At 72.7% G+C, this 56,321-nt stretch carries 50 protein-coding genes and 1 riboswitch (1 of these 51 only partly in view); of the genes, 25 read left to right on the top strand and 25 right to left on the bottom strand.

Annotated elements, in window-relative coordinates:
- Together OG965_RS35145 and OG965_RS35150 are read right to left on the bottom strand one after the other, a co-directional pair.
- Positions 1-222: the beginning of an NUDIX domain-containing protein gene (locus OG965_RS35145; protein WP_371656104.1), read on the bottom strand. 465 nt of this gene lie to the left of the window's left edge; 222 of the gene's 687 nt are visible here — the first part of the coding sequence; the start codon lies at positions 220-222; the stop codon falls past the left edge of the window.
- Positions 219-1,007: a DeoR/GlpR family DNA-binding transcription regulator gene (locus tag OG965_RS35150; protein ID WP_371656105.1), complete on the bottom strand. Its 789-nt coding sequence runs from the start codon at positions 1,005-1,007 to the stop codon at positions 219-221. Before OG965_RS35150 ends, OG965_RS35145 begins: the two co-directional genes overlap by 4 nt.
- A 307-nt stretch (positions 1,008-1,314) precedes the next feature.
- On the opposite strand from OG965_RS35150, the gene OG965_RS35155 reads away from it, so the two are divergent.
- The 3 genes from OG965_RS35155 (at position 1,315) to OG965_RS35165 (ending at position 4,255) form a co-directional block, all read left to right on the top strand.
- Positions 1,315-2,262, top strand: coding sequence for an AraC family transcriptional regulator (locus OG965_RS35155; protein WP_371656106.1), 948 nt, complete (start codon positions 1,315-1,317; stop codon positions 2,260-2,262).
- A 50-nt stretch (positions 2,263-2,312) separates the two neighbouring features.
- Positions 2,313-3,173, top strand: a complete 861-nt coding sequence (locus OG965_RS35160) for a carbohydrate-binding protein (protein ID WP_371656107.1) — start codon at positions 2,313-2,315, stop codon at positions 3,171-3,173.
- Between the two features lie 68 nt (positions 3,174-3,241).
- The gene (locus tag OG965_RS35165) at positions 3,242-4,255 is read left to right on the top strand and encodes a hypothetical protein (protein ID WP_371656108.1); all 1,014 of its coding nucleotides are present in this window, start codon (positions 3,242-3,244) and stop codon (positions 4,253-4,255) included.
- A 9-nt stretch (positions 4,256-4,264) separates the two neighbouring features.
- On the opposite strand, the gene OG965_RS35170 is transcribed toward OG965_RS35165, so the two are convergent.
- Positions 4,265-6,349 carry a beta-galactosidase trimerization domain-containing protein gene (locus OG965_RS35170; RefSeq protein WP_371656109.1) on the bottom strand — a complete coding sequence of 695 codons (2,085 nt, stop codon included), beginning with the start codon at positions 6,347-6,349 and terminating at the stop codon, positions 4,265-4,267.
- 295 nt (positions 6,350-6,644) lie between these two features.
- Here OG965_RS35170 and OG965_RS35175 point away from each other — a divergent pair, with 295 nt between their 5' ends.
- The 5 genes from OG965_RS35175 to OG965_RS35195 all read left to right on the top strand — a co-directional run bounded on the left by OG965_RS35175 (position 6,645) and on the right by OG965_RS35195 (position 11,195).
- Positions 6,645-7,547 (top strand): aldo/keto reductase, encoded by a 903-nt coding sequence (locus OG965_RS35175; protein ID WP_371656110.1) that lies wholly within the window; start codon positions 6,645-6,647, stop codon positions 7,545-7,547.
- A gap of 341 nt (positions 7,548-7,888) precedes the next feature.
- Positions 7,889-8,073, top strand: a riboswitch (cyclic di-AMP (ydaO/yuaA leader).
- A gap of 4 nt (positions 8,074-8,077) precedes the next feature.
- Positions 8,078-8,914: a transglycosylase SLT domain-containing protein gene (locus tag OG965_RS35180; RefSeq protein WP_371656111.1), complete on the top strand. Its 837-nt coding sequence runs from the start codon at positions 8,078-8,080 to the stop codon at positions 8,912-8,914.
- A 132-nt stretch (positions 8,915-9,046) separates the two neighbouring features.
- Positions 9,047-9,640, top strand: a complete 594-nt coding sequence (locus OG965_RS35185) for a TetR/AcrR family transcriptional regulator (RefSeq protein WP_371656112.1) — start codon at positions 9,047-9,049, stop codon at positions 9,638-9,640.
- A complete protein-coding gene (locus OG965_RS35190) occupies positions 9,634-10,368 on the top strand; it encodes a DUF2993 domain-containing protein (RefSeq protein WP_371656113.1) in 735 nt (244 codons plus the stop codon). The genes OG965_RS35185 and OG965_RS35190 overlap by 7 nt, the downstream gene beginning before the upstream one ends.
- A 143-nt stretch (positions 10,369-10,511) precedes the next feature.
- Complete coding sequence (locus OG965_RS35195; protein WP_371656114.1) at positions 10,512-11,195, top strand: epimerase; 684 nt, start codon at positions 10,512-10,514, stop codon at positions 11,193-11,195.
- A 7-nt stretch (positions 11,196-11,202) separates the two neighbouring features.
- On the opposite strand, the gene OG965_RS35200 is transcribed toward OG965_RS35195, so the two are convergent.
- On the bottom strand, positions 11,203-11,874 hold the full coding sequence (locus OG965_RS35200) for a beta-glucanase (protein ID WP_371656115.1): 672 nt from the start codon (positions 11,872-11,874) through the stop codon (positions 11,203-11,205).
- A gap of 410 nt (positions 11,875-12,284) precedes the next feature.
- Between OG965_RS35200 and OG965_RS35205 the strand changes: the two genes are divergently transcribed.
- Positions 12,285-12,488 (top strand): cold-shock protein, encoded by a 204-nt coding sequence (locus OG965_RS35205; RefSeq protein ID WP_356349206.1) that lies wholly within the window; start codon positions 12,285-12,287, stop codon positions 12,486-12,488.
- A 351-nt stretch (positions 12,489-12,839) separates the two neighbouring features.
- On the top strand, positions 12,840-14,363 hold the full coding sequence (locus OG965_RS35210; RefSeq protein ID WP_371656116.1) for a DEAD/DEAH box helicase: 1,524 nt from the start codon (positions 12,840-12,842) through the stop codon (positions 14,361-14,363).
- Between the two features lie 36 nt (positions 14,364-14,399).
- On the opposite strand, the gene OG965_RS35215 is transcribed toward OG965_RS35210, so the two are convergent.
- The 4 genes from OG965_RS35215 to OG965_RS35230 all read right to left on the bottom strand — a co-directional run bounded on the left by OG965_RS35215 (position 14,400) and on the right by OG965_RS35230 (position 18,014).
- Positions 14,400-14,810, bottom strand: coding sequence for a GntR family transcriptional regulator (locus tag OG965_RS35215; protein ID WP_371656117.1), 411 nt, complete (start codon positions 14,808-14,810; stop codon positions 14,400-14,402).
- 132 nt (positions 14,811-14,942) lie between these two features.
- Positions 14,943-15,929, bottom strand: a complete 987-nt coding sequence (locus OG965_RS35220; RefSeq protein WP_371656118.1) for an ABC transporter permease — start codon at positions 15,927-15,929, stop codon at positions 14,943-14,945.
- Positions 15,926-16,870, bottom strand: a complete 945-nt coding sequence (locus tag OG965_RS35225; protein WP_371656119.1) for an ABC transporter ATP-binding protein — start codon at positions 16,868-16,870, stop codon at positions 15,926-15,928. The genes OG965_RS35220 and OG965_RS35225 overlap by 4 nt, the downstream gene beginning before the upstream one ends.
- Positions 16,871-16,967: 97 nt before the next feature.
- Complete coding sequence (locus OG965_RS35230) at positions 16,968-18,014, bottom strand: nitronate monooxygenase (protein ID WP_371656120.1); 1,047 nt, start codon at positions 18,012-18,014, stop codon at positions 16,968-16,970.
- 228 nt (positions 18,015-18,242) lie between these two features.
- On the opposite strand from OG965_RS35230, the gene OG965_RS35235 reads away from it, so the two are divergent.
- The 3 genes from OG965_RS35235 (at position 18,243) to OG965_RS35245 (ending at position 21,345) form a co-directional block, all read left to right on the top strand.
- Complete coding sequence (locus tag OG965_RS35235; RefSeq protein WP_371656121.1) at positions 18,243-19,547, top strand: helix-turn-helix domain-containing protein; 1,305 nt, start codon at positions 18,243-18,245, stop codon at positions 19,545-19,547.
- 120 nt (positions 19,548-19,667) lie between these two features.
- Positions 19,668-20,582 carry a hypothetical protein gene (locus tag OG965_RS35240; protein WP_371656122.1) on the top strand — a complete coding sequence of 305 codons (915 nt, stop codon included), beginning with the start codon at positions 19,668-19,670 and terminating at the stop codon, positions 20,580-20,582.
- Positions 20,583-20,682: 100 nt separating this feature from the next.
- Positions 20,683-21,345: a DUF4232 domain-containing protein gene (locus tag OG965_RS35245; RefSeq protein ID WP_371656123.1), complete on the top strand. Its 663-nt coding sequence runs from the start codon at positions 20,683-20,685 to the stop codon at positions 21,343-21,345.
- 18 nt (positions 21,346-21,363) lie between these two features.
- Here the strand turns inward: OG965_RS35245 and OG965_RS35250 are convergent, their stop codons facing one another.
- Positions 21,364-22,482: a sulfite oxidase gene (locus OG965_RS35250; protein ID WP_371656124.1), complete on the bottom strand. Its 1,119-nt coding sequence runs from the start codon at positions 22,480-22,482 to the stop codon at positions 21,364-21,366.
- 234 nt (positions 22,483-22,716) lie between these two features.
- On the opposite strand from OG965_RS35250, the gene OG965_RS35255 reads away from it, so the two are divergent.
- Entirely contained in the window at positions 22,717-24,099 is a 1,383-nt protein-coding gene (locus OG965_RS35255) for an FAD-binding oxidoreductase (protein WP_371656125.1), read from the top strand.
- A gap of 19 nt (positions 24,100-24,118) precedes the next feature.
- On the opposite strand, the gene OG965_RS35260 is transcribed toward OG965_RS35255, so the two are convergent.
- The 4 genes from OG965_RS35260 to OG965_RS35275 form a co-directional block, all read right to left on the bottom strand.
- Positions 24,119-25,468, bottom strand: coding sequence for a VWA domain-containing protein (locus OG965_RS35260; protein ID WP_371656126.1), 1,350 nt, complete (start codon positions 25,466-25,468; stop codon positions 24,119-24,121).
- A complete protein-coding gene (locus OG965_RS35265; RefSeq protein WP_371656127.1) occupies positions 25,465-26,334 on the bottom strand; it encodes an AAA family ATPase in 870 nt (289 codons plus the stop codon). The genes OG965_RS35260 and OG965_RS35265 overlap by 4 nt, the downstream gene beginning before the upstream one ends.
- Positions 26,335-26,481: 147 nt before the next feature.
- The gene (locus OG965_RS35270; RefSeq protein WP_371656128.1) at positions 26,482-28,764 is read right to left on the bottom strand and encodes a SpoIIE family protein phosphatase; all 2,283 of its coding nucleotides are present in this window, start codon (positions 28,762-28,764) and stop codon (positions 26,482-26,484) included.
- Positions 28,765-28,859: 95 nt separating this feature from the next.
- Positions 28,860-29,843: a GlxA family transcriptional regulator gene (locus OG965_RS35275; RefSeq protein WP_371656129.1), complete on the bottom strand. Its 984-nt coding sequence runs from the start codon at positions 29,841-29,843 to the stop codon at positions 28,860-28,862.
- 71 nt (positions 29,844-29,914) lie between these two features.
- On the opposite strand from OG965_RS35275, the gene OG965_RS35280 reads away from it, so the two are divergent.
- Positions 29,915-30,241 (top strand): cupin domain-containing protein, encoded by a 327-nt coding sequence (locus OG965_RS35280; protein ID WP_371656130.1) that lies wholly within the window; start codon positions 29,915-29,917, stop codon positions 30,239-30,241.
- Between the two features lie 78 nt (positions 30,242-30,319).
- On the opposite strand, the gene OG965_RS35285 is transcribed toward OG965_RS35280, so the two are convergent.
- The 3 genes from OG965_RS35285 to OG965_RS35295 all read right to left on the bottom strand — a co-directional run bounded on the left by OG965_RS35285 (position 30,320) and on the right by OG965_RS35295 (position 34,461).
- Positions 30,320-31,711 (bottom strand): hypothetical protein, encoded by a 1,392-nt coding sequence (locus OG965_RS35285; RefSeq protein ID WP_371656131.1) that lies wholly within the window; start codon positions 31,709-31,711, stop codon positions 30,320-30,322.
- Positions 31,712-31,953: 242 nt separating this feature from the next.
- Positions 31,954-33,054, bottom strand: a complete 1,101-nt coding sequence (locus OG965_RS35290) for an SDR family NAD(P)-dependent oxidoreductase (protein ID WP_371656132.1) — start codon at positions 33,052-33,054, stop codon at positions 31,954-31,956.
- Positions 33,055-33,084: 30 nt separating this feature from the next.
- Positions 33,085-34,461, bottom strand: a complete 1,377-nt coding sequence (locus OG965_RS35295; RefSeq protein WP_371656133.1) for an amidase — start codon at positions 34,459-34,461, stop codon at positions 33,085-33,087.
- A gap of 158 nt (positions 34,462-34,619) precedes the next feature.
- On the opposite strand from OG965_RS35295, the gene OG965_RS35300 reads away from it, so the two are divergent.
- The 3 genes from OG965_RS35300 to OG965_RS35310 all read left to right on the top strand — a co-directional run bounded on the left by OG965_RS35300 (position 34,620) and on the right by OG965_RS35310 (position 37,804).
- The gene (locus OG965_RS35300; protein ID WP_371656134.1) at positions 34,620-35,441 is read left to right on the top strand and encodes a maleylpyruvate isomerase family mycothiol-dependent enzyme; all 822 of its coding nucleotides are present in this window, start codon (positions 34,620-34,622) and stop codon (positions 35,439-35,441) included.
- 139 nt (positions 35,442-35,580) lie between these two features.
- A complete protein-coding gene (locus tag OG965_RS35305; protein ID WP_371656135.1) occupies positions 35,581-36,111 on the top strand; it encodes a hypothetical protein in 531 nt (176 codons plus the stop codon).
- 181 nt (positions 36,112-36,292) lie between these two features.
- Positions 36,293-37,804: an alpha/beta hydrolase gene (locus OG965_RS35310; protein WP_371656136.1), complete on the top strand. Its 1,512-nt coding sequence runs from the start codon at positions 36,293-36,295 to the stop codon at positions 37,802-37,804.
- A 111-nt stretch (positions 37,805-37,915) separates the two neighbouring features.
- On the opposite strand, the gene OG965_RS35315 is transcribed toward OG965_RS35310, so the two are convergent.
- Positions 37,916-38,920 (bottom strand): helix-turn-helix domain-containing protein, encoded by a 1,005-nt coding sequence (locus OG965_RS35315; RefSeq protein ID WP_371656137.1) that lies wholly within the window; start codon positions 38,918-38,920, stop codon positions 37,916-37,918.
- Between the two features lie 52 nt (positions 38,921-38,972).
- Between OG965_RS35315 and OG965_RS35320 the strand changes: the two genes are divergently transcribed.
- Positions 38,973-39,362 carry a cupin domain-containing protein gene (locus OG965_RS35320; protein ID WP_371656138.1) on the top strand — a complete coding sequence of 130 codons (390 nt, stop codon included), beginning with the start codon at positions 38,973-38,975 and terminating at the stop codon, positions 39,360-39,362.
- A 194-nt stretch (positions 39,363-39,556) separates the two neighbouring features.
- Positions 39,557-41,356, top strand: coding sequence for a S8 family serine peptidase (locus OG965_RS35325; protein ID WP_371656139.1), 1,800 nt, complete (start codon positions 39,557-39,559; stop codon positions 41,354-41,356).
- Between the two features lie 182 nt (positions 41,357-41,538).
- Here the strand turns inward: OG965_RS35325 and OG965_RS35330 are convergent, their stop codons facing one another.
- Positions 41,539-42,798, bottom strand: coding sequence for a glycosyltransferase (locus OG965_RS35330; RefSeq protein WP_371656140.1), 1,260 nt, complete (start codon positions 42,796-42,798; stop codon positions 41,539-41,541).
- A 366-nt stretch (positions 42,799-43,164) separates the two neighbouring features.
- On the opposite strand from OG965_RS35330, the gene OG965_RS35335 reads away from it, so the two are divergent.
- Positions 43,165-43,929, top strand: a complete 765-nt coding sequence (locus tag OG965_RS35335) for an endonuclease/exonuclease/phosphatase family protein (RefSeq protein ID WP_371656141.1) — start codon at positions 43,165-43,167, stop codon at positions 43,927-43,929.
- A 16-nt stretch (positions 43,930-43,945) separates the two neighbouring features.
- Here OG965_RS35335 and OG965_RS35340 read toward each other — a convergent pair whose 3' ends face one another.
- Positions 43,946-44,833, bottom strand: a complete 888-nt coding sequence (locus OG965_RS35340) for a RimK family alpha-L-glutamate ligase (protein WP_371656142.1) — start codon at positions 44,831-44,833, stop codon at positions 43,946-43,948.
- Between the two features lie 75 nt (positions 44,834-44,908).
- Here OG965_RS35340 and OG965_RS35345 point away from each other — a divergent pair, with 75 nt between their 5' ends.
- Positions 44,909-46,930, top strand: a complete 2,022-nt coding sequence (locus tag OG965_RS35345; RefSeq protein WP_371656143.1) for a glycoside hydrolase — start codon at positions 44,909-44,911, stop codon at positions 46,928-46,930.
- 4 nt (positions 46,931-46,934) lie between these two features.
- Here the strand turns inward: OG965_RS35345 and OG965_RS35350 are convergent, their stop codons facing one another.
- The 3 genes from OG965_RS35350 to OG965_RS35360 form a co-directional block, all read right to left on the bottom strand.
- Positions 46,935-47,063, bottom strand: a complete 129-nt coding sequence (locus tag OG965_RS35350; RefSeq protein ID WP_371656144.1) for a hypothetical protein — start codon at positions 47,061-47,063, stop codon at positions 46,935-46,937.
- Positions 47,064-47,077: 14 nt separating this feature from the next.
- Positions 47,078-47,239 (bottom strand): hypothetical protein, encoded by a 162-nt coding sequence (locus OG965_RS35355; RefSeq protein WP_371656145.1) that lies wholly within the window; start codon positions 47,237-47,239, stop codon positions 47,078-47,080.
- Positions 47,240-47,322: 83 nt separating this feature from the next.
- Complete coding sequence (locus OG965_RS35360) at positions 47,323-49,704, bottom strand: hypothetical protein (protein WP_371656146.1); 2,382 nt, start codon at positions 49,702-49,704, stop codon at positions 47,323-47,325.
- Between the two features lie 240 nt (positions 49,705-49,944).
- On the opposite strand from OG965_RS35360, the gene OG965_RS35365 reads away from it, so the two are divergent.
- Positions 49,945-50,862 carry a MurR/RpiR family transcriptional regulator gene (locus OG965_RS35365; RefSeq protein ID WP_371656147.1) on the top strand — a complete coding sequence of 306 codons (918 nt, stop codon included), beginning with the start codon at positions 49,945-49,947 and terminating at the stop codon, positions 50,860-50,862.
- Between the two features lie 322 nt (positions 50,863-51,184).
- Complete coding sequence (locus tag OG965_RS35370; protein WP_371656148.1) at positions 51,185-51,574, top strand: hypothetical protein; 390 nt, start codon at positions 51,185-51,187, stop codon at positions 51,572-51,574.
- Between the two features lie 29 nt (positions 51,575-51,603).
- Here the strand turns inward: OG965_RS35370 and OG965_RS35375 are convergent, their stop codons facing one another.
- The gene (locus OG965_RS35375; RefSeq protein WP_371657147.1) at positions 51,604-53,136 is read right to left on the bottom strand and encodes a YfcC family protein; all 1,533 of its coding nucleotides are present in this window, start codon (positions 53,134-53,136) and stop codon (positions 51,604-51,606) included.
- 14 nt (positions 53,137-53,150) lie between these two features.
- The gene (locus OG965_RS35380; RefSeq protein ID WP_371656149.1) at positions 53,151-54,524 is read right to left on the bottom strand and encodes a M20/M25/M40 family metallo-hydrolase; all 1,374 of its coding nucleotides are present in this window, start codon (positions 54,522-54,524) and stop codon (positions 53,151-53,153) included.
- A 175-nt stretch (positions 54,525-54,699) separates the two neighbouring features.
- Here OG965_RS35380 and OG965_RS35385 point away from each other — a divergent pair, with 175 nt between their 5' ends.
- A complete protein-coding gene (locus OG965_RS35385) occupies positions 54,700-54,966 on the top strand; it encodes a hypothetical protein (protein WP_371656150.1) in 267 nt (88 codons plus the stop codon).
- On the opposite strand, the gene OG965_RS35390 is transcribed toward OG965_RS35385, so the two are convergent.
- A complete protein-coding gene (locus OG965_RS35390) occupies positions 54,967-55,983 on the bottom strand; it encodes a LacI family DNA-binding transcriptional regulator (protein WP_371656151.1) in 1,017 nt (338 codons plus the stop codon).
- Positions 55,984-56,321: the final 338 nt, after the last annotated feature.

A 56,321-nucleotide genomic window follows, 5' to 3' on the forward strand; every position in this document is an offset into this window, starting at 1 on the left:
GATCGTCGCGCCGTCGCCCCGGTCGTACGTCTCGCGCTGCTCGCGGCTCCAATGGCCGTCGCTGTGGCGGTAGTCGAAGGTGGTTTTGCGCAGGACGTACCAGTCGCAGGAGAGCACCTCGACGTCGGTGATCCGCACCTGCGGGTTGCCGGTCAGGTCGCGTCCGTGCCGGTCCAGGCCGGTGCGGCCGCGGCGGTCTGGGGTGTCGATGCCGGCGGTCATCGGGCGAGGACCGTCTCGACGCCCGCGTCCCGCAGCGCCTTCAGTGTCGCCGGGCCGCTGGGGTGGGTGTCGGCGTCCTCGGCCGCGGCGTCGGTGACGAAGCCGTGCACCGAGCCGAGCGGGGCGACCTGGCCGAACGCGCGGACGCCGAGCTTGGTCGCGTCGGCCACCCCGATCGTGCGGGCGGCCTGGGCGAGCCCGGCCTGCTTGACGGCCGCGTCCTCCAGGGAGAACTCCGACCAGCCGTGCTCGGCGTGGACGCCGCCGATGGACATCACGAAGCAGTCGAAGACGAGGGATTCCAGCGTGCGCAGGGCCAGGGGGCCCACCAAGGAGCGCTCGCCGGGCCGGGAGCGGCCTCCCACGACGAGGAGTTCGATCCCGGGCCGGTCCGCCAGGCACGCCGCCGCCTGGAGGCTGAGCACCGCGACCGTGAGCGGGGCCCGGGCGGCCAGGTGCTCCGCGACGTGCACGGTGGTGGTTCCGGCGTCGAGCAGCACGCGCGAGCCGGGCTCCACCAGCGCGGCCACCGCCGCACCGAGCCGGTCCTTCGTCGCGGCCTGCCAAGCCTCGCGGGCGGCGAACCCCGCACCCTCCTCACGGGGCGGCCCGGCGACCGCACCGCCGTGCACCCGCCGGAGCAGCCCCTGGCGCTCCAGCGCGTCCAGATCCCGGCGCACGGTCATCTCGGACACCCCCAGACGCTGAGAGAGTTCGGACACGGAGACCTGACCGGAGCCCTGCACGAGCCGCAAGGTCAGATCGAGACGATTGGCAACACTCATGCCCCCTTTCTAACACATAAATGTTCGATCGAACATAGAACTGGGAGAACGGAAGCCCCGTCGAGGCAGGCCCGACCGACCGGCGGCGGCGAGTCGCGGGCGCGGGCGGCCTGAACGCGCTGTTCGCCAATGGGGTGTGACCGCCACGGCCTCCGGGCCATTCGCCACCGCGTCATGCGGTGACTTCTGAAGGTGGTGTTCCGGATGTTCCGCCCCCGTGCCATCGTGATGTCCGGACCAACTGGTCTGGACCATCTCGTCGTCGTGCGGCGGTCCGTCGTGCGGCACCGCAGTCGGGAGTGGGCGGATGCGTGGGGCGACCGTGTTACCGGGGGCCGGTGGGAACGGGTGTGGGGTTGTCGGCGGGGTGCCGCCGTTGCATCGGCTTGAGGTGCCGATGCCGAACTCCCTGCCGTTCGCCATGGGCACCTTCGACAGCATCGGCGCGATGTCCCGCGCCGACTTCCCGCACCGGCACACCTTCTACGAGATCGTGCACGTCACCGGCGGCACCGGCGCCCATGTGCTCGACCTCGCACGGTTCGCGCTGCGCCCGCCGCACCTCTGCGTCATCGCGCCGGGGCAGGTCCACCAGTGGGAGTGCGCGGACGGGCCCGAGGGATGGGTGATCCTCTTCACCGACGACTTCCTGCTGGACCACCCCGACGACCGCGCCCTGCTGCGCGGACTCGGGCCCCGGCCCTGGCTGGAGCTGGGCGAGGAGGCCGACGCCTGGACGTCGTCGCTGGTGGCGGAGATGTACGAGGAGTACCGGACGGGGGCCGAGGGCTTCCACGGGGTGATTCGCGCGTTGCTGCACGTGCTCGTCGTGCGCGCCGCCCGGCTGCCCGCACGGCCCGTCAGCCGGGCCGTCGCCCGCGCGGGCGGCGTCGCGGGGGAGTTCACCGCTCTGGTCGCCCGCGCCGAGGATCTGCCGTCGTCCGTACGGGCGTGCGCGGACCGGATCGGGGTGTCCGTGGGGTATCTGACCGAGGCGGTGAAGGAGGCCACCGGCCGCACGCCCGGCGAGCTCATCCGGCAGGCCCGCACCCATGAGGCCAAACGGCTGCTGCTGCACACCGAGTTGACCGTCCGTCAGGTCGCCGGTCGGGTCGGGTTCGCCGATCCCGCCTACTTCTGCCGCTTCTTCCGTCGGGAGACCGGCACCAGCCCCGGTGACTTCCGGCGCGGCGGCGGAGATTTTCACCACGACCACCGCATTGCGTCCATCGCCCGCACCGGACCGTCCGCCTAGCGTCGTAGCCGTCCCCCCACCTCCCCCGAGGATCCCCCCGAGGAGCAGACATGGATGGCGAGAACGACGCGAGGACGCGTGGCGAGAGCCGGCCGCCGGGCGCTGACGGGCAGCCGCGCCCCAGCCGCAAGACCGTGCTGCGGGCCGCGCTGGCGGCAGGAGTGGCCGTGCCCGTGTCCCTGGTCGCGGTGCCCGCCCTGGCCCGCGGCTCCGTCGGCAGCGGCACCACCCCCGAGCTCACCCCGTCGTGCGACGACGGCGACCACCCCACCCCGGCGCAGACCGAGGGCCCGTACTTCAAACCGAACTCCCCCGAACGCACCTCACTCCTCGAACCCGGCACCCCCGGCACCCGGCTCACCGTCACCGGGTACGTCTTCGGCCGGGCCTGTCTGCCGGTGGCCGGCGTGCTGCTCGACTTCTGGCAGGCGGACACCAACGGCGCTTACGACAACACCGGTTTCCGCCTCCGGGGACACCAATACACCGACATGCGCGGGGCGTTCACGCTGACCACCGTCGTGCCGGGGCTCTATCCGGGCCGCACTCGCCATCTCCACGTGAAGGCCCAGGCCCCCGGGCGGCCGGTGCTCACCACGCAGCTCTACTTCCCCGGCGAGCCGCGCAACAACACCGACTCGCTGTTCGACGCCCGGCTGCTCATGACCGTACGGGACGCGGGCGGCGCGAAGGAGGCGGCGTTCGACTTCGTGCTCGACGTGGCCCAGTCACCCACGCCCACCGCCACGCCCACTGGTCCGCCGCCCGGAACCACCTGGGCCGTCGGCACCGCCTACGGCTCGGGCGACCGCGTCGGCTACGGCGGCCGCACCTACCTCTGCCTCCAGGCCCACACGGCCCAGCCGGGCTGGGAGCCGCCGAACGTGCCCGCGCTGTGGAGGTCCCTCTGACCCGCTCGGGCACGCTCTGGCGCAAACCTCCGTTGAACAGGGGTAGTCGGCGCCCCTAGGGTCACCGTGTGCGCAGACGTCTGATCGCCGCCGCACTCCTCGCCGGCGCGGTGTCGGCGGCGTGCGGGACGGACAAGGAGCCACCGGGGCCGCCCGAACCCTCCGCCCGCCGGACCGTACGAGGAGACGGTGCCGAGCTGCTCCACCGCGCGGGCGGCCGGGCCAGTGCGCAGAACCCGGCGTACTCGCCCGACGGGAAGTCACTCCTGTTCACCGTCTTCCACGGCGGTTACAACGACGGCGACGCGTCGCTGCGGGTGCTTCCGCTGGACGGCGGCCCCGCACCCTGGCCCCGGACGCTGCTGGCGGACGAGGGGCAGGCCGCGGTGAACCTGCCGGGGTCGAGCTGGCGCGCCTCGGCGGGGGTGGCCTTCGCGTCGGACCGGGCGGGCAGGGACGAGATCTGGGTGCTGAAGCCGGGCGGGCAGCCCGTCCGGGTCACCGCGCACACTGGCGGCTCCGGGTACATCGAACCGAGCTTCTCGCCGCGCGGCGACTGGATCGTCTTCGAGGAGAGCGAGGAGAGCGAGGAGAGCAGAGAGGGAGCCGACGCCCTCGGCTCCCTCTGGAAGGTCCGGCCCGACGGCTCCGGGCTCGTACGCCTCCTCGACGGCCCCGCCACCCGTACCGACAACCGCCAGCCCAACTGGTCCCCGCACGGCGACCGGCTTGTCTTCCAGCGCCGGGCCAGGGGCGGTGACAGCTGGGCGCTGTATGTCATGAACGCCGACGGCACCGGGGTGCGCAGGCTCACCAAGGGCGCCGGGGAGCACACCGACGCGAGCTGGTCGCCCGACGGCGCGCATGTGGTGTTCTCCTCCACCGCCGGCGGGCTCGACCTGCCGAAGATCTTCGTGATCCCGGCCGGCGGCGGCCGTCCCGTACGGGTGACCGGCGAGCGGGACACCTATGACGGCGCCCCCAGCTGGTCGCCCGACGGGCGGTGGATCGCCTTCGAGTCGCACACCGGGGACGAGGACCGGCCGACCTCCCTGTGGCGGGTCCCCGCACCCCGGCGATGAGCGGCGGGATCAGCCCATGGTGACGGCCAGCAGCGCGTACTGGGACACCGCCAGCTCGACGGCCGCCGTGGCGCCGTTCACGGTCCAGGTGACCGGGCGCGGCGCGGGCGAGGCGGCGTCCGGCGAGCTGACCGTGGCGGCCAGCACCTGCTGACCCGCCGGGACGGCCAGCGTGACCGTGCAGGTGGTGGGTGTGGTCCTGAAGGCGGCCGGTGTGTCACCGAAGCCCGTGAAGTTGACCAGCTGGACGAGGGTGTCGTTGCCGAGGTGGCTCAGTTCCAGGTGGATGCGGCGGTCACCCGTGAGCGTCACGGCGGGCGGTGCGGCCGTACGTACCGCTTCGAGGAGTCTGTCGGCGCTCGGCTGGTCCGTGGAGGAGAGGTATTTCAGACCGAGCAGGTCCTTGAAGTACCAGCAGGTGCCCGCGCCGAACGCCTGGCGCCTGCTCACCGGCAGCGGGTCGCCCTTGCGGAAGCCCAGCACGTCCGCCAGCGCGTACTCGCTCCTGGCCGTGCCGAGCTGGTCGAGCCCGGTGGGCACGGGGCCGGTGATCACCACCGTGCCGCCGCCCTCGACATAGGCGCGCAACACGTTCGCCTCCGCGTCCGAGACGGCCTGGAGGTCGGGCAGGAGCAGGACGCGGTACGGGGCCAGGTCGGCGGCCTCGATCCCGGGACTGGGCACGGTGTCGAACGGGATGTGGGCGTACACCAGCGACTTGACCGTGCCCCGGAACTCGCCCAGCCACTCGTGCTTGGCGCAGCTCTCCTGGGGCTCGTCGAAGCTCCACCAGTCCTTGACACCCGTGGGCGGCTTGGTGGTGACGTACATCCCGCTGCCCTCGGTGGGGCTGACGAAGTCGCGGGAGGACGAGGAGTGGTAGACCCCGACCGCCGCCCCGCCGGTGGCGGCGAACAACTGCTCCTGGTGGGCCGCCACGAACCCGTACATCCGGGTCCGCATCGCCTTGTCGGTCGTCTCGGTCTTGAACGGTGTCCTGACCTCGTACGGGTTGCAGCCCGCCGCCAGCACCTCGGCCATCACCAGTGAGGCGTCGTCGGCCTTCCAGCCGTACGAGAACGCCCAGGCGGGCTTGGTCCCGCTGGCGGCGCGCGCGTATTTGTACATCGAGATCAGACACGTCCAGTCGGTGGCCGTGGCGTGGCGCATCCCGTCGTAGTTGCCGAGGACGTCCACCTCCCACACATGGCTGACGCCGTCGGCCTTGCGCAGATACGCGCCGTCGAGACCGACCAGGGTGGAGTACTGGTAGTCCATGGTCACGGTCTCCACGAACGTGACCAGGTCGGGGTTGACGGAGCGGCCCGCGGCGGCGATGTCGAGCTGCCACTGGAGCAGGTTGCGGTGGCGCCACTCGACGTAGCGCCGGAAGGTGAGGTTCGTGAAGTCGGCCTTGACGGGCATGCTGAGGCCGGTGTCCGCCTTGAACGCGGCGGTCGCCCAGGTCGAGGTGTCGCACCAGCTCAGCGCACCGTCGAAGTAGATCGGCACATCCGGCCAGATCGCGTCGAGGCCGGTGGCGGCGAGCGCCTTGACGCGGGTCAGGTAGTAGTCCCGCCAGGGCGAGTTGGGGCTCAGCCAGCAGCTCTCGTCGCCCGGGTCGACCCAGACGACCAGGCTGCCGTAGAAGACGTTGGGTTTGCCGTCGAGGCCGCGCTGGACCCAGTCCTTGCCGTCGCTGTTCTTGTAGAACGACGGGCCCTTCTCGCCGCCCGCGCTGATGAGCTCCATCGACGGGTAGTACATGACCACCCGGATCCCGGCGGCGTGCGCCAGCTGCACGAAACTCCTGACCTTGCCCATGTGCTCGGTGAACTGCTGGTCGGTCAGCCAGTTCGACAAGATGGTGTCGACCTCGATGACGCTCACGTTCTGCGCCTTGAGCCCGGCGATCACCGGCTTCATGTCGAGGTTCGGGTCGGCGTCGTCGTCGAAGGTGCCGTCCGCGATGCGGGCGAAGCGGGCCCATTCGGGAAAGGAGACGCCCGCGACGGGTGTCTGGGCGGTGCCGAATGATTCGGCCCAGGCGGGGCCGGAACGCAGCCCCGGAACGGGCAGCAGATTCGCCGCCATGGCCAGCCCCCCGGCACCCAGCCCCGTCCGTAATACGCTTCTTCGGCTCAACCTCGGTCTCTCGTGCATTAAATGTTTCCCCCAGTGGTGGTCGTTCCGGCTTCGGATTACCGCTCTTTCACTGCCTCTTGTCTTTCCGGGCAATCCTCTCTGATCATTTGCCGCACCGCGTGGATTCACGGCAACGCGGCCGAGAGGGCTCAAATGCGACGGACGCTTTCCGGCCGTACTTCTCCCCGGAGGCCGTGGAGTTCGGGCGTTTTCGCGACGCGGGCGCGGATGGCAGACTGCGATCATGACTACGAAGACGATCGACGCGGCGGCCGCGGGCGCCTGGAAACTCGGTGACCTGTCGGTCAACCGCCTGGGATTCGGCGCGATGCGCCTCACCGGCAGCGCCGCGTTCGACCTCGGTACGCCCAGCGACCGCGAGCGGTCCATCGGCGTGCTGCGGCGCGCGGTCGAACTCGGCGTCAACCACATCGACACCGCGGCCTTCTACTTCTCCCGGCTCCGATCCGCCAACGAACTCATCAACCGGGCGCTGGCGCCCTACCCGGACGATCTGGTCATCGTCACCAAGGTCGGGCCGGGGCGCGACGCGTCGGGCGAGTGGCTGCCCTGGGCCACGCCGGAGCAGCTGCGCGGCCAGGTCGAGGAGAACCTGCGCCAGCTCGGCCGCGACCACCTCGATGTGGTCAACCTGCGCCTCAACGGGCCGGGTTCGCTCGCCGAGCACTTCGGCGCACTGGCCGACCTGCGCGACGCCGGGCTCATCCGCCACCTGGGCATCTCCAACATCGCCCCCGAGCACCTCGCGGAGGCCCAGGCCATCGCGCCGGTGGTCTGTGTGCAGAACCGGTACGGCCTGGACAGCCGGCGCACGGGCTCCGACGAGGTGCTGCGGCTCTGCGGCGAGCAGGGCATCGCCTTCGTCCCGTTCTTCGCCATCGCCGGGGAGGGGCGCGAGAGCGGTGCGGGGCAGGGAGGCGGCACGGACGGCGAGGCGGTCCTCGCGGTCGCCCGCGCGCACGGGGCGACGTCCGCGCAGGTCCGCCTCGCCTGGACGCTGCGGCAGGGCGAGCACGTACTGGCCATCCCGGGCACCGGCAACCCGGACCACCTGGTGGAGAACGTGGCCGCGGGCGCGCTGCGGCTCACGGACGAGGAGATGCGGCTGCTCGGGTCCCCGAGCTGAGGCCGCCGGGCCGCCCCCTCGATGTCCGAAATGAACCACAGGGGGGCAGTTTCCCTCCTATGTCGCCAATCTATTCATTGGGAATGATAGGGCGGCTTAGATTTCGTTTGGGCGCTGTCGGTGGAATTGCTTTTGTCGGGCGCGAGGAGTGAATTGGGTCACGCGGGCTCCTGGTCGGCAGGTGCCCGCGACGCGCGCATTCCGTTCCGTGCAGGGCGAGTTGGGGGTACGGGGAGGCGGGGGCCCGCATTTCCCGCCCCCGGTGGATCTTTCTCGCGGATGCCGTAATGAATTGAGGTCTTGTTTCGGCCAGTCCTATTCGTTTACGGTCACCGTCAAATCCGGATGGACCGCCGAATCCTGCCGCTGTCCGGAAACCTCCCACACACGAAATGGCAGGAGCGGGGGAACCAGGTAGGCCGCCGAATCCGGAGACGGAACGGCTCGGGGTGAAGCCGCGTGCGCCGCGGCCGGGCAGCTCTCGCCCGAACCCGACAGCTCACCTCGCAGGCGAAGGAGAGGAATTCGCCATGCCTGCAACGGGTAAGCACCGCCGCCCCAAGTCCAACACCCTGACCCGGGGCATCGCCGCCGCGGGTACGGGTGGCGCCGCGCTCATCATTCCGGTGATCGGCGCGACCAGCGCCGGTGCCGCGCCTTCGGCGGTGCCGCACACCGGCACCGCCGCGAAGTCCGCGCCCGCCGTCGCGGCCGCCGTGAAGGGCGCGGTGTCCGCCGAGCCGATCGTGGCGAAGAAGGCCGCCGCGACGACCTACTCCGTCGTCGCCGGGGACTCCCTCTCCAAGATCGCCCAGGACCTGGACGTCAGCGGCGGCTGGAAGAGGCTGTACCAGGACAACCGCCAGGCCATCGGGGGCAACCCGGCCCTGATCCACCCCGGCCTCGAACTCGCGGTGGGCAAGAAGGCCAAGGCTCCGGCGGCGTCCGCCGACCGTACGGCCGCCTCGGCCCGGGCCGACCGTTCGGCCCGTACGACCACGCCGCCCCAGAAGGCGACCGCCGCCGTGGCGAAGGCGGCGACGTACTCGAACAACCTGGACGGCTGGATCCGGCAGTCGCTGGACATCATGGCCCAGCACGGCATCCCGGGCTCCTACGACGGCATCTACCGCAACATCATGCGCGAGTCGTCGGGCAACCCGCTGGCCATCAACAACTGGGACTCCAACGCCGTGGCCGGCACGCCCTCCAAGGGCCTCCTCCAGGTCATCGACCCCACCTTCCAGGCCTTCCACGTCGCCGGCACGTCGACGGACAGCTACGACCCCGTCGCCAACATCGTCGCCGCGTGCAACTACGCGGCCAACACGTACGGCTCGATCGACAACGTGAACGGCGCGTACTGACGGCAGCCGACGGTCGACGCAAGCCTCCGGTCGACTACTGAGGAGGGGACGGCCGGGGTGGCAGACCATCTGGTCCATGATGGACCAGATGGTCTGTTACGGTGAGCCGACCAGGCTCAGGGGAGGACCGTCATGCCACGCCCGACGCGCGCCGAGCTCGACGCCGAGATCGTCGAAGCCGCCGCCGAGCTCTTCACCGCGCAGGGCTACCTCGGCACCTCGGTGCAGGAGATCGCGGACCGGGTCGGCTACTCGAAGACCGGGCTGCTGCACCGGTTCCCCTCGAAGGAGCGGCTGCTCGCGGCGACGCTGAGGGGGCCGCTGACCGAGTTCGCCGCCCTGCGCGCTACCTGGAGCGCCCTGCCGGACGGCCCCGAGCGGCACCGGCGGGCCTCGGCCGATCTGGTCGACCTGGCGCTGCGCCACCGCTCCCGGCTCGCCCTGCTCTTCAACTCCGGGCTGCCGGTGCTGCCCGGCGCGCTCGCCGGAGTGGAGGGCATGGGGGATCTGGGCGACCACCGCACCGAGACCCTCGCCGCCTTCGCGTACCCCGATGACCTGGCGGGCACGATCCGGGCGCAGCTGGCCGTGACCGGCCTGGTCAGCACCGTCGCCGCACGCCAGGACGTACCGGACGACCTGCTGCGCGCCCCGCTGCTGCGGGCCTTCCGCGCCGCGTGCGGGATCTCCGCGCACGCCGTACGCCGCGAGGGATCCGCATGCTGAGGCTGCGGGCCGGGGCGGGCCGGGCGCTTCGAGGATGGCGGAAGTACGCCGTCGCCGTGGTCGTCCTGGCCGGGCTGAGCGTGGCCGGCGACCGGGCCGCGGCCGCCTGGACGGAACACCGTACGGCCGACGCGTTCCAGAAGGCCCAGGGGCTCAAGGCCGCGCCGCACGTGGAGGTGCACGGCTTTCCCGTACTGACCCAGCTGGCCGGGGGCACGCTCGACCGCGTCGACATCGAAGCCTCCGACATCCCCGCGGGCCGCGACGGCGGCAGGCTCCCGATCACCACGCTGAACGTCGAGCTCGACCGCCTGCGCCGCTCCTCGGACGCCACCGAGGCCCACGCCGCCTCCGCCAAGGCCACCGCCTTCGTCTCCTACCAGGACCTGTCCGCCGCGCTCGGCGTCGAGATCGGCTACAGCCAGGACAGTACGAAGTCCGAGCCGCGCGTCGCCGCCACCGCGAGCCTGCCGCTGGTCGGCAAGGCCACGGCCAGCGCGCGGGTCGACGTGGCGGGCGACCACGCGCTCGCCTTCCGGTCCGTGAAGGTGGGCGACGACCTGCCGAAGGCGGTGCGGACGATCGTCACCGGCATGCTGGAGCGCGAGCTGAAGCTCGACGGCATCCCGGACGGTCTGGCGCTCAAGTCCCTCACCACGACTCCCGACGGACTCACCGCGACGCTCTCCGGCGAGGACGTCACCTTCCGCACCGACGACCGCGCCTGAGCCTCCGCCGGGCAGGTGCGACAACGGGTTTCGCGGCCGCCGACCGCCTCGACCGGGCGCCGGACGTGATACGCAGACCTCACCACTCGTCGAGGTCACGGAACTTCGCCGGCCGGTCACAGGAACAGACGGGGAGCGAGCCCATGCCCATCAAGGTGATCCTCTTCGGCGCGACCGGCATGGTCGGCCAGGGCGTGCTGCGGGAGTGCCTGCGCGACGACAGGGTCGAGAGCGTCCTCGCCGTGGGGCGCACCCCGCTCGGCGTCGAGCACCCGAAACTGCGCGAACTCGTCCATCCCGACCTGGCGGCCCTGATGAGCCTGCCCGCCACCCGGGCCCAACTCACGGGATACGACGCCTGCTTCTTCTGCCTGGGCGTCTCCTCGGCGGGCATGGACGAGGAGACCTACCGCCGCATCACCCACGACCTCACCCTCACGGCCGCCCGCGCCCTGTCCTCCTGGAACCCGGGCTCCACCTTCGTCTACGTCTCCGGCCAGGGCACCGACAGCACCGAGCAGGGCCGGATCAAGTGGGCCCGGATCAAGGGCAGGACGGAGAACGACCTGCTGGCGCTGGACCTGGACGCGTACATGTTCCGCCCCGGATACATCCAGCCCCTGCACGGAATCACCTCGAAGACCCGCCTCTACCGGGCCGCGTACGTGGTCACGAAGCCGCTCTACCCCGTCCTGAGGCGCCTGGCCCCGAACCACGTCACCACGACGGAGCAACTGGGCCGAGCGATGGTCGCGGTCGCGACGGAGGGCGCCCGCGTGCATGTCCTGGAAACCGAGGACATCAACGGGACGGCGTCCCGCCTTTGACGGGACGTCAGTGCCCGCCGCGGTACACCCGCAGCGCGGGGACCTCGAACGACATCTCCGACACCTCCGGGTCGGGTGCCGGGTGGAAGCGGCCCGCGCTGACCGAGAGGTTGACGATGAGGTGGGCGTGCCAGCGGCGGTCCACTCCGCGGTGGTCGGCGAAGACGTGGGTGCCGTTCACCCACCAGGTGACCGAGCGGGCGCCGAACTCGACCCGCAGGTCGAGGAGGCCGCCGGGGGTGACGGACGGGTCGCGGTAGGAGTGGTGGGCGCCCCGGACGTGGTTGGTCAGTTCCAGGAGGCCGGGGTTGTCGGGGTGGTACTCGAACACGTCGACCTCCTGACCGCCGTCCCGCCAGGTCCAGATCGCCGGCCAGGATCCGGTGGCGTGCGGCAGCCGGACCCGGGCCTCCAGGACGTCGCCCGCGCGCACCATGAAGTCCTCGTCGCTGCCCTCGGTGGTCAGCAGGCCCGTGCTCCACGTGCCCTCGGGGCGGCGCCTCGCCCAGAACGTGCCGGTGCGGCTGTACGCGGCGTCGGGGACCAGGTGGTCGAGCTTGTCGTCGCCGGGATTGACCGGACCGCCGTCCGGATACGCCCAGGAGCGGCCCGCGACCCACTGCGCGGGGGAGGTGAAGTCGGCCGTGAGGACGGGGAGCCGCGGGGCCTCGGTGAGCACGGACACACCCTGGCACAGGTGCGGGGCCCACCGTCGGCGCCTCACCCGGCCCCTCGCCGCCTCCTCCGCGTCACCGCGCCGCTTCTCCCCGTACCCCGAAAGTAAGCTTTACGTACGCAAATATCTGTGGCGGCAGGTTCGGGGCGGGTTGAGTGATTTTTCCTTGGGGGATCGGGGATTCCCGGGGGTGCGGCTGGGAAGGTCGGCATTTGCTGTACGGGACGGCCACACCGTGCTACGGTTGATCCAGTTGCAGTTGTGGTTCCCAAAGACTTCAAGTGCCTGGGCGGGTATCTTCCGTCGGGCACTTTTGTATTTCCGGTGCGGTTATCCGGACGGGGCAATCATCACGGCGACGCCGGGGTTCACACAGTGTGAATCCCAGGGCAATGCCCCGAAGGAGATATGACATGGCTACTGGCACCGTGAAGTGGTTCAACTCGGAAAAGGGCTTCGGCTTCATCGAGCAGGAGGGTGGCGGCCCGGACGTGTTCGCCCACTACTCGAACATCGCCACCCAGGGCTTCCGTGAGCTTCAGGAAGGCCAGAAGGTGACCTTCGACGTCACGCAGGGCCAGAAGGGCCCCCAGGCGGAGAACATCGTCCCCGCCTGACGTCGCTGAAGCGCAAGTATGACGCAGCTGGGGCCCGCACCTTGTGTACGGGCCCCAGCTCGTTGCTGTCTCCGGGCATGCGCCCCTCGCGGGGTGCGTGCCCGCCGCGCCGTGGACGGCACTCCAAGGCGTGCATGACACCGGGTACCGCCGCCGCGCGCACCACCGCCCCACCGGGATCATCCCCTCGGGCCGGCGCCCGGCAGGTATTCCGAGGCCCGGCAACGGCCCGCAGCGTCGCGGCCGACCCGGGCTCGTCTTCGTCTTTTCTTTCGGCTCGTTCTTGCGATTCCCCGGCAGTCATTTCCGCCGCGAATTCCTCGATACGTGCCATATCGAGGAAGGTTCTGTATGAACCGATCAGCTCGCACGAATGACCGCTCGTTCGGCGCCCGCAAGAGCTCCGGCTCCGGCGGCGCCCGCTACCGCGCGCAGGCCCAGGCCCAGGCGCAGGGCCGCTCCGGCGGCCGCACCCGGCGCCCCTCCGCCCTGCAGGGCGAGTTCGCGCTCCCCACCACGCTCACCCCGGCACTGCCCGCCGCCGAGGCCTTCGCCGATCTGGACATGCCCGCCCCCCTGCTCGCGGCCCTCGCCGCCGAGGGCGTGACGGTGCCGTTCCCGATCCAGGCGGCCACCCTGCCGAACTCCCTCGCCGGCCGTGACGTACTGGGCCGGGGCCGCACCGGCTCGGGCAAGACCCTCGCCTTCGGCCTCGCACTCCTGGCCCGTACGGCGGGCAAGCGCGCCGACTCCAAGCAGCCGCTGGCCCTGATCCTGGTCCCCACCCGCGAGCTGGCCCAGCAGGTCACCGACGCGCTCACCCCGTACGCCCGGTCGCTGAGGCTGCGCCTCGCCACCGTCGTCGGCGGGATGTCGATCGGACGGCAGGCCGGGGCGCTGCGCTCGGGCGCCGAGGTCGTCGTGGCGACGCCCGGCCGCCTCAAGGACCTCGTCGAGCGCCGCGACTGCCGCCTCGACCGGGTGGACATCACCGTCCTGGACGAGGCCGACCAGATGGCCGACATGGGCTTCATGCCGCAGGTCACCGAGCTGCTCGACCTGGTGCGCCCGGGCGGGCAGCGGATGCTGTTCTCGGCCACCCTGGACCGCAACGTGGACCTGTTGGTGCGCCAGTACCTGACCGACCCGGTGGTCCACTCCGTCGACCCGTCGGCGGCCGCGGTCACCACGATGGAACACCACCTGCTGCACGTGCACGGCGCCGACAAGTACGCCACCGCCACGGAGATCGCCGCCCGCGAGGGCCGGGTGATCATGTTCCTGGACACCAAGCACGCCGTCGACCAGTTCACCAAGCACCTGATGAGCAGTGGTGTACGTGCGGCCGCGCTGCACGGCGGCAAGTCGCAGCCGCAGCGCACGCGCACCCTGGCCCAGTTCAAGGACGGGCACGTCACCACGCTGGTGGCGACCAACGTCGCGGCGCGGGGCATCCACGTCGACGACCTCGACCTGGTCGTCAACGTCGATCCGCCCGCCGACCACAAGGACTACCTGCACCGCGGCGGCCGCACCGCCCGTGCCGGTGAGTCCGGCAGCGTCGTCACGCTGGTGACGCCCAACCAGCGCCGCGATATGACCCGGCTGATGGCGGATGCGGGCATCCGGCCGCAGATCACCCAGGTCCGCTCCGGCGAGGCCGAGCTGAACCGCATCACCGGCGCGCAGACCCCGTCGGGCGTCCCGATCGGCAACGCGCCGGCGGCCGAGCGCCCCAAGCGCGGCGGGGCCCCGTTCCGGGGCATCGGCACCACGCCGGGCCGGCCCGGCCGCTCCGGCGGCAGCCGCCGGACCACCGAGGCCCAGCAGCTCGCCGAGGCGCGCAAGGCGGCACGCGTACGCCGCTCGGCATAAAACGGTGCGCCGCCCGGCCTCGGGGCCGGGCGGCGCTCAGTGTGCGGGGGTGTGCGTCGGCGTCGCCGCCGGGAAGGTTTCGGTGAGCAGGGCGTCGAACAGCGTCGTGACGTCGTGTTCGCTCAGGCCCTCCGCCCGCGCCTCGCGCAGCCACTCGCCGAGCCGGGTGCGCAGCGGTGACTCCGGAGCGGTCTGCGGGGTGGCCAGCGAGCGGGTGATGAACGTCCCCGCACCCTGGCGCACTTCGACCAGCCCGGAGCGCTCCAGCTCCCGGTAGGCCTTGAGGGTGGTGTTGGGGTTGACCTTCGTGGTGGCGGCCACCTGGGCCGCCGTCGGCAGTTTGTCGCCCTCGGCCAGCGCCCCCATGCGCAGTGCCTGCTCCACCTGGTGGACGATCTGGAGGTAGGCGGGCATGCCGTTGCGGCGGTCCACACGGAACGCGACCATCGCACCTGCCTCCTTCGCGTCGTGGGTGTCTGGTGGGTGTGAGCCCCGGGCTTCAACACCCGGGTGCTCCACCCTTCGTACGGTGGCGTACAGCCTATGCCCGGTGGTTTCTCGCTCCGGGCCGGACAGGCCCTAGAACGCCTGGCGGCGGGTCCGCCACACGGCCAGCGCGAGCAGGGCCGCGGTCGCCACGGCCAGCAGAGCGGCCGCGGTCCACTGCAGGGTGGCCATCTGGTCGTAACCGAAGTAGTCCCACACCGAGTTGACGATGCCCTTCCGGGCGCGGCAGGCGTCGGTGTCGGCGTCGCTGACGCAGGTGCTCCACCCGTAGAGCTTGCCGGAGGCGGTGCCGATCCACTGGTCCACCTGGACCGAGCCGTTGAGCACCGCCGGGTGGTCGCCGTCCAAGGGGAACGCGACCCGGCGGGGTGTGGCGAGGTGCGGCTTGAGGTAGTCGAAGACCACCGTGAAGGCGAACGCGCCGAAGAAGGTGAGCGTCATCGCGGTCACCGCACGGCGCACCAGCGCGCCGATGACGACGCCGAGCGAGGTGATGAACAGCGCCTGGGTGAGCAGTACGGGGCCCGTGGTGTCGAAGATCGACGCTTCGGTCCAGTCGGTGGAGACGAACGGCCGGGCGGCGTGCCAGTACCAGGTCAGCAGCGTGCCGAGGATCGCGGTGGTCACCGCGACGAGCACCACGGCGAAGCCGAGCTTCCACAGCAGCCAGCGCGTCCGGGGCACCGACTGGGTGGTGACCAGCCGCGCAGTGCCGTTCTCCTGGTCCGAGGAGAGGAGCGGGGCGCCGAGGAAGATGCCGAAGAGCAGCGGGAGATACCCCACGTACCTCGCGATGTCGGTGAACTTCTTCTCCAGCCGCAGGCGCAGGGCGCCGTCGATCTCCTCGCCGGAGGTGGCGGGCCAGCCGGCGGCGTGTGCGTCGTCCAGCAGGACTCCGCGCTGGTAGATGATCCAGGCCGAGCCGAGGACGATGGCCGCCGCGCTGGCGAAGAGGACGGCCCGGTGCTGGCGTGTCACGAGCCAGAGCAGTCCGCGCACCCTCCGGGGCTTGGTGCGGACCGGCTCGTCGGCGACGGCGGGGCGGGTGAGCGTGCTCATACGGCGTACTCCTCTTGGTGGCCGGGAGCGGCGGCCGGGGAAAGCAGCGCGGGCGCCTCGGGGTTGCGGAGGTAGGCGAGCAGCACTTCTTCCATGCTGGGCTCGGCGAGCTGCCAGTCGCCGGTCAGCGGGCCCTCGGTGCGCACCATCGCGGTGAACTGCCGTCCAGCGGTGCGGGATTCGATGACCGTGTGGGTGCTCAGCTCGGCGGGCAGGCCCTGGTCCGTGGCGACCCCGGTGACCAGGGTGTGCATCGGCACCAGCTCGTCGGTCTCACCGGCCATCCGGACCCGGCCGTCGGCGAGGACAAGGAGGTAGTCGCACATGTGCTCAAGCTCGCTGAGCATATGGGAGGACATCAGGACCGTGGTGCCGCGCTCGACGGCCTCGGACATTAGCAGCGAGCTCAGCTCGTCGCGGGCGACCGGGTCGAGATCGGCCATCGGCTCGTCCAGGAGCAGCAGATCGGGCCGCTTGCCGAAGGCGAGCGCGAAGGCCACGCGGGTGCGCTGGCCGCCGGAGAGGCTGCCGATCCGGGCGTCCATCGGGATCCGCCCGGCGCGCACGATGCGCTCGGCCGCCGCCTGGTCCCAGCCCGGGTTGAGCTCCTGGCCCAGGCGCAGCGACTCGGCCACGGTGAACCGCTTGAACAGCGGCTTGTCCTGGGCGAGATACGCGTACCGGGGCAGGGCGGCGGGTGAGTCGGCCGGGGTGCCGAAGATCCGCAGCTCCCCGGCGCTCGGCTCGACGAGCCGGGTCGCCAGGTTCAGCAGGGTGCTCTTTCCGGCGCCGTTGGGTCCCACGAGGCCGCAGATGCGCCCGGCCGGAATCCGGAAGGTGCAGTCCCGCAGGGCCCAGCCCCGACGGTATTTCCTTCCCAGCCCACGTGCTTCCAGGGCCCACCGGGTGTCGGCCGCGCCAGGAGCGGTCATATCGCGCATGCGCCTCCCCCCTTTCCATGATTCCACTAGTTGACTAGTGGAATCATGGTGTCCGCGACGAGGACCTGTCAAACGCGTGCGGACAGCGGGGGCCGGATCACCCGGCGGCCGCCCGGGTCGCCTCCCACAGCTCGCGGGTGAGGGCGGCCGCCGGTATGGCCCGGGCGAGGCGGAAGCGGCTGCCCGCCCACAGATGGAGCCGGTCCGCGTCCCCGGCCTTGGCCGCGGCGGCGCGCAGCCCCTTGGTGAGGTGGTGCACCTGCGGATACGCGCTGGGGGCGCTCGCCTCGTGCGCGTCGATGAACCGGTTGCGCAGGCCCCGCGCGGGCCGTCCGGAGAACGCGCGGGTGACCACGGTCTGGTCGAAGCGCGGGTCGACGAGGGCGTCCTGGTGCGTCCGCGAGGCCCCCGACTCGTGGGTGCGCAGATATACGGTGCCGAGCTGCGCGGCGACGGCTCCGGCCGCCAGCACGGCGGCGATGTCCTCCCCGGTGCCGAGGCCGCCCGCCGCGACCAGGGGGATGCGCACACGTTCGCGGACGGCCGCCAGCAGGTCGGGCAGCGGCAGGTCCGACGGCTCGGCCCGGGCGTCGTGGGTGGCCCGGTGGCCGCCCGCGTCAGGGCCCTGGAGGCAGAGCGCGTCCACCCCGCGGGCCTCGGCCGCCTCGGCCTCGGCGACGGTGGTGGCGGTCCCGATCAGCCGGCTGCCCGCCCGGTGCAGCGTCTCGACGACGGACGCGTCGGGCAGCCCGAAGGTGAAGGACACCACCGGTACGGGCTCGCGCACCAGGACGTCGAGCTTCTCGTCCCACCCGTCGTCGTCGCCCTCGTCGGTGGGCACCGGCAGGGTGATGCCGTACTCGGCGGCGTCGGCGAGGAGCTCCGCACGGTAGGCGGCCACCGCCTCGGCGCTCGACGGGGCCGGGGGACCCGGCACGAAGAGGTTGACCCCGAACGGGCCGCCCGTCAGCTCCCGGGTCCGGACGAGCTGCTCCCGCATGCCCTGTGCGGTGCGGTACCCGGCGGCCAGGAAGCCGAGTCCGCCCACTTCGCTCACCGCGGCGGCCAGTTCGGGGGTGGAGGCGCCGCCCGCCATCGGCGCCTGGACGAGCGGAACGGAGAGTCGGTCGGGCTGGAACGGCATGGTCGTCCTCCAGGGTGAGGGTTTTCTGCGTCGTCGCTCCGATCATGCCCGGCCCCGGTTTTCGCCGGGCAGGGCGGGCGCCGCCGTTCGCTTTCTTCGCGGCAGCGCCCGCCAAGGGGCGGCGGGGCGTGGCTGATTGATCCATATCGGCGGTGGTGGCGCGCGGCGTACGATCCGGCCGCCCGGCGGTCGAATCCGGCCCCGGGCCACGAGGCCGATGGGGGAGTCATGACGAGCATCGAGAGTGACAGACCGGGACCGGACGGCGGTGGTCTGCCGGATCCGGGGGTGCTGGGCACGGTGGGGGAGTTCGTGAGGGCGCTGCGGGCGCTCAAGGCGGTGGAGAGCCTGTCCCTGCGCGAGTTGCAGCGGCGCACCGGGCTGCCGCGGACGACCATCGCCCATGCGCTGAACGACGAGCGCCCGTCGCTGCCGCCGTGGGACCGGGTGCAGGCGCTGCTGCGGGCGTTCGGCGTACGGGGAGACGCGCTGGCGAGGTGGAAGGACGCGTGGACGCGCATCCGGCTCGATTCGGCCAGAAACGCGGGCGGGGGCGGGGAACCGGAACCGGAGGCTGGAGAGCGGCCCGCCGAGCCCCCGGAAGGAGAGGTTCGGCAAGCAGGGGCGGCCGCGACCGAGGCGGCCGCCGTACCCCGCGCGCGGTTGCGTCCCGGGCGCCGTGCGCTGATGCACGGCAGCCTGCTGGGAGTCGGCGCCCTGCTCGGGGCCGTGGCCGTGTTCGGGCTTGTCGGCTCGGCGGGGGGTTCGCCCGGAGGTTCGCCGGGCGGGGGCAACCCCGTGGAGGCCGAGACCTGTCCGCCCGCGGCCGCGTCGCAGAGCGCCGCCCCCGGCCTGCCCACCTCGGCCGACCCCCGTCTGCCCGCCGCCGGTGGTTCCGCGGCGCGGCGGGTGCAGGCGCGCCCCGCCTGGGTGGGCCGTCCCGCGTCCGATGCGCAGATCCTCTCCGACACGGACGTCGACCTTCCGGTGACGTCCCCGGTGACCGGCGGGGACGCGCTGATCGTCAGCGTCATGCTGACCAGCACCTGCCCCGGCCCCGTCACGGTGACCGACACCCAGGGGGACCGGTTCCGCGTCGCGGGCGAGGTCACCGACACCCGCAGGCACCGCACCCTGCTCCTGGCGGGCTTCCACGTGCACGCGCTCACCACCGCCGACTCGATCCGGGTGGTGCACCCGGGCGCCAGCAAGTACCACATCGCGGTCGACGAGTTCCGGGGCGTCAGCGCGGTCGTGGCGCGGGCGGAAGCCCACGGCGAGGCCGGTGGCACCGCCTTCACCACCAGCCACAGCAAGGTGGAGTGCGCGGCCGGTGACCTGGTGGTGGCCGCCGTGGGCACCAACAGCGGTACCGCGCCCGTCTACTCGGCCGAGTGGAGCGCGCTGCCCGTGCTGAGGCTCTCGTCCTACCGTCTGTCCGGCGCCTACCGCGTCGCCCCGGCGAACCCGTCGTGCGCGGCGACCGGTACCACGACGGCCCAGTGGGGCGCGGTGGTGGCGGCCTTCCGCTGACGCGGGGGAGACCGGCGCCCGCCCTGGCGGATTCGCGCCCTTCCCCGCCGCCCGCGCGCCACGTTACGTATGACTTCGCGCACGACGGCGGCGCGCACGAGGCGGGGAAGGGCGACAGCCATGACCGAGGCACAGCCGAAGGGCCAAGTCCCCCCAGGGGGCGATGTGTTGCGTACGGCCCACTCCGGCACCCAGGGGATGACACGCTTCGACGACGCCTACGACCAACCGGACCCGCGCGCCTACTTCCGCGCGCTGCGCCCCTGGGGATACCGGACACCCCACCACGCCCAGCGCGTGTTCCGGCGCCTGCTCGCCGCACGTACGGCCGCCGGGCGCGAGCAGGGCCCGGCGACCGTGCTCGACCTCTGCTGCTCGTACGGCATCAACGCCGCCCTCCTCCACCACGATCTGACCCTGGAGGACTTGTACGAGCACTACGCCTCGGCGAACGCCGCCGCACTCACCACCGCCGAGCTGAAGGAGCGCGACCGCTCCTTCTACGCGGCCCGCCGCCGCCCCGACGCGGTGCGCGTCATCGGGCTCGACATGGCCGGGCGCGCCGTCTCCTACGCGCGGGCGGTCGGGTTGCTCGACGAGGGCTTCGCCGAGAACCTGGAGGCGGCGCCGCCGAGCCGGGCGCTGCTCCGGGCCGTACGGCACACGCGTCTGATCACCGTCACCGGCGGAGCCAGCTTCCTCTCCGCCCGTACCTTCACACCGCTCCTCGCGAGCATCGAGGGCCCCGTGTGGGTGGCGGCGTTCGTGCTGCGCACCGGCTCCTACCGGGCCATCGCGCACAGCCTGACCGCCCACGGCCTGGTCACCGAGAAGCTGGCCGCTCCCACCTTCCCGCAACGCCGCTTCACCGGCGAACAGGAGCGGCGCTACGCCGTGGACGCGGTGACCTTGGCCGGTGAGGACCCCCGGGGCAAGGAGAGTGACGGCTGCTTCCACACCGCGCTGTATCTGTCGCGTCCCGCCGGCGAGGTGGCGGATGTGCCGCTTTCGGCGGTGTTGGACGGTGGTTTGTAACCGTCGTGCCACACCCGCCCGTACGTGTGAACCATTGCGGCCGCCGCGGTGTGTTGTACGGCGAGTGCCGGGGTGTACCGGCCATATCCTCGGGGGAATCATGGACTACTCACACATGCGTCGGGCGATGACGGTGGCGGCGACGGCCGTGGTGGCCGGTGTGCTGGTGGTCGGCTGTGAGCCGGGCGGCGGCAAGGGGCCCGACACGGGGGCCGCGTCCCCCGTCATCCCGAGCGCGAAGGCCACACCGCACACCACCGCACCCACCGCGAAGACCCCCACGGTCCCGGCAGGCACCGCCAAGCCCAAGCACGCGGCCCCCAAGTGCGGGATCAGCGACCTGAAGGTCACCCCGGCCCACCAGGCGGCCAACCGCCCGCAGGGTACGGGCACGGGCGCGGCGGTCGTCGGGTTCGCCAACACCTCCGCGCACCCCTGCACGGTGAAGGGGTTCGTCACGGTGGGCGGCGCGGGCAACGGCTCACCGGACCACAACGTCCCCCTGGCCGCCACCCACACCGGCACCGCCTCCACGGTCACGCTCGCCCCGGGCGCCCACGCCTGGACGAAGCTCACCTTCGTCCAGGTCCAGGGCGAGGCCGACGGGATCTGCGCGTCCGGTGCCGAGCCGTCCTCGTACCCGACGCTCGTCCTCGGGGTGCCGGGTGCCGGGCGTCATCAGACCGCGCTGGACGACGGTGTGTTCGCCGAGTGCGACAACACCGTGAAGGTCACCGCGCTCTCGGCCACGAAGCCCTCCTGAGCGCCCCCGCCTTCCGGCTCAGCCGTCCTGCGGGCAGAGCACACTGACCCGCTGGACCAGGTTGTTGGCGAAGCCGCCGCGGTTCCAGGGCTGGGTGAGCGGCTGGGTGGCGCCTGTGGCGTCGGTGGCGCGGGCGCTCAGGACGTGGCTGCCGGGGGTGGCCGTCCAGGGCGCCCGCCAGCGGCGCCAGGCCCAGTCGTGGCCGTCCGCCGGGGCGAGTTCGGCCTCGTACCAGCTGTGCCCGTCGTCCGTGCTCACCTCGACGCGGGTGACGGGCGCCCGCCCCGACCAGGCTCGGCCCTCCAGCAGGATCCGGCCCGGGCGTACGACCCGTGTGCGGGACATGAAGTCCGGGAAGCCGGGCGGGACCATCAGCGCGCGCGGGGCGATCCGGGTGACCGGATCGCCGGGATCGCCGGCGGACTGCCGGTAGCGGTAGGCCACTTGCTGCTGGAAGCCGGTGAAGGGGGTCGCGGTGAGCGTGATGGCGCGCAGCCACTTCACATGCGCCATGCCGTACCACCCCGGGACCACGAGCCGCAGCGGGTGGCCGTGCTGGGGTGGCAGCGGGGCGCCGTTCATCTCGTACGCCACCAGCACCTCGGGATCCCGGCCGACCGCGTCCGCCAGCGGCAGACTGCGCTGGTAGTCCTGCTCCACCCCGCGCTCGACGCCGTGGTCCGCGCCGGTGAAGACCGCCTCGACGGCGTCCGGCTCCACCCCCGACCCGGCGAGCAGTGTGCGCAGCGGCACTCCGGTCCACTCGGCGGTCCCCACCCCCTCGACCAGCCACGGCTGGCTGACGGGACGCGGGGCGAGCCGAGCCCGGCCGTTGCCCGCGCACTCCATCGTCACCCGGTGGGTGACCGCCGGGAAGGCGCGCAGCGCCGCCAGGTCCAGGGTGAGCGCGGTGCGCACCCGGCCGCCTACGGTGAGCTCCCAGTCGTCCGCGTCGGCGTACGGGATGTCGTAGTGGACCAGTACGTAGTGCAGTCCGGGCGGGGTGACGTCGTAGCGCAGGGCCTCCAGGGGCAGCCCGTGGTTGCGGGCCGCCAGGGCGAGCTCCTCGGGGCTGATGCCCTCCGCCGGGCCGGCGAGACGCCCCGGCGTACTGATGTCACCGATACGGCCGTCCATGCCCCCATCGTGCGCCCGCGGCCGGGCCCGGTCATCTCCGGGGCCGGGATCGGCCGGGGATTGCGAGTCTCCGCTCGCGGCGAGACGCTTGAGGTGTCAGCCCTGTGGCGCCCGTTCACGGCCGAGACCGGTGGGGACGCCGGGGCACCGGCGTGCACGAACCCACCGGCGGCCCAGCAGGGGAAGGGCCGGGCGGGTCCACGGACCGGACCGTGCCGCTGCTAGGAGATCGCCATGGACGGTACGACGCTGGAGGCGATGCGGACCGTACTGCGCGGTCCGGTCATCGGCCCGCAGGACCCGGAGTACACCGAAGCCCGCACGATCTACAACGCGATGATCGACCGGCGGCCCGCCGCGGTCGTCCGGTGCGCGGACGCGGGCGACGTCATCGACGCGGTCGACTTCGTCCGCGACCACGGCCTCGAACTCGCCGTCCGCGGCGGCGGGCACAGCGGCCCCGGCCTGTGCCTGGTGGACGACGGCGTCACCCTCGACCTGTCGCCCATGCGCTGGGTACGCGTCGACCCCTCGGCGGAGATCGCCCAGGTCGGCGGTGGCTCCCGGATAGGCGACCTGGACCACGCCGCCCACGCGTTCGGCCTGGCCACCCCGGCCGGCATCATGTCGACGACCGGCGTCGGCGGGCTGACCCTCGGCGGCGGCCACGGCCATCTGACCCGCAAGTACGGCCTGACCATCGACAACCTGCTGGCCGCCGACGTGGTGCTCGCGGACGGCAGCTTCGTCACCACCAACGAGCGCAACCACCCGGACCTGTTCTGGGCGCTGCGCGGCGGCGGCGGGAACTTCGGCGTCGTCACCGCCTTCACCTTCTCGTTGCACCCGGTGCACACCGTGGTGCTCGGCGTAACCGTCTGGACGCTGGACCGCATCGGTGACGTGCTGCGGTGGTACCGCGAGTTCCTGCCGCAGGCGCCCGAGGACCTGAACGGGTTCTTCGCGGTGCTCGTCGTCCCGCCGGGGCCGCCGTTCCCGGAGGAGATCCACGGGCAGAAGATGTGCGGTGTGGTGTGGTGCTGGACCGGCGACCCGGACGAGGCCGAGAAGGTCTTCGAGCCGGTCGGCGAACCCGGCCCGCCCGCCTTCCACTTCACCGCGCCCATGCCGTACCCGATGGTGCAGAGCATGTTCGACGAGCTGATCCCCAAGGGCCTGCAGTGGTACTGGCGCGGCGCGTTCTTCGACCGCATCACCGACGGGGCCATCGACGTCCACGCCAAGTACGCCGAGGGCATCCCCACCGACCTCTCCACCATGCACCTGTACCCGGTCGACGGCGCCGCCCACCGGGTCAAGCCGGGCGACACGGCCTGGGGCTACCGGGACGCCGTCTGGTCCGGGGTCATCGGCGGCATCGACCCCGACCCGGCCAACGCCGAGACCGTCAGACAGTGGTGCGTGGACTACTCGGAGGAGCTGAACCCGCACTCCATGGGCGGCAGTTACGTGAACTTCATCGGCGCCGGCGAGGGCCAGGAGCGGGTCAGGGCCACCTACCGCGACCAGTACGACCGACTGGCCGCGGTCAAGCGCGCCTACGACCCGCACAACCTCTTCCACGCCAACCAGAACATCGAACCCGCCCACGGCTAGGGCCTGTCCGGCGGCCCCGTCACACCGGCAGCAGCTGTGCGACGAGGCCGCCGAGCTGGTGCGCGTTGCGGCACACGTGCATCTCGACCAGTTGGGCGTAGGCGAGCGCGGCGGAGTCCCCGGTCGACCACTGGGACGCCGGTTCGGGGTTGAGCCAGTAGACCCGGCGGGCGCGCTCCGCGATGCGGCGCAGGGCGGGCAGGTTCGGGTCGGCCATGTTGGTGCGCGCGTCCCCCAGGACGAAGACGGCGGTGCGCGGGCCGACCGCGTCGAGGTAGCGCTCGGCGAACTCCCCGAGCGAGGTGCCGTAGTCGCTGCTGCCGTGCCAGCCGGTCACCGCTGCCTCGCCGGCGATGCGGTCACCGAGGCCCGCCGGGTCCGCCGCCCCCTTGCGCAGCAGCCCGGTGACCTCGTCCACGCGGTTGACGAACGCGAACACCCGCACCTTGCTGAACTGGTCGTGGAGCGCCTGGACGAGCAGCATCGTGAAGTTCGCGAAACCCGCGACCGAGCCGGAGACGTCGCAGAGCAGCACCAGCTCGGGACGTACGGGACGGCGGCGGCGCAGCACCGGGCGCATGGGGACGCCGCCGGTCGACAGTGAGCCGCGCAGGGTGCGGCGCAGATCGATCCGCCCGCGGGCCGCGCGGCGGCGCCGCGCCGCGAGCCGGGTGGCCAGTTTGCGCGCCAGCGGATGCACCGACCTGCGCAGCTCGTCGAGTTGGGCGCGGCCCGCCACGAGGAAGTCGACCCGGTCGGCGGTGGGCCGCAGGGCCCGGCGCGCGATCTCGTCGGCGCCGCGCCGCTCCGCGACCCGGCGGCGCGCCTCGGTGCCCACCCGCTCGCGGAACCCCTGGATACGGCGGCGGATCTCGTCGTCGGTCAGCCGGTCGGTAAAGGCGGCGCTCAAGGAGTCCTGGGCGAGCGTGGCCCGTACCCGCGCGAGCAGCGTCTGGGGCCGCAGCCGGTCGAGCGTCTGGTGCGCGGAGAAGCCGTCCGAGCCGGGTGAGGCGCCGTATCCGCCGAGGCTGTCCACCGCCTCGGCCGCCAACTGCCCGAGCGCCGCCTGGTCGTTGGCGGCGAGCGCGGCGGCGAGCCGCTCGCGCAGGTCCGCCGTGTCGCCGCCCGGCGTGGCCGGTGCGCCGACGCGGAGCGGGAAGTACAGGTCGAAGACGGGGTCGAAGACCGCCCGCTGGCCTTCGTGGTGGAGCAGCGCCGCGGCCAGCCCCTCCCGCATCCGCTCGCGGTCGCCGAAGCCGAGGACCTCCAGGGCGGCCGCGGCGTCGACGGTCTCGCCCGGGCCGATCCGCAGCCCGTGCGTCCGCAGCGTCCGGACCAGCTCGGTGAGCCGGTCGGGGAGCGCGGTCACACGGCGTCCAGGTCGAGTTTGGCGGCGGCCTTCAGCATGTCGTCCTGGTGCTTGAGCAGCACGCCGAGGCTGTCGCGCACGACGTTCTCGTCGAGGGTGGCGGCGCCGAGCGCGAGCAGCGTACGGGCCCAGTCGACCGTCTCCGAGACCGACGGCGCCTTGCGCAGGTCCATCGCCCGCAGCGCCCCGACCACCCGCACCACGGACGCGGCGAGCGCCTCGTCGAGCCCGGGCACCTTCATCCGTACGATCCGGCGCTCCAACTCCTCCTCGGGGAAGCCGATGTGGAGGAAGAGGCAGCGGCGGCGCAGGGCCTCGGAGAGCTCGCGGCTCGCGTTGGAGGTGAGCACCACGAACGGGCGGCGCGTCGCCGTGATCGTGCCCAGCTCCGGCACGGTGACCTGGAAGTCGCTGAGGACCTCCAGGAGCAGCCCCTCGACCTCCACGTCCGCCTTGTCGATCTCGTCGATCAGAAGGACCTTGGGGTCGCTGCCGCGAATGGCCGTGAGCAGGGGGCGGGAGAGCAGGAACTCCTCGCCGAAGATGTCCGTGCGGGTCTCGTCCCACGACTCGTCGCGGCCCGCGGTGATGCGCAGCAGCTGCTTGGCGTGGTTCCACTCGTACAGCGCGCGGGACTCGTCGACGCCTTCGTAGCACTGGAGCCGGATGAGCTCGGCGCCCGCGACCTGGGCGACCGCCTTGGCCAGCTCCGTCTTGCCGACGCCCGCCGGGCCCTCGACGAGCAGCGGCTTGCCGAGCCGGTCGGCGAGGAAGACGGTGGTGGCGACGGCCTGGGACGCCAGATAGCCGGTCTCGGCGAGGCGCGCGGAGACATCGTCCACGGACGTGAAGTACCCGGTCGTCATGGGGCGTTCTCCTGGTCTCCCGCGCGGCGGAGCGGCTTCGCGGCGCGCTCGTACGTGATGTCGTACGTACTTGATCAGCTCCCTGGGCCGGTCCACAACGGGGAGGCGCGGTTTGCGGCGAAGGTCACGGTCCCGCGAGAGCGGGCGTCAGTGTGTGGCGCGGCGGGTGGTCAGCAGCAGCGCGATGTCGTCCGGGCGGTCCGTGGCCTGGCGGGCCTCCTCGATGAGCAGGTCCGCGGTGCCGCCAAGGGAGGGGCCGGTGCGGCGGGTGGGGGTGGCGGCGCGGGACAGGGCCGCGCGGAGCCGCTCGATGCCCTCGTCGATGTCCGTGCCCGGCCGCTCGACCAGCCCGTCGGTGTACAGGGCGAGCACCGCCCCCGGCTCCAGGCGCAGGTCCACCACCGGGTACACGGCGTCCGGGGCCACCCCGAGCACCACGCCGCCGGGCAGGTCCAGGACCTCGGTGCGGCCGTCGGGGTGGCGCAGCAGCGGCTGCGGGTGTCCGGCGCGGGCGGCCCGGGCCGCGCCGGTGAGCGGGTCGAGCCGGATGTAGCAGCAGCTGGCGAACTGGCCCGGGTCGAGGTCGATGAGCAGCCGGTTGGTGCCGCTCATGACCTCCTCGGGCGGATGCCCGCCGAGCGCGAAGGCCCTTACCGCGCTGCGCAGTTGACCCATGGTGGCCGCGGCCTGCACCCCGTGTCCCTGGACGTCGCCGATGACCAGGGCGAGGCCGTCCCCGGCCTCGACCACGTCGTACCAGTCGCCGCCCACGTCCATGCCCTGGGTGCCGGGCAGATACCGTGCCGCCGTCTCCACCCGGGGGTGTACGGGAAGGCGGTGGGGGAGCAGGGCCGCCTGGAGGCCGCGGGCGAGGGCGGCCTCCGTGTCGTAGCGCTGGGCCCGCTCCAGGGCCTGGGCGACGAGCCCGGCGAGCGCGGTGAGGACCGTGCGCTCCTGCGGGCTGAACCCGCGCGGCCGGTCGAAGCCGAGGATGCAGGAGCCGACCGGCCGTCCGGAGGCGATCAGCGGCAGGAAGGCGCGGGCGCCCTCCTCGGCGTCGAGGGCGATGCCGGGATAGGCCGCCGCGAGCTGCTGCATGGACTCGAAGAAGAGCGGGCGGCCACTGGTGAGCGTCTCGACGCCGGGCAGCCGTACGTCGAGCGCGACGCCGTCGAAGGGGTCGAGGAAGCCTTTGGGGAAGCCGCTCTCCCAGGCGAGGTAGAGGTGCCGGTCCTGGAGCAGATAGATGGCGAGGCGACGGCCGCCGAACGCCGGGAGCAGCTCCTGCATCACCACGGCGGAGACCTGGCGGGCGGTGACCGCCTCGCTCAGTGCCAGGGCGAGGAAGACGGGCGGGTAGAGGGCGTCCGTCCCGTTCGCCGCCGCGGCGGGCGCCGCCGGGTCGTCGGCGAGCGCCGCCGGGGCCGTCAGCGGCCCGAACGGCGGGTCGCCGCGCTCCTGCCCGGCGGGGGCGGCGCCGCCGGGCAGGGAGGCGGCCTTGGCGGCGTCCGCGTCCCGGCCCAGCGGGACCGCGGTGAACGTCAGACCGTTCGGGCCCGGGTAGACCGACAGCGAGAGCCGGTCGCCGTACCGCTCCCCGGACCCCGGCCCCTCACCGGGCGTCGGCGGGCGTCTGACCTGGAAGTGCACGGGGTCCCTCGACAGCAGCGCGCCGCGCAGATGGTCCTCGTACGCGGGCTGCTCCAGCCACGGCACCGCGTGCCACAGGGAACGCCCGAGCAGTTCGGCGGGCGGGTGGCCGAGGAGCAGGGCGGCGCGCGGGTTGACGTAGCTGAACAGCCCGAGGCGGTCCAGTGTGAACACGCCCTCGGGGAGCAGATCGGCCGCGCCGTCCCCGGGAGTGCCGCGGCCCGCGTGCCCCGGTGGAGCGCCGTCGGCCGGGGGCCGTACGCACAGCGGCTCGCCGTCCCAGACGATCCCGGGGCCGTCCTCCTCCAGTTCGAGGAGGGCGGCGCCCAGGCCCTGTGCCGCCTCTGTGAGGCGGTCGCGGTCCAGCGGTGCCGAGGAGGCGTCCGGTGTCGCGGGGCGCAGCACGCTGAGGACTCCGTACGCCGTCGAGGCCCCCACCACGGGCACGTACACCGAGCCGAACCGGAACGGCAGCCCGGCCGCCAGCTGGGGGTAGCGGCGCATGGTCTCGGTGGGGTCGGCGAGCTGGATCTCGACGCCCAGGCGGTGGGCGTCGGCCACCGGGAACGGCCGGTCCACGTGCATGCGCCACCAAGGGCGGAACAGCGGTCCGGGCAGCCCGGAGAGCACGGCGAGCCGCAGCAGCCCGGGCGTGCTGGAGCGCAGGTACACGCCTCCCACGTGGCCGCCGACGGCGCGCATGGCCTCCGCCACGGCCCCGGTGAGCAGTGCGGTCAGTCTGCCCGGCGCCCAGTGCTGGTTCTCGGCGCTCTCAGTCATCGGTCTGCCCTCGTCCGCGTGCCGCGCGGTAGGTGATACAGCCAGAATGCGCCCCGGGGCCGGTGGCCCGCACCTCGTGGGCGGCGCGCAGGTGGTCAGGGGGCGGCGCGGGCCGAGGATCCTCCCCGCGCCTCCCCGAACGTACGGCGGTAGGCGCCCGGTGTCGTCCCGAGCGCGGTGCGGAAGCGGCGTCGGAGGTTGACGGCGGAGGCGAGGCCGACGCGCGCGGCGATGGCCTCGACCGGCAGGTCGGTCTCCTCCAGGAGGACCCGCGCCGCGTCGACGCGCCGGCGCAGCAGCCACTGGCCGGGGCTGACGCCGAGCTGGTCGGTGAAGCGCCGGGCGAGGGTACGGCCGGAGAGCCCCGCGTGGGCGGCGAGCCGGTCGAGGGTGAGCGGGGTGTGCAGGCGCGCGTCGGCCCATTCGAGCAGCGGCGCCAGTGACGCGTCGGCGGTCCGGGCGGGCACGGGCAGGGCCGCGTACTGGAGTTGGCTGCCCTCGCGGTGCGGCGGCAGGACCATGCTGCGGGCGATCCGGGCGGCGTGGGCCGCACCTTGGTCGCTCCGCACGAGGTGCAGACACAGGTCGATCCCGGCGCCGCCCCCGGCGCTGGTGGCCACGTCGCCGTGGTCGACGTACAGGACGTCCGGGTCGACCTCGACCTCGGGGTACTCGGCGGCGAGCCGGTCGGTGCGCAGCCAGTGGGTGGTGGCGCGGCGGCCGTCCAACAGCCCGGCGCGGGCGAGGACGAAGGCGCCCGTGCAGATGGACACGATCCGGGCGCCGCGCAGGTGGGCGGCCCGCAGGGCGTCCAGGACGGCCGTCGGCACGGCCCCGCCGACCGGCTGCCAGCCGGGCACGACCACGGTGTCCGCCGTCCGAAGGGCGTCGAGCCCGGCCTCGACGAACATCGCGCAGCCGACGGTGACCGGTACCGGCCCGGGCCGCTCGGTGCACACCTCGAAGGCGTACGCCTCGGGGAGGTCCGGGCGTACGGTCCCGAAGACCTCGGCGGCGCAGGCGAGTTCGAAGGGCGACTGCGGCGGGTTGATCAGGGCCACGACACGGTGACGGTCCATGGCAGGAATGTACCCGCAGATGTCTTTCTGGACTCTCGGGGAGCGGCTCCGGTGTGATCCACAGTGGGGCCATGAGCGAGATCACTGGAACAGGACCGCTGAAGACCGTCGTGCACGTCGAGGAGGTGGAGCAGGTCGAGGTCGCCCCCGGGATCGTCAGCCGCAAAGTGGGGATCACCGGGCACGCGCGCGGCTGGCTGGTCGACTTCGCACCGGGCAGCGAGTGGCCCGAGATCGACGTCCACGCCACCGAGGAGCGCTACTACGTGCTCAGTGGGGAGGTGATCGAGGGGGAGGAGCGCCACGGCGCCGGTACCTATGTGGTGTTCGCGCCCGGCAGCCGCCACCGGCCGCGCAGCGAGAGCGGCGCGCGGTTGCTCGGCATCACGGTGCTCTGACACCTGCCCGCGGACACCCGAGTGGGCCGGAAGGCGACCCGCCTTCCGGCCCACTCACACCTGTGCGCCGGACAGGCCCTAGCTCTGCGCGTGCCCGCTCGCCAGCGGCCACTCGCGGTGGAGGGCGCCCAGCGGGATACGGCGCTCGATGACCGGCGTGCCGAACAGGGACAGCTGGAAGTGCAGCTGCCCGCTCAGGTCGAAGCCGCCGTAGACGGCCCAGGCACCGGACACGGACGCCTTGCCGTCGGTCGACGCGGTCGCCTTGGCGTCGGCCTCGCCGCGCAGATAGGGGGCGAAGTCGGCGCTGACGCCGACGGCTCCGTACAGACCGACGGAGGCCTCGGCGCCGAGGGCGCCCTTGACGCGCCCGGCCGCGGCGACGGTGGCCGTCACCGGCGAGCTGTGCACGGCGGAGGTGCTGACCGGGGTCCAGCCCTTGCCGGACGCGTAGCTGCCGCCGACGCGGAAGTCGCCCTTGACGTCCTGCTGGACGTCGAGCGTGACATGGCCGTCGGCCTCGACCTGGACGTAGCAGGTCAGGTCGAGGTTGACGACGACGGGGACCGGGCCGACCTGGATGACGGGCGTGCTGTGCAGCTTGGCGAAGGGAATGCGCTTGGGCGCGCCGGTGCTCGCGGCGGCGCGGCCCTTGAGCGCCCACTGAGAGGACCAGTCGCCGCTCATGCCGAGGAACGCGGAGCGCGGCCCGAAGCCGCCGGAGCTGCCGTCGTACGAGAACTCGACCTCGGGGGCAAGCTGGACGAAGCCGGAGACCGAGGCGCCGGCCGAGGCGGGGGCGTCCTTGGCGGTGTCCACCGCGGCGTTCACGTCCAGGCGCAGATTGCCGAGCGGCAGCTTGGCGCCCTTGGGCCCGAAGTTGAGGCCCTTGCTCTTGGCCCAGGAGAAGGTGACGCCCTTCATCAGGGGCTCGACCTTGACCGAGGACGGGTCGACCGGGACCTTGCCGTCGGCCTTGTCGTCCTTGAGGACCGAGGCCAGCGTCGTGGAGGCGGTCTTCACCTCGGTGCCGCTCGCGGTCTTCCCGACGACCTCGGTGACCTTGGCGAGCAGTCCGTTGGGGGCGCCCGGCGCCGGAGCGCTGGCGATGACGTCGCCGACGGCGACGGGCTTGTCGGGCGCGGGGGAGTGGCTGGGGGCGGTGGTGTGCCGCTGCGGGGCGGTGGATATGACGGCTCGTCGGCTCGTCTTGTCGTAGGAGGCGACCTTCAGCGAGGACTTCTCCGGCCGGCCCTTGCCCGTACGGGTGCGGGCCACGGCCGTCGGCGCGGACGCCTCCTGCGGCGCTGCGGCCACGTCGAGCCGCTGCGTGTCGTCGGCGGCCGCCGCGGTGGTGGCGGTGCTGCCCGGCTGGGCCGCACTGCTGTGCCCGGTCGAGGAGCAGCCGGTGGCGGCGAGGGCCAGGGTGGCCAGGCCGGGCACCAGGAGGCGTGTGGTGAACGTGCGCACGTAGATGTGACCTTCGGATGGGAGGAGGGGGGTCGTTACTCGGGAGTAACGCGAAGGCCGATCATGTCATGTGCGCCCGGCGCCAGTCACCTTGACGGCCCGCCAACTCACGTGTGCCACAGGACGGTTGAAGCTTCATTTACGTGGGTGGGTGTGGCGCACCCGTGGGTGGGGGCGGTGCATACGTCGGTGGGGGCGGTTCGGGGTGCCGGGAGCAACCCCCGACCGCCCCCACTCCTGCGTCAGGCGTTCTCCGCGAACGCGTCGACCCCGGTCAGCTCGGCGGAGAGCCGCCACAGCCGTGCGGCCTGCTCGGGGTCCGTCGCGTGCGCGCTGACACCGGTGGTGAGTTCGTCGCGCGGCACCTCGCCGTCGACGAGGCCGTTGTCGCCCGGGCCGCCCGCGGGCTCGGCGATGTCGCAGTCCTCGCAGTAGACACCGCCCAGGCCCGCCAGTTGAGGGGAGGTGGCCGCCCAGACCTGGGTGGCCGCACCCTGCTCCGGCGTCTTGAACGAGTCGGCCACGTTGCCCTCCTCGTCGACCCACCCCGCGTCGATCATCTCCTCGCGCGAGACGTGGCGCGTCAAAGGCGTCAGGATCTCGCCGGGGTGCAGCGCGAACGCCCGCACCCCCGCGTCCCGCCCCCGTGCGTCGAGGTGGACGGCGAAGAGCACGTTGGCCGTCTTGGCCTGCCCGTACGCCAGCCACTTGTCGTAGCCCCGGGCGAAGTGCACGTCGTCCCAGCGGATGCCGGAGAGCTGGTGGCCCCGCGAGGACACCGCCACCACCCGCGCCCCGCCCGCCGCCAGCGCCGGCCAGAGGTGGTTGACGAGGGCGAAGTGGCCGAGGTGGTTGGTCGCGAACTGCGCCTCCCAGCCCGGCCCGACCCGGGTTTCGGGGCAGGCCATCACCCCGGCGTTGTCGACCATGATGTCGATGCCCCGGCCCGACGCGAGGAAGCGGTCGGCGAAGGCGCGGACGCTGTCGAGGTCGGAGAGGTCCAGGGTGTCGACCTCGATGGCGGGCCCGACACCGCCGTCGGCGCCGGTGAGGCCCGCCAGCGCCTCCTGGGCGGCGGCGCGCCGCCTGGCGGGCACCACCACATGGGCCCCGGCGGCCGCCAGCGCCCGGGTTGTCTCCAGGCCGAGGCCCGAGTAGCCGCCGGTGACGACGGCGAGCTTCCCCGTGAGGTCGACGCCCTCCAGCACCTCCTGTGCGGTGCTGCGGGGGCCGTGCCCCGAACCGGTCCTGCGCTGAGGAGTCGTCGTAGGGGGCGTAGAAGTCGTACGAGTCGGGTGGGATGCCGTGTGGGATGCCGTGTGGGATGTCGTGCGCGTCGTCATGCCGGAGAAGCTACGAATTGGAGTGCGCTCTCAGTCAAGCACGGCCCTGACGGGTGGAGCGGGCGCGGTGCGCTTCCAGGGCCGGGCCTGCTCCAACTGGCTTACCACGCTGAGAAGTTGGTGCTCCGAGCCGAGGCGGCCGACGAGCTGGACGGAGCCGGGCAGGCCCGTCGGCAGCGAGCCGAACGGCATCGCGAGCGCGGGGTGGCCGGAGAGGTTCCACGGCGGTGTCATCGGCGAACAGGCCGTGTTGACCAGGACGTTGGCCAGCCAGCCGCGCTCGTGCCAGGCGTCGGCCGCCGGGCCGCGACGGGCCAGCGCGGGCGTGAGCAGGACGTCGTACTCCTCGAAGAAGGGCGCGAGGCGTCTGTTGAGCGCGCCCCGGTGGTCCGCGCGCAGCATCCCGAGCCGCCCGGCGGCCCGCCCGATCGCCGCGTGCCGCCGGGTGCGCGGGGTGAGCAGGCGCGGGTCGAGCCCCTCGGCGTCCTGCGCGGTGCCTCCCGTCCAGCGGGCGAGGATGACCGTGCCGAAGGTGAGGGGGTAGGGCGGATGCGCGGCCGACACCCGGTGCCCGGCCTCCACGAGCACCCGGGCCGCCTGGCGGGCGAGCGAGGCGTACGCGCGGCCGACGCGCACTCCGGCGATCGGGCTGCGCGTGGAGACCGCGATCCTGAGCGCGCGTGGTGGGTCGGCCGACTCGTCGGCTCCGGGCCGCGTCTCGCCCGCGAGCACCGAGAACATCAGCCGCGCGTCGGCCGCCGTCGTCGCCAGCGGGCCGTTCTCCGACATCCCGAACCAGGCACCGCCCAGGTCGGACGGCACGCGCCCGGTGCCCGGCTTGAGGCCGATCAGACCGCAGTGCGCGGCCGGGATCCGCAGCGAACCCATGCCGTCGTTGCCGAGCGCGAGCGGCACCAGACCCGCCGCGACCGCGGCCGCGCTGCCCCCGGAGGAACCGCCCGCCGTACGCGACGGATCCCAGGGGTTGCGGGCGATGCCGTGCACCCCGTCGGTGGTCCCGAAGACGCACAACTCCGGTACGTGCGTGACTCCCACCACCACCGCGCCCGCCGCCCGCAGCCGGGCGACGGTGACGTGGTCCTCGGCCGCGGCGGTCGCCGGGGTGGCCGCGGAGCCGTTGCGGGTGGACTCGCCGCGTACGGGCAGATTGTCCTTGACGGCCACCGGAACTCCGGCGAGCGGCAGCCGGGACAGGTCCGCCCGCGCCCCGACCGCGTCCGCCTCCGCCAGGGCGGCGGTGGCGCGCACCACGCGGAACGCGCCGACCCGCCCGTTCCGCGCGGCGATCGCGGCGAGGTGGTCGGCGACCACCTCGCGGGGTGTGACCACCTTCTGCCGTACGGCCTCGGCTATCTCGGTGGCGGTCCGGCCTGCCCACTTGGTCACGGTGGCTCCTCGGCGCTGCTGGCTCGGTCACGACGGACGAGAGGCCACTGTGGACGACCCGCGCGCCTCCTGTCGATACCCGTGGATCTTCGCCGCCGCCGTGATCGGCTCCGCCCGGCCCTGGACACACGGCACGGGCTGGGGCAGGCTCCGGCGCCATGAGCGCACACCAGTCGAGTGGGAACAGCCTGCCGCCGGGGCTCGGCGACGCGATACGCGGCACCGCCGAGGACATCGCCCTGCTGTTGCGCGGGGCCCGCGACACGAGCGTGCCCGTACCGGGTCTTGAGTGGACGCTGGGGGAGACGGCCGCGCACCTGGCGCAGGCCAACCAGCTGATGGCCGAGATCGCGGCGGGACACGGCCGCGGCCACGGGGACGGTACGCCCGGGAGCATCGCGGCGGCCAACGCGCGCGCCCTCGCCGAGTTCGGCGAACGGGCGGCCGAGCCGCTGGCCGCGATGATCGTGGCCCAGTCGGCGGCCTACCTCGACGCGGCCGGGGCGGCGGACGGGGGTGGAGCAGGGCCGCTGGTCACCCCGATGGGCACCATGGACCTGCCGACCCTGGGCGCGTATCTGCTCACGCACATGCTCGGCCACGGCTACGACATCGCCCGCGCGGTGGGCCGCCCGCACATGCTCGACCGGCGGCGCGTCGAGCTGACCCTGCCGTTCATGGTCGCGGCGATGCCACGGGTGGTGGACGCGGGTGCCGCGGCGGGTTGCAACGCGCGGTACACCGTCCGTCTGTGGGGCGGCGCGCGGTTCGGCGTGGAATTCACCGAGGGTGCGGCCACCGTCGGTGAACGGCCGCCGGGCCGCCCGGACTGCACCATCCACATCGAGCCCGTCACGTTCCTGCTGATGGCCCTCGGCCGCGTCGAGCCCCGCGCGGCCATCGCCCGTGGCCGCGTCCTGGCGTGGGGCCGCAAACCCTGGCTGGCACCGCGCTTTCCCACCTTGTTCGAGGCACCCTGAATACTTGGCGGCGAGGCCCGTGCCCCCGGCCCGGCCCCGAGTCCGCCCTGAACAGGAGTTCTTCTTGTCCCCGCAGCAGCCGTCCCAGCGAAACACCCGAACCACCCGAACCGACCGGAGCCGTACGGGAGAACGTGCGGTGGTGCTCGCGCTGGCCCTGCCGCTCCTCGCGGCCGCCGTCGCCGTCCCCGCGCAGGCACAGGCCCGCCCTGCGGGCGTCGCCGTGGCCCCCGCCCACTCGGCGCCGGCCGCCGCCACCGTGACGGAGGGCCAGATCAGGGAGGTCGCCCGGGGCGGTGTGCTCACCTACCCCTCCGTCACCAGCTGTCTGACGGTGACGGTCCGCCTGCGCGGCGGCGGCCTGGTCGGCGCCCACGCCAGCCTGTTCCAGGTGCCGGGCGAGCTGAGGTCGGACGAGATCCTGCCCGCCCTGCGCAAGGCCGTGGCGGGACGCCCGGTCGCCGCCGTCGAGGTCCGGGGCGCCGTGGGCGCCTGGCACCCCGGCTACTTCACCCGGGCGATCGAGGCGTACGGCGAAGGGGAAGCGGTACCGCAGCCCCAGGGCCGGGACTTCGAAGGCCTGGCCAAGGCGGTGGCGCTCCAGCTGAGGCAGCCGCGCGGCGCGGTGACGGTCGAGGACGTGCCGGACGGCGACCAGATCGTGCGCTGACCAGCACGTCAAAGCCCTTTGCCGCACCCCGGAATCGGGGTGCGGCTCGCCCGGAGGTGTCACAGGCGCTCCACAAGCACACCACGTGACGCGGACCCGTGCGCGCCCCGGGGGCTAGCCCCACCCCCGCCGTCCTGCCTGCCGGATGGGATCACGCGGCCCGCTCAACCACCCTTGTCCCATGACGACTTACCGCCACCGAGGCCTCGCGATCGCCCTCTCCCTCGCGGCCGCCACCACGGCCCTGACCGCCACCGCCGTACCGGCGGCCCAGGCTCGTTCCGGCAGCGCCGAGGCGCCCGTGCTCCACTGGAAGCCCTGCGCCGACGACGGCGCCGCGACCGGGCGGGAGTGTGCCCTGCTGCCCGTGCCGCGCGACTACGCCGATCCGCACGGCCCGAGCCTCACGATCGCCGTCTCCCGGCTGCGCAGCGAGACTCCGGACAAGCGGCGTGGGGCGCTCCTGGTGATTCCCGGCGGGCCGGGAGGATCGGGGCTCCAGCAGTTGGCCGAGCAGGGGGCCGCGCTGCGCAAGGAGACCGGCGGTGCCTACGACATCGTCAGTCTCGACCCGCGCGGCGTGGGCGCCAGCACCACGGCGAGCTGTGAACTCTCCGACGACGACCGCATGATGGTGAACCTCCGGTCGTGGCCCGGCCCCGGCGGCGACATCAGCGAGAACATCGCCAGGTCCCGCCGCATCGCCGAGGCCTGCGCGCGCAACGGCGGCCCGGAGCTGCGCAGCTTCACCTCCCGCAACGAGGCCCGTGACATCGACCGCTTCCGCCGGGCGCTCGGCGAGCGCAAGCTGTCGGCGTACGGCGTCTCGTACGGGACCTACGTGGGAGCGGTGTACGCGCAGTTGTTCCCGCAGCACACCGACCGCTGGGTGCTCGACAGCAGCGGCGACCCCGACCCGGCGCGCGTCGAGCGCGGCTGGCTGGCGAACATGGCACCGGCGGCCGACATCCGCTTCCCGGACTTCGCGGCCTGGGCCTCCGACCCGGCCCGGGAGGCCAAGGGCCTGCGGCTGGCCGAACGCGCCGAGGACGTACGGCCGTTGGTCATCGCCCTGGCGGCGAAGCTGGACGCGGAGCCGAGGAAGACGGCCAAGGACGGTGTCCTGCTCACCGGCAACCAGCTCCGCCAGGCGCTCCAGATGGCCCTCTACTCGGACGGCACCTTCCCCATGCTGGCGCAGCTCATCAAGGCGGCCCAGGACCCCAAGGCGACACCGGCCCTGCCCGGCCCGCTCGCCGAGCCGATGAGCGACCAGGAGGCCGCGGCCGTCGTGGGGGTGCTCTGCAACGACGTGAGCTGGCCGAAGTCGGTCCCCTCGTACGAGCGGGCCGTCGCGGCCGACCGGATCCGCCACCCGCTCACGGCGGGCAGCCCCGTCAACGTTCTGCCCTGCACCTTCATGAAGGACGCACCGGCCGAGAAGCCGGTCCGGCTCACCGACGACGGCCCGTCCAACATCCTGATGGTGCAGGGCCTGCGGGACCCCTCGACGCCGTACTTCGGCGCGCTGAAGATGCGTGAGGCGTGGGGCGACCGGGCCCGCCTGGTCACGGTCGACCACGGCGGCCACGGCATGTACCTGGACAACGGCAACGCGTGCGGCGACCGCGCGGTCACCACGTTCCTCACCACAGGCGTGCGTCCGCAGCGGGACACGTACTGCGCGAGCTGAACCCGGTTGGGGCCGGGGCCGCTGCGGCCACGTATGTCGAGCCGCAGCGGCCCGCCCGGCGCCTGTCAGCGGTGTGGAAGGTGCCGCCGACCGGGCAGCACACACTCGCGGTCACCGTGGCGTGAGCGTCGGTTCCGGGCCGAAGCGCCTCCGGTACGCCGAGGGGCTCAGGCCCGTCTCGCGGCGCAGCCGGGCGCGCAGGTTCGCGGCGGTGCCCAGGCCGCTGCGGCGGGCGACCACGTCGAGCCGCGGTTCGCCGCGTTCGATGAGACGGCAGGCGAGGGCGACCCGCTCGCCGGTGAGCCAGGCCAGCGGGGTGGTGCCGAGCTGGACGCGGAAGCGGCGGTGCAGGGTGGCGGGGCTGACGGCCGCGCGGGTGGCGATGTCGGCCACGGTGAGGGGTTCGCCGAGCCGCTCCTGGGCCCAGGCGAGCACCGGAGCCAGCGACTCGTCCGGGGCGTCGGGGACGGGCCGCTCCACGAACTGCCGCTGCCCGCCGTCCCGGTGGGCGGCGAAGACCAGCCTTCGGCTCACCGAGTTGGCCACCTCGGCGCCGTGGTCGCGGCGGACCAGGTGCAGTCCCAGGTCGAGGGCGGCGGCGCTGCCGGCCGAGGTGAGGATGTCACCGTCGTCCACGAACAGCACGTCCGGCCGCAGATCGACCGAGGGGAAGCGGGCCCGGAACGAGTCGGCCCACTGCCAGTGCGCGGTGGCGCGGCGCCCGTCGAGCACCCCGGCCTCGGCCAGGGTGAAGGCACCGCTGCACATCCCCACCAGACGTGCGCCGCGCGCGTGCGCACGGCGGACGGCGTCGAGGACCGCGGGGCGCCGGGGCACGTCGGTGTCCGGCCGGTTGGGCACGATCAGGGTGTCCGCGGTGTCGGCCGCGTCCAGTCCGGCGACGCCCGTGAGCGTGAAGAACCCGTCCCGCATCAGAGTGTGCGGCTCGGGGGCACACAGGGTGAAGTCGTAGAGCTCACGGCCGAGTTCGGGCCTGCGAAGGCCGAACACCTCGGTGACACAGCCCAGCTCGAAGGGGTTGGAGTTCTCGTCGACGATCACGACGACCCGGTGGGTGTGAGGCGCGCGGGCCCCATGCGAGGAATCTTGCGGCATATGCGATTTCTAGCACTCGCGGGGGCGGAGCACCACGGCCGAGGATGAGGTCATGAGCAACGAACCCATCGCCCTGAACCAGGCCCTGGCCTCCTTCGACGCCCTGTGGAGCCCCCGCATCGTCACCCGCGTCAACGACTACGACGTACGCGTCGCCAAGGTCGAGGGCGAGCACGTCTGGCACGTCCACGACCACACCGACGAGTTCTTCCTGGTGCTCGACGGGGAGTTGGACATCTCCCTGCGGGAGGCCGGCGGCGAGCGGACCGTGACCCTTGCCACCGGCTCGGTCTTCACCGTGCCGCGCGGCACCGAGCACAAACCGTCCTCGCCGTCCGGTGCCTCGATCCTCGTGTTCGAGCCCAGTGGGACCCTCACGGTGGGCGACCGCCACGACGAGGTGCCCGCCCACGTCGACGCGACGACCGGGCACGCGCTCTGACCGTCCGCCCTGCTCACCCGACGTGCGTATCGGAAACGATCATGTTTCCGGCACGTTTCGGTAGCCCCGCCGGAACACCCGTACGGTGAAAGGTACTTCCCTCCCCGGGTGATCATCTGACATCTTGCGTCCACCACTCGTTTCGTACGACCCGGTAGGTGCCACCCGCACCTGTCGGGTCATCGGAGGACGCATTGATACCCCCCATATCCAGACGCCCCAGACGTTTCCTGGTCGGCGCCGCCGCCCTCGGAGCCGCGCTGACCTTCGCGGCTCCCGCCCTCGCGAGCACCCAGCCCGTCGCCCCGGCTGCCGCCGCCCCGGCCCACGCGGCCGCGCCGGTCACGGCCCGGAGCGCGGCCTGGGTCGCCGGCACCCGTGCCTACCTGGTCATCACCGCACCCGGTGACACCTCGGCGGTGCGCTCGGCCGTCACCGCCAACGGCGGCACGGTCTTCTCCTCCTTCGACGCGATCGGCGTCATCGTCGCCCACTCCGCCTCCGGCACCTTCGCCACCACCATGCGGGGCGTCAGCGGAGTCCAGCAGGTCGGCGCCACCCGCACCGCGGACGTCCCGGCCGACGCCTACGACCCGGCGCTGCCGAACAACCCCGCCCAGTCGACCACCCCCGCCGGCGAGCCGGTCCGCTGGGACATGAGCCAGATCAAGGCCGACCAGGCCTGGGCGGTCTCCACCGGATCCGCCTCGGTGAAGGTGGGTATCCTCGACACCGGCGTGGACGACCAGCACCAGGACCTCGCGCCCAACTTCGACGCCACCGACTCGGTCTCCTGCGCCTACGGCAAGCCGGACACCCGCGCCGGCGCCTGGCGGGACGTGGACAGCCACGGCACGCACGTCGCGGGCACCATCGCCGCCGCCAAGAACAGCAAGGGCGTCGTCGGCGTCGCACCGGGCGTGAAGATCGCCTCGGTCCGCCTCGCCGAGCCGACCTCGACGCTCTTCTACGCCGAGAACACCGTCTGCGGTCTGGTGTGGGCCGGTGACCACGGTTTCAAGGTCACCAACAACAGCTACTACACCGACCCGTGGCAGTTCAACTGCCCGGACAACGTCGACCAGGCCGCCATCATCGAGGGGGTGCGCCGCGCCCAGGAGTACGCCGAGGGCAAGGGCTCCCTCCAGGTCGCCGCCGCGGGCAACTCCAACTACGACCTGGCGAACAAGACGACCGACACCGCGAGCCCCAACGACTCGACGCCGACCACCCGCCGCATCACCAACGCCTGCCTCGACATCCCGACCGAACTGCCGGGCGTCGTCACGGTCTCGGCGATGGGCAGCGGCAATGTGAAGGCGTCGTACTCCAACTTCGGCAACGGGGTCATCGACGTCGCGGCCCCGGGCGGCGACGGCTCCAACGGTGTGTACTCCACCCTGCCGGGCGGCAAGTACGGCACCAAGAGCGGTACGTCGATGGCCTCCCCGCACGTCGTGGGTGTGGCCGCGCTCCTGGCGAGCGCCGACCCGGGCATCACCCCGGCGCAGCTGCGCGACAAGCTGGCCGTCCAGGCCAACGACGTCGCCTGCCCGTCGGACAGCCGGTGCACCGGCACCACCGCCAAGAACGCGTTCTTCGGCGAGGGCCAGGTGGACGCGCTCAAGGCGGTCGGCGCCACCGTCCCGCCGGGCAAGTACTTCGAGAACACGGCCGATGTCGCCGTCAGCGACAACACCACCGTGGAGAGCCCGCTGACGGTCACCGGCGTGACCGGCAACGCCCCGGCCGCGCTCAAGGTGGGCGTGAACATCGTGCACACCTACATCGGTGACCTGAAGGTCGACCTCGTCGCCCCCGACGGCACCGTGTACACCCTGCACAACCACACCGGCGGCAGCGCGGACGACATCCACCAGACGTACACCGTCGACGCCTCCGCGCGGGTGGCCAACGGCACCTGGAAGCTCCGTGTGAACGACAACGCCAACGGGGACACCGGCCGCATCGACAGCTGGAACCTCACGTTCTGAAGCCTCTGAGGTTCCTGAAGTCCCGGAAGTCTCTGAGGCTTTGGACCTGCTGAGCCTCTGAGCCTCTGAACCGCGAAAGGCCCGGGCGTCCGCTCCCCGTAGGGAACGGACGCCCGGGCGTCGTGAGGCCCACCCCAGGCCTGTGAGGGTGTTCCCGGGAGAGGCGAAAGCGGCCCTCCTCCCTACCGTTCCGCCCCCGCCAGCTGCCCCACGGCCGCCACCACGTCCGCGGCGCCGTCCTCGGCGTGGATACGGGCGGCGAGCACCCGGGCCCGGTCCCGGAAGGCCGGTTGTTCGACGGCCTGCCGCAGCGCCGCCGCCAGCCGGTGCGCACTGAGCGAGCGCAGGGGTACGGGACCGGGGCTGACACCCAGCGCGGTCAGCCGTGACGACCAGAATCCCGCGTCCAGTTGCGCGGGCACCGGTACCGCCGGTACCCCCGCCCGCAGCCCGGCGGCCGTGGTTCCGGCGCCCGCGTGGTGAACCACCGCCGCCATCCGCGGAAACAGCCAGTGGTGGGGCACCTCGCCCACCGTGAGCACGTCGTCGTCGCTGACCGACAGCCCCGTCCAGCCCGCCTGGACCACGCCCCTGACTCCCGCCCGCCGCAAGGCGTCACGCGTCAGCGCCCCGAGCCGCTCCGAATCGGCGACGACCAGACTGCCGAACCCCACGAACACCGGCGGCGGACCGCTGCTCAGGAAGTCGGTGAGCCGTGGGTCCGGCCGCCAGCCGGGCCGCGGGTGCGGCCACCAGTAACCCGATACGTCGAGCCCCGGCCGCCAGTCCGCCGGGCGCGGGACCACAGTGGGGGAGAACCCGTGCAGCACGGGCCACTTGGTGCGTGCGTCGAGCCGTCGCTGGGCCGCCTGGCCGCGGGCGGCGAGTCCCAGCTCCTCGCGCAGGGCGCGGGCGGCGGGCGCGAAGATACGGTCGGTGGCGAGCTGGACGGCCGCGCCGCCGAGGCGGTTGCCGTACCGGCCCATCGAGCGCGCTCCCGTGGCCACGGGCGGGAAGTCGCCGGTGGGCGCGAGCGGTTGCAGGAACACACCCATGCTGGGTACGTCGAGGGCCTCCGCCGCGACCCGGGCCAACGGGGCGGTGGTAGCCGCCGAAAGGACCAGGTCGGTGCCGCGCGCCGCCGCGTCCAGCAGGGCCGCGCCGAGCTCGGGCATCAGTGAGCGTCCGATGCGTACGAGCTCCACGACTGTTCGTGCCCTGGTCCGTGCGTCCAGCAGCCGCTGCCCGCCCTCGGAGGCGAGTACCGCGCGGGGGTCGGCCGGCAGCGGACGGAAGCCGAGCCCGGCCCCTCGCACCACCTGCTCGAAACCCTCGTGCGTGGCGATCGCCACGTCGTGGCCCGCCTGTTGGAGCCGTACGCCGAGACCGGTGTACGGCGCCACGTCACCGACCGACCCGGCCGTCGCGATCAGGATGCGCATGGACGCAGTATCGCGGTGCCGGGCCGGTCAACAGGCGCAAGCCGCGCGAGTCCTCTCGAAGCGCGAGCGCATCCCACGAGACGAATTTCCATCCAATCGGATGATTTTTGTCAACCTTGCTCGGTAAGTGGGGAGTTAGACACCGAGGCCCCGAGTCCGACCCCGAAGCCCCCGTCCCGTCCACGTCCATGTCCGCGTCGCCCGACGGCCCCGAGCAGCACCCACGCCGTCAGGGCGCGTCGGCATGTTCCGAGTTGTGCGCCGCCCCGTCCGACGACATCCGTAAACCTTCCAAGAAGACAGAGGTGTTCAGTGATCCGTGTGTGCGCCAGGTCCGCACTGGCTCTCGTCCTGATGCTCATCCCGATGACCGCCGCACCGACGTCCTCGGCGGCGGCCGCACCTCAGACCCTGACCGTGCTGACCTACAACATCCACCACGGCGTGGGCGCCGACGACGCCCTCGCCCTCGACCGGGTGGCCCGCGTGGTGAAGGACAGCGGCGCCGACATCGTCGGCCTCCAGGAGGTCGACCGGCACTACGACGCGCGCAGCAACTTCGTGGACCAGGCGGGCTGGCTCGCCCAACGCCTCGGCATGCACGTGGTCTACGGGGCCAACCTCAGCCTCGACCCGCCGCGGTCCGGGGCGCCCCGGCGCCAGTACGGGACGGCGATCCTGTCGCGCTACCCGGTCGTCGAGGCCCACAACGCACGGCTGCCCCGCCCGCGCCAGGGCGAGCAACGCGGCCTGCTGGAGGCGGACATCAACGTGGACGGCACGGCGGTGCGCGTCCTGACCACCCACCTGGAGCACACCTCGCAGAGCGAGCGGCTCGCCCAGGCCGATGCGATCAACAGCGTCATCGAGGACTCCAACCGTCCCACCGTGCTGGTGGGCGACCTCAACGCCACTCCGGGCGCCCGCGAGGTCGGCGTACTGACCAGGCACCTCGGCGACGCGTGGCGCGCGGCTGGGGAGGGGGCGGGATACACCTTCGACGCCCGCGACCCGCACAAGCGCATCGACTACGTACTCACCTCGTCCGGCCTCACCGTCCGGCAGGCGGAGGTCATCGACAGCGATGCCTCCGACCACCTGCCGGTCAGCGTCGACGTCACCCTCCCCTAGGTCCTGGGGCCTAGCCCTATCCCACGGCGGCCACGGCGGACGCGAACCGCTCCAGTGCGCGCGGATCGCTCTGTAGGAACAGATTCGGCTCGATGAGCTCCAGCTCCATCACCACCGGCGTCCTGCTGTCGTCCAGCGCGAGGTCCACCCGCGCGAACAGCAGGGCGTCGGGTGACGGAACCGCCGCGAGCGCGTCGAGCGCGGTACGGATCTCCTCCCCGGTCGGGTCGTAGGGAGCGATGCCCGGGTGCGCGTCCCTGAAGTTGTCGATCACATTGGGCTCGGTCAGCACGGGCTGCTTGCGGATGGCGTGACTGAACGTCAGCCCGCCCTCGCCGGTGGAGAGGAAGACCAGCGCGCGTTCGCCCTCCTCCACCAGCGGGAGGTAGGGCTGGACCATCGCGCTGCGGCCCTGGTCGAGGAGCATCCGGGCGTGGCGTACGGCATCCGCGTGCCGGCCGGGCTCGTACCGTGCGGTGTCCCGGGCACCGGCGGACACCGCGGGCTTGACCACCGCGCCGGTGGGCAGATCGAAGTCGGCTTCCTCGCACCGACCGCCCGGGTCGATGACCCGCGTCGGCACGACGGCGACGCCGCGCCCGGCGAGTTCCGGCAGATAGCGTTTGTCGCTGTTCCAGCGCACCACCGGCACCGGATTCCACAGCCGGGTGGCGCGCCCCGCCTTCTCGGCCCACGCGAGGAACTCGTCGAGCCGTCCCGAGTAGTCCCAGGTCGAGCGGATCACCGCCCGGTCGAATCCGCTCCACTCCACGGCGTCCGCGTCCCAGGCCACCGCCTCCGCGGCCAGGCCGTCGGCGCGCAGCGCGTCGACGATCAGGGGGAGGTCCACGTCGTACTCGATACCGGCGGCGCTCGTCACGACCGCGACCCTGGCAGCACCCATGGACACTCTCCGTTGTCTTGCCCGTTGTACCGGAGCTCTTAGAACCCTCTTATAGTGCACGACTATTCACGACGCATGAGATCAATTTCCTCGACCCGCAGCCGGACCCGCAGCCGAACTCACAGCAAGCCCCGGGGCCGTGCCGCCGCCCACGGGCTCGCCGTCACCCTCGCCCTCGCCGCGCTCGCCGGGTGCACCACGGCGGCCGGCGCCGAAGTCTCCGCCACCGGTACCGGGGACGGCAAGGTCACCGTTCCGGTCCGGGGCGGCACCGCCGTCATCGACACCGCGTCACTCGCCGTACGGGCGCACCCGGAGTCCGGGGGAGACCTGGAGCTGTCCGCCCCGGCCGCGACCGACCTCGGCCGACCGGGCCCGGTCACCGAGATACGAGGGGGAGCCCGCTGGACGTATCCCGCGAAGAAGTTGACGGTCACGGCCGTCGCGGAGCGCGGGCGGCTGCGTGTGAGCATGGCCGCGGGGCGCGACGGGGAGGTGCGGTGGCCGGTCACCGGCACCGACGCGTCCGCCTCCGACCTCCAGCTCCCGCGTGGCGAGGGCCTCAACATCCCCGTGCGCGACGCCTTCTGGAGCGCGCCCGAGCGCGGACTCACCGGTGAGCCGATGGACCTGGGCACCGGCGCTCTCACCATGCCGATGTGGGGCTATACGTACGGCAGGCGCGGCGCGAGCTATCTCGTCCCCACCGACATCGGCACCTCGCTCGGGTTCGCCTCCGACCGGGGCCGGCTGCGCGGCACGGCCACCCACTCCTTCGACGGCGCCGAGGACACCCGCTCGTACACCGTCACCTTCGCCCTCACCGACGGGAACCCGGTCGCCCCCGCCGTCGACTACCGCGACTGGCTCTCCGAGCACGGCCGGCTCGGCAGCCTGCGCGACAAGATCAGGGCCAACCCGGCCGACGGCAAGCTGCTCGGCGCCTTCCACGCCTATCTGTGGGGCGACGCGCGGACGCCGCAGGGCATGGCGGAGCTGCACAAGCTGGGCGTGAGCCGGATGTGGCTCGGCTACGACGCCGGAACCGATCCGATGAGCGCCCGGGCCGTCGGCGCGGCGAAGAAGAACGGCTACCTCGTCGGCCCGTACGACTCGTTCGCCAACGGGCAGGACCCCGCCACCGCCGACTCGCCGAGCTCGGCGTGGCCCGGCCGCGTCTACCCCGACTACTGCGTGATCGACGCGAAGGGCAAGCCGGAGACCGGATTCGGCAACCGGGGCTGCTACCTCAGCTCGCAGGCGTTCGAGCAGTCCGAGCCGGCCAAGCACTACCTCGCCGAGCGTACGCGCCACATGGTGGCCAACGGCGCCGACAGCTACTTCCTCGACGTCGACGCGGCCGGGGACCTCTTCCGGGACCACAGCCCCGACCACAAGATGACCAAGGCCGAGGACCGGGCCCACCGCCTCGCCCGGATGAAGCGCCTCCAGGACGGCGGGCTCGTCCTCGGCTCCGAGTCGGCCGGAGCGTGGGCCAACCAGGTCGTCGCCTTCAACCACGGGTCGGCGACCCCCGTCGGCAACGGCCTGTGGGCGCTGCAGCGCAACAAGGAGGTGTGGGGCGGATACGCCCCGGAGAAGGCGCCGAAGACCTTCTTCAAGCCGGTCGACCTGCCCGCCGACCTCGCCCGGGAGATGTACGACCCCAAGTACCGCATCCCGCTGTACGAGACCGCCCTGCACGGCTCACTGGTCAACGTCGAGCGCTGGGAGCTGTCGTTCGGCAAGCTGCCGCAGCAGAAGCAGGACCGCGCGATGCTGGCGATGCTGTACAACGTCCCGCTGAACTACGTCCTCGACGGGCCGACCCTGAAGCACGACGGGCCCGAACTGGCGGCTCTGCAGAAGTACTTCGCCCCGCTCCACGAGAAGGCGGGCACCCAGCGGCTGACGTCCTTCCGCTGGCTGACCGCCGACCGTGCCGTGCAGCGCACCGTCTTCGGCGACGGAGTGCTGACCGTCACCGCCAACTTCGGGGCCACCGCATCGCACGATGTCCCGGCCGGATGCGTGAGCGCGAAGCTCAAGGGCGACCGGCAGCCGAGGCTGCTGTGCCCGAAGAAGGTGGTGCGCTGACGCCTCAGCGGGCCAGTCGCAGCTCGATCCACGGTGTGTGGAGCTGCTCGCCGAACCCCTGCCCCCGGTGTTCGGCGAGCACGCGCGCGGTCACCGTCGCCGTGGCCGAGCCGTCCTTCGAACTCAACGACATGGCAGCCCACTGCGTCAGCGGAAGAAACCGGGCGTCGGCAGGCCCGGACGGAACGGCATGATCACCCGCTCCAGGTTCGCCTGGATCTGTTCGGCCTCCCGGCGGACGTCACCAGGGACGTCCCCCCGTTCCCGTATGAGCTGGGCGTAGATCGGTACGTCACTGTCGCTGTTCACCGCGCGCTGTCCCTCCTGGCCGCCGACGCGTCCCGCCGGCGGCACGATTTTAGGCGGTGCGGGAGAGCGGTCGAGCACACCGGTCAGTCCGTGGCCGCGATCGCGCTCGCCGTGGTGCCCAGCGGGACCCACTCGGAGCGGCGGCCGGTCCAGCGGGAGACGGCCGGGCCATCGGCGGCGATGCGGTAGACCGAGTTGCCGGCCACGGCAAGGGCGACGCCCGCCTCGCCGATCGCGGTCCACGAGCCCGGGACTCCGTCGTACCTGAGGATCCGCCCGGTGGTCGCGTCGCTGGCGAACAGCCCCGCGCCGCCCGCGTGCAGCTTGTGGGCCGGGCCGCCGATCCGCCGCCAGCCGCTGCCCCTGCCGTTGGCCTGCCAGATCTCCTTGCCGTCGGGGGAGAGGCGGGCCACGTAGTCGGGGCCGACGGCGAAGTCGGCGCCGGGGCCGCCGGCGTCGACCCAGGTGTCGCCGTAACCGGAGTACCGGAACAGGCCGCCCGTGTCGGGGCTCGTCGCGAAGAGGCCCGCGCCGCCCGCGTAGAGCCGGGTGGAGGGCCCGCCGATACGCACCCACTCGCCACCGACGCCGGTCCAGCGCACGACGGCGTCGCGGTGTTCGGTGATCGCGTAGAGGCCGTCCCCCGCGGTGATGAACTGCTCGCCGGGGAGCCCGATCTGGGACCAGGAGCGGGACGGCTCGTCGTACTTGGAGATGCGCCCGTCGCCGGGGTTGGTCGCGAACAGCCCCGCGGCGCCCGCGTAGATCTGTTCCGCCGCCGGGCCGATCACCTTCCAGGAACGGTCCTCGGTGGTCCAGCGGAGGATGTTCCGCCGGTCCTGCGAGACGACGTACGCGGTGCCGGGCGCCCGCTCGGCCGGCGGATTCGGGGACGGTACGAGCGAGGGGAGCGGAGGAGCGGAGGCCCGGCTGGAGGGCAGGGGCGCCCGTGGGGTGCCGGGGGCGCGAGTCGAGCTCTGCGACGGCGAGGGTGAGGAGGGCGAGGGCGACGCGGACGCCGACGGGCTCGCCGTGCCGGGCGCGCCGGACGGTAAGGGAAGGTACCCGGGGCCCTGCCGGACCGTCGTCCCGGGCACGGACGCGGTGTGGTGCCGGGCGAGGACGACCCCGGCCAGGGTGGCCGCGGCGAGCAGGGCGAGGGCGGTGACCGTTCCCAGCAGGGCGAACGTTCTTCTGGCGCGCCGCCCGTGGCGCGGGTCCCGGACGGCGGGGAGGGCGGCGCGAGGCCCCGGGCCCCGCGAGGCGGACACGACGGCGGACTTGTCCAGCCGCTCCAGGACCACGCCCTCGACGACGTACGGGCGGGAGGACACGGCCGGGAGCGAGCGGGACGGAATCCGCCGTATCCGCTTCCCCAACCACCGGGCGTCGGCGCGCTGTTGCTCCAGTGCGTGTCCGATGCGCACCAGCTCGAAGGCGAGCGTGGCGTCCGCGAGGGGGACGGACGGGAGGCTGTCTTGGGCGCCCGTGACGGCCGGTGGCTCGGGCGCGGCCCCTGCGGCACCGGGCGGGGTACCGGCCTCCGGCGCGGCGCCGGGGTGGGTCACGGAGTCGGCCTCCGGTGCGAGTCGGGCCTGCGTCGGGTCTCCGGCGTCCAGCAGCTCTCCGGCGTCCGGTCCGCGAGCAGCCTCCGGCGAAGCCCCGGCCTCCGGTGTGCGGGCAGCCTCCGCCGAACGGTCGGTCTTCGGCGCAGGGGCGCCCCCGCGCAAGGCGCCCGCCACCGGCACGGGGCCGGCGTCCGTCAACTCCGCCGCATCCGACCGGATTTCGACCCCCCGCCCGGCACCTGCCTCCCGTTGGGCCTCGGCGTCCGCGACGGCCCGTCGTGCCGCCGCCTCCACGGACCGGGCGGCCACCAACTGGTCGACGGCCTGGTCCAGTCGCAGCCGCACCTGCTCGGCCACCGCGGATTCCGCTTCCTCGGCCGCGGCGTCCACGGACCTCGTTTCCGCGGGCGTGGAGGAGGCGGACGGCCGCCCGGCCGCCGGGGAAGGCACCCCGGCGGCGGCGCTCGCGTAACCGGCCCCGCCGTCGTCCGCGCGTTCCCGGAGCAGCGTCACCATCGCCAGCAGGTTCTCCACCAGACGGCCCGATTCGGCGAGGTCCGCGCGTGCCTGACGCAGTGCCTCCTCCACGCCCGGGGCGGGTCTGCCCGCCACCTCGGCGGTGAGCGCCCGGTCGTGCAGCCGCCGGGCCTCGGCGAGCAGCTCTTCGCGGCGCCGGGGGTCGCGGATCTGGTCCTTGAGTACGGTGTTGAGGCGCCCGAGCGCGATGACCCGCGCTCCGGAGCGGTATTCGCTCCACACCGTCTTGCCGCCGCCGTACCGCTGCGCGAGCTCCCGCACCGTCTGGCCGCGGGTCACCTCACGTAGAAAGACCGCGAGTTCGTCGGCGGCTTCCGTTCTGCCCTTCGGCGGCCCTTGCGGACGTCCTGCTCTGGCCATGTGTCCCCCTGCTCCACAACCGGACGTGTGGTCCGTGCGCTGACCGCCGCGCGTGCGGCCCCCCGGCCGCATCCCCCGCGCGAGCGCGGCACATGGAATACCTTCCGGCTTGTCATGTCCAGCGTTAGAAGTCGCCGGTGTCTCGAATGCGCGCCCGCCCCCAGCGGTGGAACGGGCGCCGGGCCGCCATGGCGGTGAGCTATGTTTTGAACACACATGGCATGAGAAGGAGGCCCGCCGGTGTCATCGGGGCAGAAGGCGCGCGCCCAGGCGGCCGCGATCACGCCGAGCGGGCAGGCGTCGGACCACGAGCGCCCCGCGGCGGACCGGGTGCGCGCCCTCTTCGACGGCCACCGCCTCTCCCCGGGGCAGCGGCGCATCGCCCAGTACCTGATCGACCACCTCACCGAGGCCGTCTTCCTCTCGATCACCGAGCTCGCGGAGCGGGCCGGGGTGAGCCAGCCGTCCGTGACCCGCTTCGCCGTGTCCCTCGGCTACAGCGGCTATCCCGCCCTGCGTGACGTGCTCCAGCCGATCGCCCTGAGCGCGGTCGCGGGGTCGCCGGAGACCCGCGAGCAGATCCGGCACAACGAGCTGCAGGCGGCGGTGGACGCCGAGATCGAGAACCTGGAGAACGTGCGCAGGCTGGTGGCCAACACCAACCAGGTGCTGGAGATCGGCCGCGAGCTGGCCGGCTCGGTGCCGCTGACCATCCTCGGACTGCGGATCTCCGTGTCCCTGGCGGAGTACTTCGCGTACGCGGCCCGGCGCATCCACCCCGATGTGCGGCTGGTGACGCGCGGCGGCAGCGTCGCCTACGACGCGCTGCTCCAGTCCCGCTCGGCGGGCGGCACCTGGGTGCTGGCCTTCGCCATGCCCCGGCACGCCAAGGAGACCCTCGCAGCGCTGCGGGCGGCCCGCAGCACGGGGCTGCGCGTCGCGCTGATCACGGACACCACCCTGGGGCCGCTGGTCGACGAGGCCGATGTGGCATTGACCGCCGGCACCGGGTCGCGGCTGGTGTTCGACTCGTACGCGGCACCGAGCATGCTCGCCGCGGCCCTGCTCCAGGCGATGGCGGACGCCGATCCGGAGCGGACGCAGGCGCGCCTTGAGGAGTACGAGCAGGCCGCCGACCAGCACGGTTTCTTCCTGTAGGACCGATTCGCCCGCCGGGCTCCCCGGGATCTTCACACCTTTCGGGTGCATGAATTTTTTCATACCCTTGTTTACTCAACGGTATATATGTTTACTGAGGCGGTGGCGATCCCCCGATCCCCCAGATGCCAAGGAAGGCGACCCCACGCCCTCCCAGAGCGGACAGCCGACGTGACGCCCCCCTCCTCGCGTCAAGCCGGATGTTCGATCGAGGCTTTCGGATCCGGGCGGACGCCCACGGGCGGCCTCGGCTAACCCCTAGGCCGGGGCCGCCCCCCTCCCACCTCTCGATCAGAGTTCGACAACTTCGGAAGCGACGAGAATGCCCCAGACGGCCCCCACCATCGCGCTCAGCCCGGACTGGCCCTGTCAGGTCAAGGAACCCGGGACGCGGGACTGGGAACGCACGGCCACCCGCTGGCTGCGCGACCTGCTGCCGGCCCGCTACGCCGGCTACTCACCGCTGACCCGCCACCACGTCATCCTCGCCCGGCACGCACAGCTCCAGCTCCAGCACGAGATGCGCGCGGTCCGGGTGGCCCTCCAGACCAGCCGGGCCGAGCTGCCCACGCTGGGCGTGGCGGAAGCGGTCATCGAGAACACCATCCGGATGTACGCGACGGAGCTGGACCAGCTGGGCCGCCTCGCCCGCGGGGTGCGTCTGGTGACGGACGCGCTGATGGGCGACCACCCGGCCCACCGCAGGCCGTAGGCCACGGCGGTGGAGCCGAAGCGCCGCCCTCAGGTCATCGCCGCCCCCAGCGCCACGAATCCGCAGATCAGCACGAACAGGATGACGAGCAGGGGCCAGACGAAGCGCAGGTACTTGTCGTAGCCGACCTTGGCGAGGGCGACGCCGCCGATCGTCACGGCCGTGGTCGGCACCCACAGGTTCATCCAGCCGCTCGCCGCCTGCCAGGCGGTGACGACCACCGCGCGCGAGACGCCCGCGAAGTCCGCCAGCGGGGCGAGGATCGGCATCGCGAGGGTGGCGTGCCCGGAGGTGGATGGGATCAGGAAGGCCAGCGGCAGGTTCACCACGAAGACGATGATGGCGAACAGGCCCGACGAGGTGCCTTTCACGACGCCCTCGATGGAGTGCAGGACGGTGTCCGTGATCCTGGAGTTGTTCATGATCACGGTCACGCCGCGGGCCAGCATGATGACGAGCGCGGGGGAGATGAAGTCCCCCGCGCCCTGGATGATCGTCGAGCTGGTCTTCTGCTCGCCGAGGCGGGCCACCAGGCCGACGAGCACCGCCGCGCACAGGAAGAGCGCCGCCAACTGCGGGAAGGACCAGCCGAGTTCGAAGGAGTACGGCTTGGCGTCGGCCTTGCCGGTGAGCGCGCTCGACCACGGCACCACCGAGAAGATCATGAAGGCGAAGACGAGGCCGAGCACCACGAGCACGGCCTTGTGCGTGCCGGTGAGTTCCGGAGCCTCGCCCGCGTCCGTCGCGTTCAGTTCACGGTCGCCGGGCAGGAAGCCGCTCAGCGAACGCGCCGGAACCTTCTGTACGCGCCGGGCGTAGCGCACGACGTAGGCGATGGTCACCGCCGTCAGCACCAGCCACATCACGAAGCGCAGCGCGATGCCGTCGCCCAGTGAGATGTCGGCCGCGGAGGAGGCCACGCCCGTCGCGAAGGGGTTGACGGTCGAGCACAGCACGCCCACCCCCGCGCCGAGGATGGCCGTGCCGACCGCCACCATCCGGTCGTAGCCGAGCGCGAGCATCATCGGGACGAGCAGTCCGTAGAAGCCGAGCGTCTCCTCGGCGAAGCCCTCCACGGTGCCCAGGACCGAGAAGACGACCATCACTCCCGCGATCAGCAGGGCGCCGCGCTCGCGCAGCCGGTGGGCGAGGCGCTCGATGCCGCGGTCGAGGGCGCCGGTGGCGAAGACGACCGTGATGAACGCGCCGATCGCCAGGACGAAGAGGAACACCCCCGCGCTGCCGTAGAGATCACCGGTCAGGCTGGGGCCGACCTCGCCGGAGGCGGTGTCGCGGATGCCGTACAGGCCGTTGACCGGTGACAGGAAGAGGTCGTTGAGGCGGTCGACGAAGCTCTGGCCGGAGGAGACCCGGTGGTAGGTGCCCTGGACCGGGGCGCCCTTGTCGTTGCGGTCGTACTGGCCGGAGGGGATGAGGAACGCGAGCAGCCACACGGCGACGGTGACGATCGCGAGGACGGTCAGCGCACTCGGAAACGCGAGCTTCCGCCTCTTCGGCGGACCGGGCGGCTCGGTCGAGGCGGTTTCCCCGGGCCCCGCCACCCCGCCCGTGCCGCTCACTGACCGGCCCCCTTACGGCCGCGCGCGTCGCGGCCGGGGAAGTCCTCTGCGTATTCGCGTACGAAGGCGGCCATCGCGATGACGGTGTTGCGCAGCTCCGAGAAGAGGACACGCTCATTGGGCGCGTGCAGGTTGCACATACTGTCCTGTGCTCCGAACAGCAGCACCTCGGCTCCCGGCGCGGCCCTGGCCAGGCCGTTGACCAGCGGGATCGAGCCGCCGGTGGCGACGTACGAGGCCTCCGTGCCCCACGCCTCCTTGAGCGCGGTGAGCGCGGCGCGGTAGGCGGGGCCGCCGGTGGCCGCCTCGTATCCGGGGCCGGTGTCGCCGGGGGTGACGGTCAGTGGGATGCCGAAGGGCCGGAGCGCGCGCAGGTGGTCGACGAGCTTCCCCAGCGCCTCGCGCGGGTCCTGGAGCGGGTGGAAGCGCAGGTTCAGCTTGGCCCGGGCATAGGGGACCACCGCCGAGGCCGCGTGTTCGACGGCGGGCGCGTCCAGGCCGATCACCGTGATCGCGGGCCCGCTCCACAGCCGCTCACCGAGCGATCCGGACCCGATCAGGGGGAGCCCTTCGCGTACGCCCGCGAGGGAGCGGAACTCCTCCTCGGTATACGTGGTTCCGGTCCAGGGGTCGCGCCGCAGGCCCTCGACGGCCACATCGCCGTGTACGTCGTGCAGGGTGGCCAGGACCTTCAGCAGGGCGAGCAGCGCGTCGGGCGCCGCGCCGCCGAACTCGCCGCTGTGGCGCGGCTCGTCCAGCGTGCGGACCTCGACCGTCACCTCGGCGGCGCCCCGCAGCCCGGTGGTCAGGGTCGGGGTGCCGGGGCGCAGGTTGCCGAGGTCGGCGATGACCATGGCGTCGCAGGCGAACCGCTCGGGGTCGACGGGCGGATAGGTGTCGAAGGCGCTCCCGTACTCCTCCTGGCCCTCGATCACGATCTTGATGCCGACGGGCGGCCGCCCTCCGTACACCCGCAGCATGCCGAGGTGGGCGATGACGTTGGACTTGTCGTCCGCGATGCCCCGGGCACGCAGACCGCCTTCGACGGGGGTCGGCTCGAAGGGCGGGGAGAGCCACAGAGCCTGGTCGCCGGGAGGCTGGACGTCGTAGTGGCCGTAGAGCAGGACGGTGGGCGCGTCCGGGGTGGGGGCCGGGATCTGCCCGTAGACCACCGGGGCGGTGCCGGGGAGGTCGAGCCGCTCGATGTGGGGCACTCCGGCGTCGCGGAGCAGCTCCGCCACCAGGTCGTGCGCCTGCTGGACGGGTTCGGGCGGAAAGCCCGGGAAGGCGATCGAGGGAATCGCCGCCAGCCGTTCCAGATCGGCACGGAGCCCGTCCATGAGGCCGTCGACTCGGGTTTCCAGCTCCATCGCACGCCGCCCTGACTGCCGCTGAGCCGCCGCGCCCGGCGCACGGGCCGACGGATTCGAATGCCATCGGGACACCACGATTCGCGATCGGGCGCACGGCCGCACTCCGGGTGGTGCACCCGGGTCACCCCGCCCGCACCCGTCGTTGTCAGTGGTGGATGGCACGCTGGCGGGTATGGACGAGCTGATACGGCGCCGTGTCTACGGAGCCGACCACGACGATCCGGACCCCGGACCGCGACCGGGGCATGTCTACCGCGAGCTGGTGGCGGGACCGTTGGACGGGCTGTTGCTCGACGTCACCGGCTGGAGCGACGGGCAGCTGAGCGAAGGCGCCGCGCTCGCCACGGAGATCGGCTCCCACGGCCCGGGCGGCCGCGCCTGGTACGGCCCGCGGCCCGGCGATCCGCACCACTGGGACTGGGCGGGCGACACGCCCTGACTACGTGGGCCCGGAGTGGTGGGGGCCCTGCTGTCCAGGCCCGCGGACGATCAGCCGGGTGAGCAGTACGACCGACCGGGGCGCCGAGCGGTCGCCGTCGATCCGGGAGAACAGCAGCTGGGCGGCGGTGGCGCCGAGCGCGACGGGATCCTGGCTGACCACGCTGAGCGGCGGGCTGAGGCGGTCGGCGAGCGGGAAGTCGTCGAAGCCGACGACGTCGACGCGGTCGGCGTGCCCGAGCGCGCCCATCACCCCCATGGTGATCACGTCGTTGGTGGTGAACAGGGCGGTGGGCGGCCGGGCCAGGGCCCGCAGCGCGGCCAGCGCCGCCGCCGCGTCCGACCGGCTGCGCAGGTCGTGCCGTACGAGCGCGGGGTCCTCGGGTATGCCGTGCGCGGCCAGCGCGTCGAGGTAGCCGGCGTGGCGCTCGCGCTGGGTCCAGATGCCGAACCGGTCGCCGAGGTAGGCGATACGGGAGTGGCCCTGGGCCAGCAGATGGCGTACGGCCCGCTCCGCGCCCGCCCGGTTGTCGACCGTGACGGTGTCGACGGCCAGGCCCTTGGCGGGCCGGTCCACGCAGACGACGCGTGTGCCGCCCTCCATCGGCTGTTTGAGGAAGCCGTGGCCGCCGATGGTGGGGACAAGCAGGAGGCCGTCGACCTGGCGGGCGGTGAAGGCCGCTATGACCTCGCGTTCGCGGCGCGGCTCGTCGTTGGTGCTGCCGACGAGGACGAGACAGCCGCGGCGGTGCGCCTCGTCCTCCACCGAGCGGGCCATGAGCGCGTAGAACGGGTTGGCCAGATCGTCCACGACGAGCCCGATCGTGGACGTTCCGGGGTTCTTGCGCCGTAGGTTGCGGGCGTTGTCGTTGCGCTGGTAGCCCAACTGCCGTACGGCCTGCTCGACTCGGGCGGCCGTCCCGGGGGAGACCCCGGGCTCGCCCGACACCGCGCGCGACACGGTCATGGGGCTGACCCCGGCGGCGCGGGCCACGTCCTTCATCGTCGGGCGCTTCACGGGCCTCCTCAGCGGCGGACCCCTCTTCGGGGACGGGCACGGCGATGCGTCGATGATTGCAGACGGAGCCGCATGTCAGGCCGGATGAGGGGACCTTGGTGCGGCTGGTGCGGCCTGGGCTCCGGCGCGGGCCCGGCTTGGTAACGTTCCCATCCTCAACGGCTGGTTCCGGGGCTTGTGCACGCCCCGACCTCTTGACGAGTCGTCAGGGACACCTCAACAATCCTGAGTTGATTGGTAACGTTCACACGCCCATCCTTCACCCGCACTCCGAGCATCCCCGTCCCCGAGGCAGCCCGCCGGACGGCGAGCGGGCCTCCGCGAGAAGGTGGTCCCCC

Origin of the sequence: Streptomyces sp. NBC_00224, assembly GCF_041435195.1 — a bacterium.
GTDB lineage: Bacteria > Actinomycetota > Actinomycetes > Streptomycetales > Streptomycetaceae > Streptomyces.

What these genes read in the sequence shown, in the direction of transcription:
- OG965_RS35150 (WP_371656105.1), bottom strand. Translation starts at nt 1,007, where the DNA reads ATGAGTGTTGCCAATCGTCTCGATCTGACCTTGCGGCTCGTGCAGGGC.
- OG965_RS35155 (WP_371656106.1), top strand. Translation starts at nt 1,315, where the DNA reads ATGCGTGGGGCGACCGTGTTACCGGGGGCCGGTGGGAACGGGTGTGGG.
- OG965_RS35160 (WP_371656107.1), top strand. Translation starts at nt 2,313, where the DNA reads ATGGATGGCGAGAACGACGCGAGGACGCGTGGCGAGAGCCGGCCGCCG.
- OG965_RS35170 (WP_371656109.1), bottom strand. Translation starts at nt 6,349, where the DNA reads ATGGCGGCGAATCTGCTGCCCGTTCCGGGGCTGCGTTCCGGCCCCGCC.
- OG965_RS35175 (WP_371656110.1), top strand. Translation starts at nt 6,645, where the DNA reads ATGACTACGAAGACGATCGACGCGGCGGCCGCGGGCGCCTGGAAACTC.
- OG965_RS35180 (WP_371656111.1), top strand. Translation starts at nt 8,078, where the DNA reads ATGCCTGCAACGGGTAAGCACCGCCGCCCCAAGTCCAACACCCTGACC.
- OG965_RS35185 (WP_371656112.1), top strand. Translation starts at nt 9,047, where the DNA reads ATGCCACGCCCGACGCGCGCCGAGCTCGACGCCGAGATCGTCGAAGCC.
- OG965_RS35190 (WP_371656113.1), top strand. Translation starts at nt 9,634, where the DNA reads ATGCTGAGGCTGCGGGCCGGGGCGGGCCGGGCGCTTCGAGGATGGCGG.
- OG965_RS35195 (WP_371656114.1), top strand. Translation starts at nt 10,512, where the DNA reads ATGCCCATCAAGGTGATCCTCTTCGGCGCGACCGGCATGGTCGGCCAG.
- OG965_RS35205 (WP_356349206.1), top strand. Translation starts at nt 12,285, where the DNA reads ATGGCTACTGGCACCGTGAAGTGGTTCAACTCGGAAAAGGGCTTCGGC.
- OG965_RS35210 (WP_371656116.1), top strand. Translation starts at nt 12,840, where the DNA reads ATGAACCGATCAGCTCGCACGAATGACCGCTCGTTCGGCGCCCGCAAG.
- OG965_RS35215 (WP_371656117.1), bottom strand. Translation starts at nt 14,810, where the DNA reads ATGGTCGCGTTCCGTGTGGACCGCCGCAACGGCATGCCCGCCTACCTC.
- OG965_RS35220 (WP_371656118.1), bottom strand. Translation starts at nt 15,929, where the DNA reads ATGAGCACGCTCACCCGCCCCGCCGTCGCCGACGAGCCGGTCCGCACC.
- OG965_RS35225 (WP_371656119.1), bottom strand. Translation starts at nt 16,870, where the DNA reads ATGCGCGATATGACCGCTCCTGGCGCGGCCGACACCCGGTGGGCCCTG.
- OG965_RS35230 (WP_371656120.1), bottom strand. Translation starts at nt 18,014, where the DNA reads ATGCCGTTCCAGCCCGACCGACTCTCCGTTCCGCTCGTCCAGGCGCCG.
- OG965_RS35235 (WP_371656121.1), top strand. Translation starts at nt 18,243, where the DNA reads ATGACGAGCATCGAGAGTGACAGACCGGGACCGGACGGCGGTGGTCTG.
- OG965_RS35240 (WP_371656122.1), top strand. Translation starts at nt 19,668, where the DNA reads ATGACCGAGGCACAGCCGAAGGGCCAAGTCCCCCCAGGGGGCGATGTG.
- OG965_RS35245 (WP_371656123.1), top strand. Translation starts at nt 20,683, where the DNA reads ATGGACTACTCACACATGCGTCGGGCGATGACGGTGGCGGCGACGGCC.
- OG965_RS35250 (WP_371656124.1), bottom strand. Translation starts at nt 22,482, where the DNA reads ATGGACGGCCGTATCGGTGACATCAGTACGCCGGGGCGTCTCGCCGGC.
- OG965_RS35255 (WP_371656125.1), top strand. Translation starts at nt 22,717, where the DNA reads ATGGACGGTACGACGCTGGAGGCGATGCGGACCGTACTGCGCGGTCCG.
- OG965_RS35265 (WP_371656127.1), bottom strand. Translation starts at nt 26,334, where the DNA reads ATGACGACCGGGTACTTCACGTCCGTGGACGATGTCTCCGCGCGCCTC.
- OG965_RS35270 (WP_371656128.1), bottom strand. Translation starts at nt 28,764, where the DNA reads ATGACTGAGAGCGCCGAGAACCAGCACTGGGCGCCGGGCAGACTGACC.
- OG965_RS35275 (WP_371656129.1), bottom strand. Translation starts at nt 29,843, where the DNA reads ATGGACCGTCACCGTGTCGTGGCCCTGATCAACCCGCCGCAGTCGCCC.
- OG965_RS35280 (WP_371656130.1), top strand. Translation starts at nt 29,915, where the DNA reads ATGAGCGAGATCACTGGAACAGGACCGCTGAAGACCGTCGTGCACGTC.
- OG965_RS35290 (WP_371656132.1), bottom strand. Translation starts at nt 33,054, where the DNA reads ATGACGACGCGCACGACATCCCACACGGCATCCCACACGGCATCCCAC.
- OG965_RS35300 (WP_371656134.1), top strand. Translation starts at nt 34,620, where the DNA reads ATGAGCGCACACCAGTCGAGTGGGAACAGCCTGCCGCCGGGGCTCGGC.
- OG965_RS35310 (WP_371656136.1), top strand. Translation starts at nt 36,293, where the DNA reads ATGACGACTTACCGCCACCGAGGCCTCGCGATCGCCCTCTCCCTCGCG.
- OG965_RS35315 (WP_371656137.1), bottom strand. Translation starts at nt 38,920, where the DNA reads ATGCCGCAAGATTCCTCGCATGGGGCCCGCGCGCCTCACACCCACCGG.
- OG965_RS35320 (WP_371656138.1), top strand. Translation starts at nt 38,973, where the DNA reads ATGAGCAACGAACCCATCGCCCTGAACCAGGCCCTGGCCTCCTTCGAC.
- OG965_RS35330 (WP_371656140.1), bottom strand. Translation starts at nt 42,798, where the DNA reads ATGCGCATCCTGATCGCGACGGCCGGGTCGGTCGGTGACGTGGCGCCG.
- OG965_RS35335 (WP_371656141.1), top strand. Translation starts at nt 43,165, where the DNA reads ATGACCGCCGCACCGACGTCCTCGGCGGCGGCCGCACCTCAGACCCTG.
- OG965_RS35340 (WP_371656142.1), bottom strand. Translation starts at nt 44,833, where the DNA reads ATGGGTGCTGCCAGGGTCGCGGTCGTGACGAGCGCCGCCGGTATCGAG.
- OG965_RS35345 (WP_371656143.1), top strand. Translation starts at nt 44,909, where the DNA reads ATGAGATCAATTTCCTCGACCCGCAGCCGGACCCGCAGCCGAACTCAC.
- OG965_RS35350 (WP_371656144.1), bottom strand. Translation starts at nt 47,063, where the DNA reads ATGTCGTTGAGTTCGAAGGACGGCTCGGCCACGGCGACGGTGACCGCG.
- OG965_RS35360 (WP_371656146.1), bottom strand. Translation starts at nt 49,704, where the DNA reads ATGGCCAGAGCAGGACGTCCGCAAGGGCCGCCGAAGGGCAGAACGGAA.
- OG965_RS35370 (WP_371656148.1), top strand. Translation starts at nt 51,185, where the DNA reads ATGCCCCAGACGGCCCCCACCATCGCGCTCAGCCCGGACTGGCCCTGT.
- OG965_RS35380 (WP_371656149.1), bottom strand. Translation starts at nt 54,524, where the DNA reads ATGGAGCTGGAAACCCGAGTCGACGGCCTCATGGACGGGCTCCGTGCC.
- OG965_RS35385 (WP_371656150.1), top strand. Translation starts at nt 54,700, where the DNA reads ATGGACGAGCTGATACGGCGCCGTGTCTACGGAGCCGACCACGACGAT.